This window comes from Candidatus Mycalebacterium sp., from assembly GCF_977828045.1.
The window spans coordinates 56,784-112,811 of record NZ_CDWCUL010000013.1; the positions used below are offsets into that span (position 1 = coordinate 56,784).

52 protein-coding genes, 3 tRNA genes, 1 other RNA gene and 3 pseudogenes (2 of these 59 running past the window's edge) are annotated in these 56,028 nt (G+C 50.9%); 22 read left to right on the forward strand and 37 right to left on the reverse strand.

Annotated elements, in window-relative coordinates; translation table 11 throughout:
- Nucleotides 1-995, reverse strand: the 5' portion of a protein-coding gene (locus tag ACY430_RS04470; RefSeq protein WP_462137691.1) for a homoserine dehydrogenase. The gene continues 304 nt to the left of window position 1, outside the view; the window shows 995 of its 1,299 coding nt (coding positions 1-995); its start codon is at nt 993-995; the stop codon falls past the left edge of the window.
- A gap of 78 nt (nt 996-1,073) precedes the next feature.
- Here ACY430_RS04470 and ACY430_RS04475 point away from each other — a divergent pair, with 78 nt between their 5' ends.
- The 3 genes from ACY430_RS04475 (at nt 1,074) to ACY430_RS04485 (ending at nt 5,367) form a co-directional block, all read left to right on the forward strand.
- The gene (locus ACY430_RS04475; RefSeq protein WP_462137692.1) at nt 1,074-3,536 is read left to right on the forward strand and encodes a S8 family peptidase; all 2,463 of its coding nucleotides are present in this window, start codon (nt 1,074-1,076) and stop codon (nt 3,534-3,536) included.
- 66 nt (nt 3,537-3,602) lie between these two features.
- On the forward strand, nt 3,603-4,499 hold the full coding sequence (locus ACY430_RS04480) for an outer membrane protein (protein WP_462137693.1): 897 nt from the start codon (nt 3,603-3,605) through the stop codon (nt 4,497-4,499).
- Between the two features lie 22 nt (nt 4,500-4,521).
- Nucleotides 4,522-5,367: a DNA ligase gene (locus ACY430_RS04485; RefSeq protein WP_462137694.1), complete on the forward strand. Its 846-nt coding sequence runs from the start codon at nt 4,522-4,524 to the stop codon at nt 5,365-5,367.
- A 109-nt stretch (nt 5,368-5,476) separates the two neighbouring features.
- Here the strand turns inward: ACY430_RS04485 and ACY430_RS04490 are convergent.
- Nucleotides 5,477-6,525: pseudogene (locus ACY430_RS04490) on the reverse strand (thiolase family protein); the annotation flags it as partial.
- Nucleotides 6,526-6,697: 172 nt separating this feature from the next.
- On the opposite strand from ACY430_RS04490, the gene ACY430_RS04495 reads away from it, so the two are divergent.
- The 3 genes from ACY430_RS04495 (at nt 6,698) to ACY430_RS04505 (ending at nt 8,956) form a co-directional block, all read left to right on the forward strand.
- Nucleotides 6,698-7,729: a nitroreductase family protein gene (locus ACY430_RS04495; RefSeq protein ID WP_462137695.1), complete on the forward strand. Its 1,032-nt coding sequence runs from the start codon at nt 6,698-6,700 to the stop codon at nt 7,727-7,729.
- 38 nt (nt 7,730-7,767) lie between these two features.
- A complete protein-coding gene (locus ACY430_RS04500; protein ID WP_462137696.1) occupies nt 7,768-7,965 on the forward strand; it encodes a hypothetical protein in 198 nt (65 codons plus the stop codon).
- A gap of 109 nt (nt 7,966-8,074) precedes the next feature.
- Entirely contained in the window at nt 8,075-8,956 is an 882-nt protein-coding gene (locus ACY430_RS04505; RefSeq protein ID WP_462137697.1) for a MaoC/PaaZ C-terminal domain-containing protein, read from the forward strand.
- Here the strand turns inward: ACY430_RS04505 and ACY430_RS04510 are convergent.
- Complete coding sequence (locus ACY430_RS04510) at nt 8,953-9,957, reverse strand: acyl-CoA thioesterase (RefSeq protein WP_462137698.1); 1,005 nt, start codon at nt 9,955-9,957, stop codon at nt 8,953-8,955. The two genes, ACY430_RS04505 and ACY430_RS04510, sit on opposite strands and share 4 nt — an antisense overlap.
- 136 nt (nt 9,958-10,093) lie before the next feature.
- Between ACY430_RS04510 and ACY430_RS04515 the strand changes: the two genes are divergently transcribed.
- The gene (locus ACY430_RS04515) at nt 10,094-11,752 is read left to right on the forward strand and encodes a carbon starvation CstA family protein (RefSeq protein ID WP_462137699.1); all 1,659 of its coding nucleotides are present in this window, start codon (nt 10,094-10,096) and stop codon (nt 11,750-11,752) included.
- Between the two features lie 8 nt (nt 11,753-11,760).
- Here ACY430_RS04515 and recR read toward each other — a convergent pair whose 3' ends face one another.
- The 6 genes from recR to ACY430_RS04545 all read right to left on the reverse strand — a co-directional run bounded on the left by recR (nt 11,761) and on the right by ACY430_RS04545 (nt 15,119).
- Nucleotides 11,761-12,384 (reverse strand): recombination mediator RecR, encoded by a 624-nt coding sequence (recR, locus tag ACY430_RS04520; RefSeq protein ID WP_462137700.1) that lies wholly within the window; start codon nt 12,382-12,384, stop codon nt 11,761-11,763.
- 3 nt (nt 12,385-12,387) lie between these two features.
- The gene (locus ACY430_RS04525) at nt 12,388-12,711 is read right to left on the reverse strand and encodes a YbaB/EbfC family nucleoid-associated protein (RefSeq protein WP_462137701.1); all 324 of its coding nucleotides are present in this window, start codon (nt 12,709-12,711) and stop codon (nt 12,388-12,390) included.
- Nucleotides 12,708-14,357: a DNA polymerase III subunit gamma/tau gene (dnaX, locus tag ACY430_RS04530; protein ID WP_462137702.1), complete on the reverse strand. Its 1,650-nt coding sequence runs from the start codon at nt 14,355-14,357 to the stop codon at nt 12,708-12,710. The genes ACY430_RS04525 and dnaX overlap by 4 nt, the downstream gene beginning before the upstream one ends.
- A 19-nt stretch (nt 14,358-14,376) precedes the next feature.
- Nucleotides 14,377-14,474, reverse strand: an RNA gene (gene ffs, locus ACY430_RS04535) — signal recognition particle sRNA small type.
- 141 nt (nt 14,475-14,615) lie between these two features.
- A tRNA-Ser gene (locus ACY430_RS04540) sits at nt 14,616-14,707 on the reverse strand.
- A 16-nt stretch (nt 14,708-14,723) separates the two neighbouring features.
- Entirely contained in the window at nt 14,724-15,119 is a 396-nt protein-coding gene (locus tag ACY430_RS04545) for a c-type cytochrome (RefSeq protein WP_462137703.1), read from the reverse strand.
- A gap of 50 nt (nt 15,120-15,169) precedes the next feature.
- Here ACY430_RS04545 and ACY430_RS04550 point away from each other — a divergent pair.
- Nucleotides 15,170-15,252: transfer RNA gene (locus ACY430_RS04550), tRNA-Leu, on the forward strand.
- A gap of 3 nt (nt 15,253-15,255) precedes the next feature.
- Here ACY430_RS04550 and moeB read toward each other — a convergent pair.
- A complete protein-coding gene (gene moeB / locus ACY430_RS04555) occupies nt 15,256-16,407 on the reverse strand; it encodes a molybdopterin-synthase adenylyltransferase MoeB (RefSeq protein ID WP_462137704.1) in 1,152 nt (383 codons plus the stop codon).
- Between the two features lie 106 nt (nt 16,408-16,513).
- Between moeB and rsmI the strand changes: the two genes are divergently transcribed.
- Nucleotides 16,514-17,350, forward strand: coding sequence for a 16S rRNA (cytidine(1402)-2'-O)-methyltransferase (gene rsmI, locus ACY430_RS04560; RefSeq protein ID WP_462137705.1), 837 nt, complete (start codon nt 16,514-16,516; stop codon nt 17,348-17,350).
- Here rsmI and gatA read toward each other — a convergent pair.
- The 10 genes from gatA to ACY430_RS04610 form a co-directional block, all read right to left on the reverse strand.
- Entirely contained in the window at nt 17,347-18,822 is a 1,476-nt protein-coding gene (gene gatA, locus ACY430_RS04565) for an Asp-tRNA(Asn)/Glu-tRNA(Gln) amidotransferase subunit GatA (protein WP_462137706.1), read from the reverse strand. The two genes, rsmI and gatA, sit on opposite strands and share 4 nt — an antisense overlap.
- 1 nt (nt 18,823) lies before the next feature.
- Nucleotides 18,824-19,120, reverse strand: coding sequence for an Asp-tRNA(Asn)/Glu-tRNA(Gln) amidotransferase subunit GatC (gene gatC, locus ACY430_RS04570; RefSeq protein ID WP_462137707.1), 297 nt, complete (start codon nt 19,118-19,120; stop codon nt 18,824-18,826).
- Nucleotides 19,117-20,085, reverse strand: a complete 969-nt coding sequence (gene gshB / locus ACY430_RS04575; protein WP_462137708.1) for a glutathione synthase — start codon at nt 20,083-20,085, stop codon at nt 19,117-19,119. The genes gatC and gshB overlap by 4 nt, the downstream gene beginning before the upstream one ends.
- 11 nt (nt 20,086-20,096) lie before the next feature.
- Nucleotides 20,097-21,230 carry a glutamine-hydrolyzing carbamoyl-phosphate synthase small subunit gene (gene carA / locus ACY430_RS04580; RefSeq protein WP_462137709.1) on the reverse strand — a complete coding sequence of 378 codons (1,134 nt, stop codon included), beginning with the start codon at nt 21,228-21,230 and terminating at the stop codon, nt 20,097-20,099.
- Nucleotides 21,227-22,663, reverse strand: coding sequence for an Asp-tRNA(Asn)/Glu-tRNA(Gln) amidotransferase subunit GatB (gene gatB / locus ACY430_RS04585; protein ID WP_462137710.1), 1,437 nt, complete (start codon nt 22,661-22,663; stop codon nt 21,227-21,229). The genes carA and gatB overlap by 4 nt, the downstream gene beginning before the upstream one ends.
- Nucleotides 22,664-22,727: 64 nt before the next feature.
- The gene (locus tag ACY430_RS04590) at nt 22,728-22,994 is read right to left on the reverse strand and encodes a type II toxin-antitoxin system RelE family toxin (RefSeq protein WP_462137711.1); all 267 of its coding nucleotides are present in this window, start codon (nt 22,992-22,994) and stop codon (nt 22,728-22,730) included.
- 2 nt (nt 22,995-22,996) lie between these two features.
- Complete coding sequence (locus tag ACY430_RS04595; protein ID WP_462137712.1) at nt 22,997-23,545, reverse strand: HEPN family nuclease; 549 nt, start codon at nt 23,543-23,545, stop codon at nt 22,997-22,999.
- Between the two features lie 308 nt (nt 23,546-23,853).
- Complete coding sequence (locus tag ACY430_RS04600) at nt 23,854-26,595, reverse strand: DNA methyltransferase (RefSeq protein WP_462137713.1); 2,742 nt, start codon at nt 26,593-26,595, stop codon at nt 23,854-23,856.
- A gap of 26 nt (nt 26,596-26,621) precedes the next feature.
- Nucleotides 26,622-27,092 (reverse strand): HEPN family nuclease, encoded by a 471-nt coding sequence (locus ACY430_RS04605; RefSeq protein ID WP_462137714.1) that lies wholly within the window; start codon nt 27,090-27,092, stop codon nt 26,622-26,624.
- 53 nt (nt 27,093-27,145) lie between these two features.
- Nucleotides 27,146-27,658 carry a HEPN family nuclease gene (locus ACY430_RS04610; protein WP_462137715.1) on the reverse strand — a complete coding sequence of 171 codons (513 nt, stop codon included), beginning with the start codon at nt 27,656-27,658 and terminating at the stop codon, nt 27,146-27,148.
- 135 nt (nt 27,659-27,793) lie between these two features.
- On the opposite strand from ACY430_RS04610, the gene ACY430_RS04615 reads away from it, so the two are divergent.
- Nucleotides 27,794-28,012 (forward strand): type II toxin-antitoxin system HicB family antitoxin, encoded by a 219-nt coding sequence (locus ACY430_RS04615; RefSeq protein WP_462137716.1) that lies wholly within the window; start codon nt 27,794-27,796, stop codon nt 28,010-28,012.
- Between the two features lie 38 nt (nt 28,013-28,050).
- Here the strand turns inward: ACY430_RS04615 and ACY430_RS04620 are convergent, their stop codons facing one another.
- Nucleotides 28,051-28,704: an N-glycosylase/DNA lyase gene (locus ACY430_RS04620; protein WP_462137717.1), complete on the reverse strand. Its 654-nt coding sequence runs from the start codon at nt 28,702-28,704 to the stop codon at nt 28,051-28,053.
- Between the two features lie 503 nt (nt 28,705-29,207).
- A pseudogene (locus ACY430_RS04625) lies at nt 29,208-30,392 on the reverse strand (acetyl-CoA C-acetyltransferase); the annotation flags it as partial.
- Between the two features lie 132 nt (nt 30,393-30,524).
- Here ACY430_RS04625 and ACY430_RS04630 point away from each other — a divergent pair.
- Nucleotides 30,525-31,640, forward strand: coding sequence for a D-alanine--D-alanine ligase family protein (locus tag ACY430_RS04630; RefSeq protein ID WP_462137718.1), 1,116 nt, complete (start codon nt 30,525-30,527; stop codon nt 31,638-31,640).
- 3 nt (nt 31,641-31,643) lie between these two features.
- Here ACY430_RS04630 and ACY430_RS04635 read toward each other — a convergent pair whose 3' ends face one another.
- The 4 genes from ACY430_RS04635 to lysA are packed head-to-tail and all read right to left on the reverse strand — an operon-like array spanning nt 31,644 to nt 34,933.
- Nucleotides 31,644-32,591 carry a DMT family transporter gene (locus ACY430_RS04635; RefSeq protein ID WP_462137719.1) on the reverse strand — a complete coding sequence of 316 codons (948 nt, stop codon included), beginning with the start codon at nt 32,589-32,591 and terminating at the stop codon, nt 31,644-31,646.
- 4 nt (nt 32,592-32,595) lie between these two features.
- Nucleotides 32,596-32,973: an ExbD/TolR family protein gene (locus ACY430_RS04640; protein ID WP_462137720.1), complete on the reverse strand. Its 378-nt coding sequence runs from the start codon at nt 32,971-32,973 to the stop codon at nt 32,596-32,598.
- A 38-nt stretch (nt 32,974-33,011) separates the two neighbouring features.
- Entirely contained in the window at nt 33,012-33,635 is a 624-nt protein-coding gene (locus ACY430_RS04645) for a MotA/TolQ/ExbB proton channel family protein (protein WP_462137721.1), read from the reverse strand.
- Nucleotides 33,636-33,637: 2 nt separating this feature from the next.
- Nucleotides 33,638-34,933 (reverse strand): diaminopimelate decarboxylase, encoded by a 1,296-nt coding sequence (gene lysA / locus ACY430_RS04650; RefSeq protein ID WP_462137801.1) that lies wholly within the window; start codon nt 34,931-34,933, stop codon nt 33,638-33,640.
- 136 nt (nt 34,934-35,069) lie between these two features.
- Between lysA and hemE the strand changes: the two genes are divergently transcribed.
- The 8 genes from hemE (at nt 35,070) to ACY430_RS04690 (ending at nt 40,436) form a co-directional block, all read left to right on the forward strand.
- Nucleotides 35,070-36,110 carry a uroporphyrinogen decarboxylase gene (hemE, locus tag ACY430_RS04655; protein WP_462137722.1) on the forward strand — a complete coding sequence of 347 codons (1,041 nt, stop codon included), beginning with the start codon at nt 35,070-35,072 and terminating at the stop codon, nt 36,108-36,110.
- Complete coding sequence (hemH, locus tag ACY430_RS04660) at nt 36,107-37,030, forward strand: ferrochelatase (RefSeq protein ID WP_462137723.1); 924 nt, start codon at nt 36,107-36,109, stop codon at nt 37,028-37,030. Before hemE ends, hemH begins: the two co-directional genes overlap by 4 nt.
- Nucleotides 37,027-38,454: a protoporphyrinogen oxidase gene (gene hemG / locus ACY430_RS04665; protein WP_462137724.1), complete on the forward strand. Its 1,428-nt coding sequence runs from the start codon at nt 37,027-37,029 to the stop codon at nt 38,452-38,454. The genes hemH and hemG overlap by 4 nt, the downstream gene beginning before the upstream one ends.
- Nucleotides 38,455-38,489: 35 nt before the next feature.
- Nucleotides 38,490-39,251, forward strand: a complete 762-nt coding sequence (locus ACY430_RS04670; RefSeq protein ID WP_462137725.1) for an SDR family NAD(P)-dependent oxidoreductase — start codon at nt 38,490-38,492, stop codon at nt 39,249-39,251.
- Nucleotides 39,252-39,271: 20 nt separating this feature from the next.
- Nucleotides 39,272-39,343, forward strand: a tRNA-Thr gene (locus ACY430_RS04675).
- A 10-nt stretch (nt 39,344-39,353) separates the two neighbouring features.
- A complete protein-coding gene (locus ACY430_RS04680) occupies nt 39,354-39,704 on the forward strand; it encodes a hypothetical protein (protein WP_462137726.1) in 351 nt (116 codons plus the stop codon).
- Between the two features lie 10 nt (nt 39,705-39,714).
- On the forward strand, nt 39,715-40,191 hold the full coding sequence (locus ACY430_RS04685) for a nuclear transport factor 2 family protein (protein ID WP_462137727.1): 477 nt from the start codon (nt 39,715-39,717) through the stop codon (nt 40,189-40,191).
- Nucleotides 40,191-40,436 carry a DUF6868 family protein gene (locus ACY430_RS04690; protein WP_462137802.1) on the forward strand — a complete coding sequence of 82 codons (246 nt, stop codon included), beginning with the start codon at nt 40,191-40,193 and terminating at the stop codon, nt 40,434-40,436. Before ACY430_RS04685 ends, ACY430_RS04690 begins: the two co-directional genes overlap by 1 nt.
- Here ACY430_RS04690 and ACY430_RS04695 read toward each other — a convergent pair.
- The 6 genes from ACY430_RS04695 to ACY430_RS04720 form a co-directional block, all read right to left on the reverse strand.
- Nucleotides 40,433-41,095 (reverse strand): NAD(P)-dependent oxidoreductase, encoded by a 663-nt coding sequence (locus ACY430_RS04695; RefSeq protein ID WP_462137728.1) that lies wholly within the window; start codon nt 41,093-41,095, stop codon nt 40,433-40,435. The two genes, ACY430_RS04690 and ACY430_RS04695, sit on opposite strands and share 4 nt — an antisense overlap.
- The gene (gene obgE / locus ACY430_RS04700) at nt 41,092-42,114 is read right to left on the reverse strand and encodes a GTPase ObgE (RefSeq protein ID WP_462137729.1); all 1,023 of its coding nucleotides are present in this window, start codon (nt 42,112-42,114) and stop codon (nt 41,092-41,094) included. The genes ACY430_RS04695 and obgE overlap by 4 nt, the downstream gene beginning before the upstream one ends.
- 53 nt (nt 42,115-42,167) lie before the next feature.
- On the reverse strand, nt 42,168-42,887 hold the full coding sequence (locus tag ACY430_RS04705) for a uracil-DNA glycosylase family protein (RefSeq protein ID WP_462137730.1): 720 nt from the start codon (nt 42,885-42,887) through the stop codon (nt 42,168-42,170).
- A 4-nt stretch (nt 42,888-42,891) separates the two neighbouring features.
- Complete coding sequence (locus ACY430_RS04710) at nt 42,892-43,314, reverse strand: hypothetical protein (RefSeq protein ID WP_462137731.1); 423 nt, start codon at nt 43,312-43,314, stop codon at nt 42,892-42,894.
- Nucleotides 43,315-43,391: 77 nt separating this feature from the next.
- The gene (locus ACY430_RS04715) at nt 43,392-44,141 is read right to left on the reverse strand and encodes a prepilin peptidase (RefSeq protein ID WP_462137732.1); all 750 of its coding nucleotides are present in this window, start codon (nt 44,139-44,141) and stop codon (nt 43,392-43,394) included.
- Nucleotides 44,134-46,305, reverse strand: a complete 2,172-nt coding sequence (locus tag ACY430_RS04720) for an AAA family ATPase (RefSeq protein WP_462137733.1) — start codon at nt 46,303-46,305, stop codon at nt 44,134-44,136. The genes ACY430_RS04715 and ACY430_RS04720 overlap by 8 nt, the downstream gene beginning before the upstream one ends.
- A 49-nt stretch (nt 46,306-46,354) precedes the next feature.
- On the opposite strand from ACY430_RS04720, the gene recF reads away from it, so the two are divergent.
- Both recF and ACY430_RS04730 read left to right on the forward strand, forming a co-directional pair.
- The gene (recF, locus tag ACY430_RS04725; RefSeq protein ID WP_462137734.1) at nt 46,355-47,518 is read left to right on the forward strand and encodes a DNA replication/repair protein RecF; all 1,164 of its coding nucleotides are present in this window, start codon (nt 46,355-46,357) and stop codon (nt 47,516-47,518) included.
- 267 nt (nt 47,519-47,785) lie between these two features.
- Nucleotides 47,786-48,127, forward strand: coding sequence for a histidine triad nucleotide-binding protein (locus ACY430_RS04730; RefSeq protein ID WP_462137735.1), 342 nt, complete (start codon nt 47,786-47,788; stop codon nt 48,125-48,127).
- 10 nt (nt 48,128-48,137) lie between these two features.
- Here the strand turns inward: ACY430_RS04730 and ileS are convergent, their stop codons facing one another.
- The 5 genes and pseudogenes from ileS to aceE all read right to left on the reverse strand — a co-directional run bounded on the left by ileS (nt 48,138) and on the right by aceE (nt 55,375).
- Nucleotides 48,138-50,960, reverse strand: coding sequence for an isoleucine--tRNA ligase (gene ileS / locus ACY430_RS04735; protein WP_462137736.1), 2,823 nt, complete (start codon nt 50,958-50,960; stop codon nt 48,138-48,140).
- 26 nt (nt 50,961-50,986) lie between these two features.
- Complete coding sequence (locus tag ACY430_RS04740; RefSeq protein WP_462137737.1) at nt 50,987-51,343, reverse strand: hypothetical protein; 357 nt, start codon at nt 51,341-51,343, stop codon at nt 50,987-50,989.
- 44 nt (nt 51,344-51,387) lie between these two features.
- A complete protein-coding gene (locus ACY430_RS04745) occupies nt 51,388-52,500 on the reverse strand; it encodes a 2-oxo acid dehydrogenase subunit E2 (protein ID WP_462137738.1) in 1,113 nt (370 codons plus the stop codon).
- Nucleotides 52,501-52,504: 4 nt separating this feature from the next.
- The gene (locus ACY430_RS04750; protein ID WP_462137739.1) at nt 52,505-52,672 is read right to left on the reverse strand and encodes a biotin/lipoyl-containing protein; all 168 of its coding nucleotides are present in this window, start codon (nt 52,670-52,672) and stop codon (nt 52,505-52,507) included.
- A 22-nt stretch (nt 52,673-52,694) separates the two neighbouring features.
- A pseudogene (aceE, locus tag ACY430_RS04755) lies at nt 52,695-55,375 on the reverse strand (pyruvate dehydrogenase (acetyl-transferring), homodimeric type).
- 100 nt (nt 55,376-55,475) lie between these two features.
- On the opposite strand from aceE, the gene lpdA reads away from it, so the two are divergent.
- Nucleotides 55,476-56,028: the 5' portion of a dihydrolipoyl dehydrogenase gene (gene lpdA, locus ACY430_RS04760; protein WP_462137740.1), read on the forward strand. It continues 884 nt past the right edge of the window; the window shows 553 of its 1,437 coding nt (coding positions 1-553); it begins with the start codon at nt 55,476-55,478; the stop codon falls past the right edge of the window.

Here is a 56,028-nt window from a genome sequence, read left to right on the forward strand (position 1 = left end):
TCCGACGGATAAGCGCTTCCGCCGCGCGCTATTCTGACAACATCGCTCACAACCGCACTCGCCGTCGGCATCATTCCCGCGCCCATTCCGTAAAACATCGCCGGACCGACACGGTCCCCCTCCACGCGCACGGCGTTGAAAGCTCCGTTCACCGAGGCGAGTTGCGTGTCATTGCCCACAAGTGCGGGATACACTCCCGCTTCTATCGCGCCGCCTGATATTTTTGCGGTCGCGAGCGGCTTGATTTTGTATCCGAACTCCCGCGCGTAAGAGATGTCCGCCGAGTCTATGCCCGCTATTCCCTCAACTGTGATGTCTTTCAGGCTGAAGAGGTTTCCCCATGCGAGCGCAATCAGTATCAGCAGTTTGTGAGCCGAGTCCGTGCCGTTGACGTCAAAAGACGGGTCGGCTTCGGCGTATCCCTCGCGTTGCGCGTCCGCGAGCGCCTGTTTGAAGGTCTGCCCCCCGGCGGACATTTTGTGCAGTATGTAGTTTGAAGTTCCGTTCATTATGCCGTGAATGGAAACTATTTTGTTCGCGCAAAATCCTTCGCGAAGCCCCTGAATAAGCGGAATCCCTCCCCCGACGCTGGCCTCAAACCCGACTTCCACCCCTTTTTTCGCGGCGGCGGAAAAAATCTCTTTTCCTTTGAGCGCGAGCAATGCCTTGTTCGCGGTAACAAGATGCTTGCCGTTTTTAATCGCCGCAAGCGCAAATTTGCGCGCGGCGGTTGTGCCTCCGATGAGCTCAATGATAGTGTCAATTTCCGGGTCGTTAATCAGTTCGTAAGCGTCTTCCGTGAAAAGGGTTTTAGGTATTTTGATCGGTCTTTTTCTGTTCGGTTCGGTGTCCGCAATGCGTTTAATTACAAGGTCAACGCCGGTTTTTCGCTTGATGATTTTACGACTGCTCCGAACAACTTCATAAACCCCGCACCCGACCGTGCCCGCGCCGATGAGTCCAATTTTGACCTTTTTTTCCGTATTGTTTAGCATTTTCGTAAATCCCGTGCCGTTCCGCAGATTCTTAAAGCAACGGATTGAAAGTATAATATATAGATGTAGGTGATGTAGATGTATAAAAAACTTATTGCCTCATTGTGTCTGTTGTTGGCGGTTACGGGATGTCCGGGAGGTTCCGGCTCGGCGGGAACTCCTGCTGCTCCGGTTGCTGAGGTTACTGAGGTTCCGTTGCCGCCCCCGAATCCACTTCCACTTCCAATCCTGCCTTCGGGCCTGTCTCTGGTTGAGACCTCTTCGGGGCTTGAGAGTGAATATGCGGCGGTGCAGACCGTAAATCACTCGGCGTTCACCTTGGTGAAGATTCCGGGCGCCTACGCAAACATATATTCAGAATTGGGCGCGGAATACGCGGGACATCCGGGTTTGGGGAGCAGAGTCGGCGTTATTGACTCAGGCTTTGACGTTTCCCATCCGTCATTTGTTGGCAAGGATGTGACTATTTTCGAAGCGTTAAGCGACCGGGTTGTCAGGGTGGAAACGGGAAACAGCGAGAGATTGATTGCTTTTCACGGCACGGCGGTTTCGGGAACCGCAACGGCGCGTCCCACTCGGTCCTCAGATCCTTCACTGTCAATTCAGGGAGTTGCTCCCGCCGCGAGCCTGACAGTTATTGTCGTCCCACTTGGTTCCGGTTCGCCTCCGAATCAGGAGATTAGCGCCGCAAGCGAATCTCAACTTCTCACCCGTGGCTTTGACCGTTATAGCCGGGCAATCAGATTCATGCTTGACCCCGCCCGGCAGCATTTGGATGCGCTTAATTTAAGTTTCGGTTTAATCAGTAATGTCGAAGATTATTCCGAGGAGACACTTCGAATGGCGTTTCCTGAAACCCTTACGGCTCTTGCCCAGCAATACAGGCAGGACAAGGTTGTTGTCGTAATGGCGGCGGGAAACTCTAACAGAAAGCGTTGCGTTGCCGGTTCGCTAAGTTGCACAATAGAGGAGCCGGACTTTCTTGATCCGACCGTGATACGCACCCTTTTTGACGGTTCTTCGCCGAGCATATATTCGGGGCTTATGGCGAAGATACTGGAATTGCGGGGGCATACGGTTGCCGTTGTGTCTGTCAATCCGGTTACCGGATTGATTTCAGATTTTTCCCAGAGATGCGGAATTGCGGCGCAGTGGTGTATTGCCGCTCCGGGTGAGAATATTCCCATTCCGGTTTCCAGAGTTCGGAGTGACGGCGTTGATCATCGAATAGGAAGCAGGTCAGGCACCTCATTCGCCGCGCCGATTGTGTCAGGCGGGCTCGCTCTTTTGAAGCAGATTTTCAGAGGGCAGATGACCGGCCCGCAGATGTTGTTGCGCCTTTTTGAGACCGCAGACAAAAGCGGTTCTTACGCTGACACAGCGGTTTACGGACAGGGGCTTTTGGACCTCAAAGCCGCCACAGAGCCGGTCGGAACGCTTATGGTCGCCGGCAGAGGGGCTGATTTTGTCAGCACTGACCCCGGTTTGTTCTCCGCGCTTGCCGACATGAAGTTGCGCACGGGCGGTGCGCTTGGAGATTCTCTCAAAACCGCTTTTCAAGGAGGGGAAATCGCCGCTTTTGATTCCCTTGGCGCGCCATTCTGGCATTCTATGGATTCTCTTATCAGTTCTGAACAGACGGGTATTTTGGAATCGCAGTTGTTTTCGTTTATGGATTTTTCTTCCGGTGGTTCCGGTTACGCGCCCGGCCCGGCGGAGCCGGATGGGCGAACCTCGTTTGTGAAACCGCGAGTCCGTGCGGGCGCTTTTGGAGCGCATGCCGGCGCACCGGCGGCAATTTTCGCGAGAGCGGGCGAGCCCGTAGTGTTTTCATCGCACAATTTTTTGCGCGAAAAGGGGCATTTGGGCTTTTTGGAAAATCATTTATCTCTCGGTTTTGACACTGCGGGCGGTTTTGCGGTTTCCACTTTCGCTTCACCGCCGCAGACTGAAAGACCCTCTTCGGGAGCGGTTTTATCATACGCTCCGCCGGGTCTGCCGTTTAGTTTGCGTTCGGGGTGGGTTATGGAGAGTGAATCTTTTTTTGGCAGTTATTCCACGGGAGCGTTCGGCGAATTGTCCGCCGTTACGGGTTTCGCGGGGGTTGGGTTTGATTACGGTTTTGGCGGCTGGCGGTTATCTGTGGACGCCGAAGCGGGAACGGCTTCAGCCGGTGGAAACGGCGGAGTAATAGGCGATACGTCCGCAATTTTTACAAGTGCGTTCTCCGCGAGTGTGGTGAAAGATTTTCCGGGCGGCTTGCGGTTCCGCCTGTCGATGCTTTCCCCGCTCAGAGTTGAGAGCGGCTCCATGAGTTTGAGTGTTCCCGGCGGTCGCACACTGCGGGGCGGAATTACGCGGGATTTGTTGGTTGCGAATCTTTCCCCGTCCGGCAGACAGATGGATTTTTCCGCGCAGGTTGTTATTCCCGTTCCGGTGGGAAATATGAGCGTGGGCGCGGTGGCTACACGCCATCCGGAACATGATAAAACCCGTGAGCCGTCTTTTTCACTGCTTGCCGGATATACCGCCCGATTTTAAGTCCACCGCTCCCTTTTTTAGCCGCCGTATTGATTTAACAACGCGCTAACGGTTAAATTAGCACCTATGTTTCACCTTAAATATTTCTCTTCTCTGTTCCTGTTTTTTGTTTTCGCGTTTTCAGCCGCTTCGGCGAGCGCGCAAGGGGCGTCGTCTTTTGACGGCGGCAAGTTCAACGGTTTCTACGGCGGAATTGACGCGGCTTTTGTTTCTACAAAAGCGGAGGGACTTGTGGGTCCAATTGCGGTTGAATTCTCCGTTCCTCTGCCCCCCCCTGCGGTACCAGTATCAGATTCTTTGAATCGGGGTCCTTTTCCCTTTGGCGGCACTGACAACCTCGCAGGAGGCTCTCTTTTCGCGGGCTACGGAATAACTTTGAGCAGGTTTTTCGCCGCGCTTGAATTGGGCGGGAGTTACGGAAGTTATGACAACACCAAAGCGTTCAACAGCCCGAATTTCACTTCCGACATAGACATTACCGAGGGATTTTTTGCAATAACGACCCGTCTGGGATTTTTACTGAAAGAAAACCTTATGGTCTATTCAAATATCGGTTGGGGAAGAAGTTGGGTTGAAGCGGAGGGCACGGTGGGAACCGTTACATTGCCCCTTCCCAGTTTTGACCCTAGGAACCCAGACCCAGTATCCGTTCCTTTGCCTCTCAATCAACCCATTGATACTGATGTAACTTTTGACGGAGTTTTATTCGGCGGGGGTTTTGAATATGCGCTCGGCAAAGTGATAGGAGTGGAAGGAATTCGCGCCCGTCTTGCCTACACGAGAATTGAACAGGGAAAGGAAAGCTTTTCTTACAGCGCCGCCGGTCTTTCCGGTCGAAACCTTGCTGAAAACATTTCTGTGCTACCACCGGGTTCCTCCATTTCAATTGAGCAGGACCAAATCCCCGCGCAAGCGGACGCTTCGGTGAATGTGTATTCATTCGGGCTTTTATATAGTTTGTAATTCCAGTTAATAATTTCTTGCTGTGTGTTGTTCAAAAAGAACATTTTTTGCGGCGATTTTCATTCTCGCGGCGCTTGTTGCCGCTTCTCCGGCGGTTGCGGCTCCGCATGAGTTCGCGCTCGCGAATTCATACGGAGAAGACATTGATGTCAGCAAATATTTTGTGAGCGAAAAACTTGACGGGATTCGCGCCTATTGGGACGGAAAAAAACTGATTTCCCGTAACGGCAATGTGTTCGCGGCTCCGTTCTGGTTCACACACGAGTTTCCCGACGAGCCGATGGACGGGGAATTGTGGGGCGGCAGGAACAGTTTTGAGAAAATCTCTTCAATCGTTTTGCGTGACAAGCCCCATGCGGGCTGGAAAAAAATCAAGTATGTGGTTTTTGACCTTCCGGCGCATAAGGGCGAGTTCAAAAAACGCAACAGAGCCTTGAAAAAACTTGTTATCAAGGCGGATGCTCCGTATCTGGAAAAAGTGCGTCAGTTCAGAATCCTGAGCAAAGATGGATTGAACAGAAAACTCCGCAGTATAACGAAAGGCGGCGGGGAAGGGCTGATACTGCGCAGAAAGGATTCCCTGCACAATGGCGGCAGAAGCGATGATTTTCTGAAATTCAAACTGTTTTACGACGCCGAAGCGGTTGTTATCGCGCACAATCCGGGACGCGGCAGGTTTGAGGGAATGCTCGGAAGCGTAACGGTGAAAACGCCCGAAGGCGTTACTTTCAAAATCGGCACGGGATTTTCCAATGAGGAACGCAGAAATCCGCCGCCAATCGGCAACACAATCACTTACAAATACACAGGATTTACAAAGAACAGAATACCGAAATTCCCGTCATTTCTGCGCGTGAGAGAGAACTGATTTACTTTCCAAGAATACTCACAACGCAGGTAATTCCGTCCATCGCAGGTTGGGCGCCGCCCATTGTCTCAATGAGGCCGACTTTGGCATCTTTCACTTGCCGTTTACCCGTTTCGCCTCTGAGCTGGCGGACGATTTCCGCAGTTTGAAGCAGTCCGGTCGCTCCAACGGGGTGACCCCTTGAAGAAGCCCGCCGCCGGGGTTGATGGAAACCTTGTCGCCTCCGACCCATGTGCTTTTTTCGTCAATCAGCCGTGCGCCTTCGCCTTCTTTGCAGAAGCCGAGCGCTTCGGTAACCATCATTTCAGCGATTGAAAATGCGTCGTGAATTTCACACACGTCAATATCTTCGGGACCAATCCCCGCCTGTTCATAAGCCATCTTAGCGCTTCTTGAAACATTTTCCGAAGGAGCGCAGGTCAGCCCTGTGGGGCTTGAGTATTTGCCCGACTGTGAAATGCAGCCGAGAACCTTAATCGGTGTTTTCTTCGCGAGCTTTTTCACCTGATCCTCGCTCACAAGCACCGCCGCCGCCGCCGCGTCTCCAACGGGGCAACACTGGTTGCGCGTGAGAGGGTCGGCAATCATCGGGGCGTTCAGAACGCTTTCAACGGTTTCGGGTTTGTTGAACTGAGCGTCCGGATTCATCGCCGCGTGATGCCTGCTTTTTACAACCACTTCGGCGAGTTGCTCTTTTGTAACGCCATATTCGTGCATGTATCTGCTCGCGCGCATGGCGTAAAGCGCGGGCATTCCCATTCCCATAGCGACTTCAATGTCGTCGTCCTCAAGCGGCAGAGGGCCGCCCGAAAGAACCTTGCTCAAGTTTTCAACGCCGAGCGCCAGAGAGATTTCCGCCTGTCCGTAGGCGATTGTTCTCCACGATTCCCAAAATGCAAGCGTTCCGCTTCCGCATGCGCCTTCAACGTTTATGGTCGGCTGTCCGACAAGTCCGATTTCTTTCATCGTTCTCTGCCCGACTCCCATGCCCTGATAGACATGTCCGCAGAAAACTATTTCAATTAAACGCGGATGTATTTCGGCGTCCTGAATCGCCGCCCATGCGGCTTCCCGCCCCAGAATGTGCGCGGCTTTGTCCGGAAATCTTCCGCAGGGGGTGTTGCCAACTCCGATGACATAGACGTTTCTTAAAGACATAACGAACTCCTTTTTGCTACTGGATTTGTCGGCTTTAACAGCATTTTTACTATATGGAACACAATGGGGGCTGTCAATTCTTGACAACACACCTGCTTGCCAATAACATTTCTAAAAATCGGTTGTCTTTTTTGACCGCCGGGTGAGAAATTTCCAAAGGGGGAAAATAAATATGGCCAGCAAACTAATACTGGACGATGTTCCCGAAAAAAGTTCGGTGAAATCTTTGGGCGCTCTTGATGCCATTGGCTCAAGACGTTCCATAAGATGGTATGAACCCGATGAGCCTGTTGAAAGATGGAAGATACAGGCGATGCTTGAAGCCGCGAGGGTTGCCCCTTCGGCGGGTAACTTCAACGGACAGCGGGCGATTGTTGTTTACAGAGATGAAGATCCTGAGATTTGGGAGTTCATTTCAGACTGGAGTCAGATAACGACACAGATGGCTCCCGTGCTTATTTTCTGGTGCTATGACCTCGCCAACTACGATGTGCAGGGTCAGGCAATCCACGACTTGATGAGAACCGGCGCGCTCGACAAGGCGCATGGATGGGAATATGACAGGGTTTCCGGTCTTTTCCCGCTTCCGGGTCTGCTTCCTGACGCTGTTCTGCACCGTCTTGCGGCAATTGACCTTGGAAACGCCATACAGAACTCGATGATTACGGCGACCTCTCTTGGTCTCGGCACTTGCCTTAACGGAGCGAGCGGCGGAGCGAGAAGGAACACGAAAGCCAAATTCGGACTTCCTGACACCTACGTGTTCAGTTGGCTGATGACGGTTGGCGTTCCCGCTGAAAGCATGGACGGCGGCGGAACGCGTTCGCGTCCTCCGTTTGAGAACATGTTCTTTGAGAAAAAAGTCGGACAGGGTTTCAAAAGAGACCCCAAAACCGTGAAACTTCTTGAGGAATTAAAACTCCTTCAGGCGCCGGGCCCGCTTCCGGGACGTCTTGAGGAAATCAACCGCCTTACCAAACGTTTCGGGCTTGGAGATGAATCTCTTACGGACTGGAAGTTTGAGGAATCCACGATGGACGACCCCAAAACAGCGGTTGACAAACGTTTGGCGCCGCTCAGTGCCGAAGAGGTGAAAGCTTCCTCGCCGGGTGATATCAACGTTGACTTTGAATTGAAACCGACGGTGAAGAGAGAAGTTCTTGACCAATACCGCAAAGACAAAGGCATCGGCGACGCCGACTGATTTTGTCTTTGACAACAAATTTTATGGAGGAATAAACAATGGCTGAAATAACACTTAACATTCCCGACCCCATCTACAAAACTATTGAGAAGAGGGCGAAGGACACAAACAATCCGAACGGTCCGCAGGGTGTGATTATTGCTAATCTCGCTCTGATTTTCGGCGCTGCTCAGTATTCACCTGAGAAGTGGCTGAAAAACCAGACCGACGACCAGGACATGTCTCAGCCCTGGTAACGGATTGAGACTGAAAAACGGGTGGAGTTTTTAGAGATTCCGCGCGTTTGGTCACAAGACTTGAAAAGAGGGAATCTTTTGATTCCCTCTTTTTTTGCCCTTTTGGGTTTTGGCGAATATTCTTAGCAAAATCATGGAACTGAACAGAGATTTTATTGGTAAAAAGTTTGAGCGCCGTTCCCATCTTGTAATGCAGGACGAGATAGCGGAATATGCGGCTGTCATCGGCGGCGCGGAAAACACCGCCTACGCGAGCGGCGTTGCTCCGCCGTCTTTTCCGGTGATTTATGAACTGCCTTTTCTTGAAAGCATTTGGAGCGACCCCGAACTGAACGGTGGCGTGGAGCAGGCGAAAAAGAATGTGCTGATGCTTGTTCACGGTGACCAGAAAATGGTGTTTCACAAACCGCTTCGCGCGGGAATGGAAGTTACTTTTTCCGCCGGAGTGACGGACATTCAGGACAAGGGGTCGGGCGAGGTTCTTGCGCTTCGCACCGAGAGCAGGGTGGACGGCGAACTTGTTTGCGAATCAAACTGGGGGCTTTTTGTGCGCGGAATTGGAAGCGGTAAAAAACCTGAACGAAGCGCCAAAAAACCGTCCGCGCCAAAACCCGGGGAAACTTCCGCGCCAACAACTGTTTTTACAAGCACGATTAAGGTTCCGGCGGACATAACCCCGCGCTACGCGGACGCTTCAAACGACCACAACCCGATTCACCTTGACGAAAAAGTCTCAAAAGAGGCGGGGCTGAAAGGCGTTGTTGTTCACGGGCTCTGCACGATGTCAATGGCGATGCAGAAAATCATAGACGGACATCTCGGCGGCGCGCCCGAAAACTTGAAAAGTTTAGCCGTGCGTTTTTCCGCCCCCGTTTACCCCGGCGACACGCTCACCCTTGAATGTTTTGACGCCGGAGAGGGCGCGATAAAGTTTGAAGCGTCCGCAGGCGGAATAAAGGTCATAAAAGGCGGGGTTGCGGAGATTGGTTAACCAACCGCTCCTTTGTAATTTTCTAAATATATCTCCGCTTTTTTGCGGATTTCCCTGACTCTTTCGGAGCGCAATTCGCGTCTTTTTTCGGCTTCGGTCCAAAGCCGTTTTTCGTATGGCGTTTCCGCTGTGATTTGCGGAACCGCGCACGGTTTTCCTTTCTCGTCCACATGCACAAAAGACAGAAACGCCGTGCAGGTGTGGTTTCTCTCGCCCGTTCGCGGGTTTTCGGAACTGATTTTCACCGCCGTTTCAAGCGAGGTTTTGCCCGTGTGCGTGATTCCCGCTTTGAGCGTTATGTATTCGCCCTGCCGTATCGGTGAGAAAAAGAACAGGCTGTCCAGCGAGCCGGTTACGAGCGTTCCCTTCGCGTGGCGCATTCCTATGAGCGCCGAGGTTTCATCGGTGTATTTCAGTAGTTTTCCGGCTGACATCAAATTGCCGAAAAATATGTCTTCGGGCATCACGGCGCGAGAGGTTTCAAGCGTAATCCGCGTAACTTCGGTTTCATCGGCAATGTTGGAAATTTGCTGTTTTCTTATTTTCAGTTCGCCGAGCCGAGCCTCTCTGCGCGCGGCGGATTTTTCAAAAACCGTTTTTTCGCTCGAATTCGCCGGAACAATCTCATTGCCGACCGTTCTGGGATTTCCTTCTTTGTCAATCGCCACGAAAGCAAGCCGCGACAGAGTTATGAATTTTTTCTCGCCCACTTCGGGGTCTTCCGAATAAACCCGCACCGCCACCTCAAGCGATGACTTGCCCGCAAACTCAATCCAGCTGTCCAAAACAACGATGTGCCCGACCTTGACGGGATTCATAAAATCTATGTTGTCCGCCGCGCCGAGAACCGTCAGCCCTTTGGCGAAGCGCACGGAAGTTATGTTGGCAACGGACATAATCCAGTCCATCAGCCGCCCTCCGTGAAGGGTTTTCTGTGAGTTCGCGTGCTCCTGCGAAACATAGTGTATTACGGTGTTCAGGGTGTCTTTTATGGAGGGCATGGCTTTTCTTTTGTTTTTGTTTTCAATGTATCATAACTTCCGCTTCCGCGCCCCCGCAGAGGGGGAGTGATTTTAAGCCCGCCTTCGGGCGGACTTTGGCGGGGGTGGTTTTGCATCCCCTCGGAGGAGGAATTTAATGAGCGCCGCTTTTGTTGCCGTTTTAGCCATATCACTTTTTTTTCTCGGATACCGTTTTTACTCGCGGTTTCTCGCGCGGAAGGTCTTTGCCCTTTCGGACTCCGAACTCACGCCCGCGCATGAACTCGGTGATGGCGTTGACTACGTGCCGGCGCCGAAAGCGGTGCTTTTCGGGCATCATTTCGCCTCAATCGCAGGCGCGGCGCCGATTATCGGTCCGGCAATCGCGGTGTTCTGGGGCTGGGTTCCGGCAGTTCTGTGGGTTGTTCTCGGCACGGTTTTTATGGGAGCCGTTCACGATTTCAGCGCCCTTGTGGTTTCGGCGAGAAACAGGGGCAAAACCGTGGGCGACATCGCCGGAGATTTGATCACGCCGCGTGTGCGGACACTTTTTCTTATCATCTCCTATTTCCTGATTTTCTTCGTTATGGCGGTTTTCGCATATGCCATAGCGGTTTTGTTTGTGCGGTTTCCGTCAAGTGTTCTGCCCGTGAATTTCCAAATTCTGGTTGCGCTCGCGCTCGGTTTTCTTTTTTACCGCAGAAAAGCGAACATCACGCCTCCCACAATTGTTGCTCTGCTACTTCTCGCGGGCGCGATATGGATGGGAATGAAATACAACATCACAGTGCCGCCGCTTCTGGGTTCGGAGGTCGCGACATGGGTTGTGATTCTTCTTGTCTATTCGTTTGTTGCTTCGGTTCTGCCCGTCTGGACTTTGCTTCAGCCCAGAGACTACATCAACAGCTATATGCTGATTTTCGGGCTCGGGCTTATGATTGCCGGGCTTTTTATTTCCAATCCCGAAATTTCAGCGCCGGCTTTTAATTTGAAATCCGCCGCGGACAGTGTGCCGCTGATTCCGTTTCTGTTTGTAACAATCGCCTGCGGCGCGATAAGCGGTTTTCACGGGCTCGTCTCAAGCGGAACAACCTCAAAACAGGTTGACAAAATGACCCATTGCCACCCGATTGGTTACGGCTGTATGCTCGGTGAGGGAATGCTCGCCATCATCGCGATTCTCGCCGTAACCGCCGGAATAGGGCAAACCGAATGGTTTGAAAAATACGCGACCTGGGACAGCGCGAAGAGCGGGGGGATTTCAAACTTCGTTCTCGGCGCGTCCGCTTTGCTCAACGGAATACGCCTGCCGTATGACCTCGCGGCAACCATCGTAAGCGTTATGGTCATCAGTTTCGCGTCCACCTCTCTTGACACAAGCACGCGAATTCAGCGCCTCGTAATCAGCGAACTCGCCGCGGAATACAAAGTCGGTTTTCTCAAAAACCGGTATGTCGCCACCGTTTTCGCCGTTGTTCCCGCGCTTATGCTGGCTTTGCTCGTGCAGGCGCCGGGCAAAGGGCTGGGTTCGGGCGGCTTTGTTCTGTGGCCTCTTTTCGGAGCGACAAATCAGTTAATCGCAGGATTCACGCTTCTTGTGGCGACAATCTATCTCTGGAAAACGGGCAAGCCGTTCATTTACACGCTTGTTCCGATGGTGCTTGTAATCATCATCTCAATCGCGTCTGTCATTCTCAACATCTTCAATTTGAGCGGTAATCTCCTGCTTCAGTTTTTGTCGGTTTGCATACTGGTTCTGGCCGTGTGGCTGATTTTTGAAGCGGTGGCGTATTTGAGGATAATGCGAAAAACTTGAGACCGTGTTCAAATCTCTTTTCTGTCCGCGAGCGCGTTGCGCAGGGTGGTCTGGTCAAGATGCTCAATGTCGCTTCCGGCCGGAATGCCCTGGGAGAGGCGGTAGATTCTTATTCCCAGTTTTTCCGCACGTTTTTTCAGGATTTCCGCTATAAAATTGCTCGTCGCCACGCTTTCAACGCGCGAACTTGTTGCCAGAATTACCTCTTTTATTCTGCGGTCGCTCTGCAACCGTTTTATGAATTCACGCAGTTTCAGATCTTCGGGACCTATGCCGTCAATCGGCGATATGAACCCGTGCAGAACATGGTAAACGCCCTTGTAGCCGCCGCTTTTTTCTATGGCTATCAGGTCAAGCGGTTGCTCAACCACGCACACGGTTGAAAAATCCCTTCCTGCGGAGTCGCAGATTGAGCATTTTCCGCCCGATGAAAAATGAAAACAGGTTTCGCAAGCGGATATTTCATCGCGTGCGAGTTGGACGGCTTGCGAAAGCCGCAACGCTTTGTCTTTCGGTATTTTGAAAATGATATGAAAAGCGAGTCGGATGGCGTTTTTTTCGCCTATTCCCGGCAGGGAGGCGAGTTCGCTCACAAGCCGCCTCATCGCGGCGGGCAGTCCGGAGCCGTCCATTTTTTACAAAAGTCCGGGCGGCAGTCCCAGTCCGCCGGTAAGTTTGGAAATTTCTTCCTTCATCATTTTTTTCCCCCGCGAGAGAACTTCATTCACCGCCGCGCCAAGCAAATCCTCAAGCATTTCCGTGTCTTTTTCCCCCGCGATTTCCGGGTCTATCCGTATTGACACTATTTCCCCTTTTGCTTTCGCCGTTACAGTTACCATTCCGCCGCCCGAAGACGCTTCCACAATCTTTTCACCGGCTTCTTTTTGAACCTTTTCCATGTCCTCTTTCAGTTTCTCCGCCTGTTTCATCAGGTCTTTCAATCCACCGTCCAGTTTCATTTTGTTCTCCTTTCGACAAGATTTTTTATTTTCCCCTCAAACATATCAAGCGTCTGTTTTACAAGCGGTTGTTCCCGGATTTCCTCAATACCGTTTGTTTTTTGCGCCGGAGCGGGCTCAACAAATACGATTTTGGCTTCACATTTGAAAAAATCGCGCACAGCTCGCAAAAGGTTTTCGTGCTCGCCGTTTTTACCCGTGAGTTTTTGCTCCAGAATGCTCCGCTTTGGAACGTTGATTACCGCGAGGGAGTTCTCAACCTTGATTTCACAGCCGGAAACCAGATTTGCCATAAAACCGGTGTCCTCGCCGGTTTTCAGAAAATTCGCGAATGCCCCGGTGCTTTTCTCCTTTTCGTCAAATGCGTCCACGGCCGCGTACCCGTTTGTCCGGGACTGCGGTTCCGGTTTTTCCCTTGCTTCAATCTTTTTCGATTCCGGTTTGCGGCTGTAAGCGGCGCGGGGTTTTGCTTCGCCGGTTTGCCCGCGCGGGGTTTCACCGCCCGTGAGTTTTTCAAGCCGCCGCATAATGTCATCAAGCGGAACGGCTTTTTCCACCGAGCACAGTTTTACCGCCATCGCCTCAACTGCGAGTTCGGGATAGAAAGACCGGCTTACCCGGTCGCACTCGTCAAGTGCGATGTCAAAAAGTGTTTCAAGGTCTTGCATGGAACGGTCTTGCGCCGAGGAGATAAGCAGTTGCGCTCTTTCCTCCTCCATTTCCGGAACCGATTTGGCTCCGCTCACTTTAAGCACAACGGCGGCTCTGAGTAGCGAGGCGAGTTCCTGCGCAAATTTTGCGGGTCCGATGCCTTTGTCAAGAGCGTTCCCGAGCGTTTGAAGCCCCCTGGCGGGGTCGCGCTTCATTGTGGCGTCAAACATTTCATTCATCAGGCTCGTGTCCACAAAACCCAGCAGGGCGAGCGCTTCGGTGTGGTCTATGTCTGTTCCGAAAGTCGCTATTATACGGTCAAGAAGGCTCAAACCGTCTCGCAGGCTTCCGTCCGCTTCAAGGGCGATTGCCGACACCGTTTCGGACGTGATGTTTATGTTTTCGCCCCGTGCCGCGGATTTGAGTGTGGACGCTATTTCTGAAACCGCCACTTTTCTGAAATCGTAGCGTTGGCAGCGTGAAAGGATTGTCGCCGGTATTTTGTGCGGCTCGGTCGTGGCAAGAATAAAAAGCACATGCGCGGGCGGCTCTTCAAGCGTTTTGAGTAGCGCATTGAATGCGGCTTGCGAGAGCATGTGTGTTTCGTCAATTATATATATGCGTGTTTTGCCCGAAGCGGGAACATAGCGTGACTGTTCAATGATTTCCCGCACATCGTTCACGCTTGTATGAGATGCGGCATCCATTTCCTGAACTTCCACCGCGCGCCCCCCGGAGATAAGCGAGCAGGATTCGCAGGGGTCTTTGGAGCAGGGGCGTTCTTCAGGCGAGGGTTTGTCGCAATTGACCGCTTTCGCCACAATCCTGGCTGTGGAGGTTTTCCCCACCCCCCGGGGTCCCGTGAACAGCAGGGCGTGAGCGAGTTTGCCGGATCTGGCGGCGTTGCCAAGCGCTTTGACTATGTAGTTCTGTCCTACAATTTCATCGAAGTTTTGGGGTCTCAGTTTTCTCGCAAGAACTACGTATGACGACATTTTCTGAATTTGTAAACCCGGCTCACCGGATATCCGCAACGCCTGAGGATTCCCGTTACCGTTGCTTCCTTCCGGACCTGGCGGAGTTCACGGGTTCCGCACCGCGCGGACCGGCTCGCCGGGGTTTTATATTCTCCGAAAGTGATTGTATCGGTTAGGGGAAAAGTGGGCAAGGGCGGCGCGCTTACGCCCGGGCGTGACAAATAACAATGCCGTAAAGAAAAGAGCAACATGTTTTGATTTTATTTAATTTTTTTTTGGCGGAGAGGAAGGGATTCGAACCCTTGAAGGAGCGTTAACCCCTTACACGCTTTCCAGGCGTGCACCTTCAGCCGCTCGGTCACCTCTCCATTTTTTGCGTCAATTTTATTCGGTGTGTTCACATTTGCATATTTCTTTTCTTATGTAGGCGATAACGTTCCACGCGCCGTCTTCTCCGAGCACTCCACCCCAGGCGGGCATTGTCGGCGCTTTACCGACCGCAGTGCCGCCTTCGGTAATCACTTTGAACAGGTATTCATCGGTCAGCGTTGAGAGATATTCCGCATCGCTCAAATCCCTCGGCTTGGGCTCTAACGCCGCCGCGGCAACTCCGTCTCCCTTGCCCGCAGGACCGTGGCATGAGGCGCAGATTGTCTCAAAAGATTCTCCGCCCACTGTGCTGTCGCCTTTTTGAGCATGGGCGTTGTCCGCAGACCCCGCCGCGCCCAGAACGGCAAAAACGGTTATGGCAAGCAAAATAGGGGTTTTCCACTGTTTCATTGATAAAATTTCTTATAACAGGATAATTAACGCGGTTGCAGTTTCCAACGGGGCGGGTGGCGAAATGGCAGACGCGGCGGCCTCAAAAGCCGTTGGGCTAACACCCGTGAGGGTTCGAGTCCCTCCCCGCCCATTCTCAATATCTGGGAATTGAAGGGTCAAATTTTTCCGCCCATTCATCTATTCCGCCTTTGAGGCTTTTTACCTTTGAAAACCCGTTTTGAAGCAGAATATCGGTGGCTTTGAGGCTTCTTCCGCCGTGATGGCAGTGAATCACTATCTCGCTTTCCGTGTCCAACTCGCTTGTTCTATTCCCTATCTCGGACAGCGGAATGAGGGACGACCCTTCTATCCGGCAAATTTCATACTCGTGGGGCTCTCTCACATCCACAAGGGTCGGACTGTTTTTGCTGTTCCATACCTTTCTAAAATCTTCGGCGCTGATTTCGTTTTCGCCCACGGCGTTTTGCCCGGGCGATTCGTTGCCGACAGGAATTCCGCAAAACTGTTCGTAATCAATCAACTCCGTGATGGTCGGCGAGTCGCCGCAAATGGGGCATGATTTGTCTTTACGCAGTTTCAACTCTTTGGGCCGCATTTCAAGAACATCAATAAAAAGCAACCGCCCCACAAGCGCGTCTCCCGCGCCGAGAATGAGTTTGACGGTTTCGGCGGCCTGTATTGTGCCGATAATTCCGGGCAGAATTCCAAGAACTCCCCCCTCCGCGCAACTGGGAACAAGCCCCGGCGGCGGCGGTTCGGGATACAAACACCTGTAGCAAGGTCCGTGCTTGGAATCAAAAACGCTCACTTGACCCTCAAAACGGAAAATACTCCCGTAAACATTGGGTTTGCCGAGCAGAACACAAGCGTCATTCACAAGGTAGCGGGTCGGGAAATTGTCCGTTCCGTCCACCACGATGTCGTAGTTTTTGATAATTTCCATCGCGTTTTCGGATGAAAGACGCTCATTATGGATTGTAACTTTCACATCTGAATTCAAATCGGCGATTCGCTTTTTTGCGCTCTCGGCTTTGAGTTCTCCGAGCGTACTTTCGCCGTGAATTATCTGCCTTTGCAGGTTGCTGAAATCAACCACATCAAAGTCAACAATGCCTATGTTGCCGACTCCGGCGGCCGCGAGATACAGAGCGAGCGGCGAGCCGAGACCGCCTGCGCCGATGCACAAAACTTTCGCATCAAGCAGTTTTTGCTGACCCTCAACGCCCACTTCGGGAAGTATAAGATGCCTGCTGTAACGGCTTGCCTGTTCCTTTGTAAGACCCATTTTCAACCTCTTTTGAACCCTTCAATATCTCACGGAGCGCATATTTTGTCAACGCTCGCACGGGTTTGCAAGCACGCGCGATAACGGGAACTATATCGGTGTTTCAATGTCTTCCCGTCTTTACATAGTCGCCACTCCGGTTGGAAATCTTGAAGACATTACCCTCAGGGCTCTGCGTATTCTGAAAGAGGCGGATGCGGTTGCGTGCGAGGACACAAGAGTAACCCGCAAACTGTTCGCCCGACACGAAATCAAAAACCGCCTCATATCGTGCCGTGAGCATAACGAGGCGCGGACTTCGGAAACCATAATCGGCATATTGAAAAACGGCGGTGATGTTGCCCTTGTTACGGACGCGGGAACGCCTCTGCTTTCAGATCCCGGTCACAGGGTTGCGGTACGGGTGGCTGAAGAGGGCTTTGAAATCTCACCTATACCGGGCGCGTCCGCTTTGCTTTGCGCTCTTTGCGTGTCCGCGATTGAGTTTTCAGATTTCGTGTTTCTGGGCTTTCTTCCCCGGCAGAGGGGGCGGGCGGCGAAAGTGTTGTCAGAGTTTGCTTCGTCTCCGCGTCCGGTCGTGATTTACGAATCGCCGAAAAGGACGGCGAAAACCCTCGCTTTACTGCGTGAGACGCTTGGAGACCGCGCCGCCGCGGTTTGCCGTGAGATGACAAAAATGTACGAAGAAATTGCGCGCGCTTCGCTTTCGTCTCTCGCAGAGGATTTCGGCGCACGGGAAAATGTGAAAGGCGAAGTTGTCATAGTTGTCGCCGGAGCCGATGAGAGCGGGGGCGAGACCGATGAAAAGGAGTTAAAAAAACGCATGCTTGAACTGAAAAAACAGGGTTTGAGTTTCAAAGACGCGCTTAAAACTGTGTCGTCAGAGTTAGGAGTCGGAAAAAACGCGCTTTACGATTTCGGGCTCAAAGTTTGGGGTGATTAACTAAAAGGATACCGCGCTTGAAATAATCCGAGCGATTCAAGCGCGCGCGCCGCTCTCAAAACTTTTGCTTCTTCAAAATGTTTGCCGATAATCTGCGCTCCGATGGGCAGTCCTGATTTTGTGAGTCCGCACGGAACGGAAATTGCCGGAACGCCCGCTATGTTTGCCGGTATGGTCAGCGCGTCCGACAGATACATTCTTATCGGGTCGTCTGTTTTTTCGCCAATTTTGAAAGCCGCTTCGGGCGCGGTGGGCGTTATGATTACATCGGCTTTTTCAAATGCGGAGTTAAACTCTGCGGTTATGAGAGTGCGAACTTTCTGCGCTTTCAGATAGTAAGCATCGTAATAGCCGGATGAAAGCGCGTGCGCGCCGAGCATTATGCGCCGTTTTACTTCTTCTCCAAACCCCTCGTTGCGGCTTTTCACTATCATTTCTCCGAGCGTTTCAGAGTTTTCAGCGCGCCGCCCGTAACGCACGCCGTCATATCGCGCGAGGTTTGAACTGGCTTCACACGGGGCGATTATGTAGTAAACCGAAACGGCGTATTCCGTGTTAGGCATGGAGATTTCCACTGTTTCCGCTCCGAGAGACTCCATCTCTTTTATCGTTGCGCGGACGCTTTGCTCCACCTCGCCGTCCATTCCGCCGATGCTGAAATACTCGGCGGGAACGCCTATTTTCATTCCCTTTACGCCGCCTTCAATGTCTGTGTGGCAGTCCGCCGCCGGGGCATCAATTGAAGTGGAGTCTTTTTCATCAAAGCCCGCTATCGCGCCCAGCAAAATCGCGGCGTCTTCAACTGAGCGCGCCAAAGGTCCCGCCTGATCAAGCGAAGACGCGAACGCAACCATTCCAAACCTGCTAACCCTGCCGTAGGTCGGTTTCATTCCGACCACTCCGCAAAACGCCGCCGGCTGCCGGATTGAGCCGCCCGTATCGGTTCCCACCGCTCCGCTGCACAGCCCCGCCGCGACCGCCGCCGCGCATCCCCCGCTTGAGCCGCCCGGGACCCTGTCCGTGTCCCACGGATTTTTCACACTTCCGAAATGTGAAGTTTCATTTGACGACCCCATCGCGAACTCGTCCATGTTGTTTTTACCGATGATCACCGCGCCCGCTTCAATCAGTTTGCGCGCCACGCCGGAATCGTAGGAGGGAACGAAGTTTTCAAGGATTTTTGAGCCGCAGGTAGCCCTCATTCCCGCGACCGTAAAAAGGTCTTTCAGCGCGATGGGAACTCCGTGGAGCGGATTTGTTGCGCCGCCGGAGTTTATCTCTTTTTCCGCTTTTTCCGCGCGGGCGAGAGCGGAGTCCGCATCAAATTTGATGAATGAATTTATGTCGCCGTCAAGACGCGAAATTCTGTCGATTGCCGTCCGCATGAGCTCAACCGGTGAGGTTTCGCCGGATTTTATAAGCCGCGCCGCGTCCGCTATGCCCGGCAGTCCGCTGTTTTCTTCCGCGCTCATTTCAGTCCTCTATCACCTTTGGAACGGAGAAAAATCCGTCCGCCGATTCGGGCGCGCCTTCAAGCGCTTTTTCGCCCGCATCTCCCGCGTGCGCGATGTCTTCTCTCATTCGGGCATTTATATTAAGCGCGTGAAATGTCGGCACAACGCTTTCAGTGTCAAGTTCATTCAGGTTTTCCATATAAACGAGAATTTTCGCGAGATATGCGCCGAACTGCTCAATCTCTTTGTCGTTAAACTCCAGACCGGCGAGTTTCGCCGCGTTTTTTACCTGTTCTTTTGAGATTTTTTCCGTCATTTCCCGTTCCCGGTTTTTTCCGCGAGCGCTTCGGCAAAATCAACTATTTTGCGCTCTAACTTGACCCCTTCAAAGCGGTTGATTTCGCGCACGCATGTCGGGCTGGTGCAGTTTATTTCAGTCAGCATTCCGCCCACGATGTCTATTCCCGCGAAATAGATGCCCGTTTCTATCAGATAGTTTTTCAGCGCACTGCAGATTTCGCGGTCTCTGTCGTTCAGTTCGGTTTTTTCAGGGGTTCCGCCGGAATGAAAATTGCAAATAAACCCGCCTTCGGGCGGCATTCTCAAGACCGCTCCAACGGGCTCGCCGCCGAGCATAATAATTCTTTTGTCTCCGTTCAGAACACCGCTTATGAACTCCTGAGCCATAACAAAAACCTGTTCGCCCGAAGTCAGGCGGTCAATTTCACGCGCCACATTTTCGCTTCCCTTTTCCAGCATAACGATTCCCTCTCCGCCGAATCCATCAAGGGGTTTGACCACGATTTTTGTTTTTTTTGAAAGAAAATCAGTGATTTCCTCCGCGTTTTTTGACACAAGTGTGTCAGCCATAAACTTTGAAAATCCGAGCGCGCTCAATTTTTCATTTGATTTTCTTATCGCTTCGGGGCGGTTGATTACAGTCGTGCCCGCGCTTTCGGCGAGGCTCAAAATGTGCGTCAAATATATGTAGTCCATATTGAACGGCGGGTCTTTACGCATCCACACAACATCCATGCCGGCAAGCGGGGCGGTTTTTGTTTTGCCGGTTTCATAAATCCCCTCCATATCGCGCGCGTTTTCACGGGGTTCGGTGAGCCGTATCTCCGCCATTTTGCACATCGCCTCGCCGCCGCGCGCGGAAAGGGTTTCGGGCTTCACATAAAAAACCTCATGTCCGCGTGCCTGAGCTTCAAGCATCAGGACAAGCGTTGTGTCGCGCGCGGGATTTAATGACTCAATCGGGTCCATTATGAAAGCCATTCGCATCGCCATTATTTTTTACCGGATTTCATTGAGGAGATGAATTTTTCAAACAAATAGGACGAGTCGTGCGGACCCGGAGAGGATTCGGGGTGATACTGGACGGCGAAGACCGATTGTTTGCGGTTTTCGAGCCCCTCAACCGTGCCGTCATTCAGATTGATGTGGGTTATTTCCGTTCCTTTGCCGAGTGAGTCGGGGTCAACGGCGAAGCCGTGATTTTGCGAAGTGATTTCCACTTTGCCGCCGCTTAATTCCTTGACGGGCTGATTTCCGCCACGGTGTCCGAACTTCATTTTGAAGGTTTTTCCACCAAGCGCGAGGCTGATAATCTGGTGTCCCAGACAGATTCCGAAAACCGGAACTTTTCCGAGCAGCCCGTTTATGTTTTCCGCCGCATACTCAACCGCTTCGGGGTCGCCGGGGCCATTTGAGAGAAAAACCCCGTCCGGTTCAAAAGCCAGAACGTCCGCGGGAGACGTTTGCGCCGGAACAACTGTTACCCGGCAGCCCATATCGGTCAGATTGCGCAAAATCGCGCTTTTTATTCCGAAATCATAAGCTACAACTCCGGGTTTCCAGTCCGCGACCGGGGGTTTTCCGGCGGCGGAAATTCTCCATCCGCCGTTTCCTTCGGTCCATTCATACGGCTTTTCGCAACTGACTTCCGTTACAAGATCGCGCCCGACAATTCCGGGTGATTTTTTGACTTTTTCCACCAGAGTTTCAGGATTGCCGCCGTTGCTTGAAATTACGCATTTCTGCGCGCCGCCCGTTCTGATTTTTATCGTTATCTCCCTCGTGTCCACGCCCTGTATGCCGACTATGCCGTGTTTTTCCATGTATTCGCCAAGCGGCATCGCCGAACGCCAGTTACTTGGGTTTTCCCAGTATTCCCTCACGGCGAGCCCTTTGGCGAACGGTTTTTCCGATTCGCTGTCTTCGGTGTTCACGCCATAGTTGCCAATTTCGGGGTAGGTCATTGTGATTATCTGCCCGTTGTATGACGGGTCGGTCAGGATTTCCTGATAGCCCGTCATTGAGGTATTGAAAACCGCTTCGCCGAAACTCATCCCGTGCGCGCCGAAATGCCCGCCTTCAAAAACGGTTCCGTCTTCAAACACGAGGAAGCATTTTCCGCTCATTGCGCGCCGCCTTCTTCAAGGATTTTTTTCAGGATTTCGTTTACCATTTGAGGGTTTGCCTTTCCTTTTGTAATTTTCATCACTCCGCCCACAAAAAAGCCCGTCAGTTTTTCATCCCCCGCGCGCAGTCGCCCGGTTTCAGACGGGTGCGCCTCCACGAATTCACGCACAATTTTTTCTATCTCCCCGCTGTCGGACAACTGCGAAACTCCCGCCGCCTCAACAATTACGGGGGCGGTTTTTCCGGTTTCCGCCATTTGAGGAAAAACCGTTTCCTTCGCGATTTTGCCGCTGATTTTACCGCTTTTTATCATCTCTATCATCTCGCCAAGGTTTTCCGCGCTCACCGCGAAATCACTTTCTTCTCCGCCTTCGGCGCGCCCGACAACGTTGGTGAGAATCCAGTTTGCCGTTTCTTTCGCCGCGCCGCTGCTCTTCGCCGCGCTCTCAAAATAGTCCGCGAGGCTGCGTTCCGCCGTAAGCCGTTGTGCATCGGCGGTTTTTATTCCGTAATCATTTTCAAACCTGCGTATTTTTTCGCCGGGCAGTTCGGGAATTGATTTTTTTAAATCGTCCGCCCATTCCTGCTCAACAACAACCGGGGGCAGGTCGGGGTCGGGGAAATAGCGGTAGTCATCGGCTTCCTCTTTTGAGCGCATCGGAAAGGTTTTTCCGCTTGCGTCATCAAAAAGGCGTGTTTCCTGAATGAGTTTTTCGCCGTTCCGCAAAGCCGCGATTTGCCGTTTGGTTTCGTATTCAAGCGCTTTTTTGATGAATTTGAACGAGTTGAGATTTTTAATCTCTATTTTTGTGCCGAGTTTTCCGCATCCGGCCGGGCGCACGGAAACGTTGGCGTCGCACCTCAAATTCCCCTTTTCCATATTGCCATCGCACGCGCCGATGTAGCGCAGAATTTGCCGCAGTGTCCGCACATATTCCGCCGCTTCGTCCGGCTCACGCATATCGGGCTCGCTCACAATCTCAATCAGCGCGACTCCCGCGCGGTTCAAATCCACCAGACTCACCGAATCCGAATGTATGAGTTTTCCGGCATCCTCCTCCATGTGTATGCGGGTTATGTGGATTTTTTTCGCTTCGCCGCCCGATTCAATTTCAATCCAGCCGCCCGTGGCGAGCGGTTCTTCATACTGCGAGATTTGATAACCTTTCGGCAAATCGGGGTAGAAGTAGTTTTTGCGCTCAAAGCGTGAGACGCGTGCGATTTCGCAGTTTGTTGCCGCCGCCGCTTTCACGGCGAGTTCAACGGCTTTTTTGTTCAAAACCGGCAGAACGCCCGGCATTCCAAGGCAAACGGGGGAAACATTGGTGTTCGGCTCCGCGTCCGAACCAACGGGAGCGTCAGAAAAGATTTTTGATTTTGTAAGAAGTTGAGCGTGAACTTCAAGTCCGATTACGGTTTCGTAATCAGCCATAAGGCAATTCTCCAAATAAATAAAGGCTCGGTAAATGGTGAAGGATAGGGCGGGATTGTCAAGTTTAGCGGTATGCTTCCTTGCGGTGTTTTACTGCTGAGATTGTCACCTTCTTATTTGTCTCATCAACCGCGTAGAAAATCCGGTAGTCTCCTTGCCTTACCCTGTATAAATCTTCTTCTCCTAGCACTTTTCGGTGTTTTCCCATCGGGAAAGGGTCGGATGCGAGCCTTCCAATCCTTCCTATAACTAATCTCTGATCCCTTTTTGTTGGTAGAGAGCGTATGTCATCCTCTGCACTAGGGAGTGGCTTAACTGTGTATCTAGGCACTGTTATGAGAGGTTTTTAACGGATTCGCTAAGAGCAACAGGTGTTTCATTCTGTCTTTCTTTGTGTGTTTCATAAGCAAACCTATCTGTTGCGATGTTGTTTTCAAACGCTTTTTCTACAATAGGCAAAAGAGTTTTGGCAAGTTTTTCAATCTCCTCATTGGTTAAATTGGCTTTGAACCCGTTTTTGTCTCTGAAACAGAATCCTTTGACTTTTTTGTTCTTGTGCATTGGTTCAAAGTGGAAATGCGCAAGGGAGTTTCTAATGCTTCTTATGAAATTTATCAATGTTTGCCCTCGCGGTTTTTCTTTGTTGTCTTTCGCCTTGTAGGTTCCCCAGTCTTCCACACGGTCAAGAAACAACTTCCTCCATTTGGTACGCTCTTCCTCTCTGCGTAGCAGATACATGATTTCGTCAAATTCATGCGGCGCAACCAGAAGTCCTAACAAGCAGTTAATCAAAAGCGTTGCTTCGTAGTCGCCTTCATATTCCTTGACGAGTTCAAGAGTTCTCTTTGTGAAGTCCAAAGGAAAGTTTTGATATTCAGACATTGTTCGTTGCCTCTTGTTTTATTATAACGGTTTCTAATTTGCGGTAAAGACGAAGGATAGGGCGGGATTGTCAAGTGGGAGGGATTTTTAGAGTTGAGATTTGAGGGGCACTTGTACTATTTTACAGATAGAGAAGGAACGATGTCCCCAGAAAGACCGAAAGTTACTATTAACAACACTAACAACATAACAATTAACCTGCAGGTGAATTGTTCTACCAAACGTGAGAAGGTTGTTAACATTTTGCTTAAAATACTTGGGGCGATTTATGTGTGGGGTCTCTAATGATTTTGGGTAGCGAAATAACACTATTTGCTTTTTTTCTTGCTTTTCTTCGGCTCTTTGAACAAGTCGGTGTATTGCTGATACAAGTCAAACAAAAACGCGACCCGTTCGGCTTCTGTTTTGAACTTTTTCCTGCCGTATGCTGAATCCACGGCTTTGTCCAATGTCTGATGTGCTTTGACAAGTTCGGGCGGCATTGTCAGAGGGTCGTATAAATCCGCAAGAGTGGAATCCGGAAACTTCGCGCGCGCGTCCAAAACCGTTTGCGCTTTTTGTTCTATTGTTTGTTTCTGTTTTGCCGTTGGTTTTAAGGGCCAAATGAAATTGTTGTAAACCGTCCTTGCTGAATAACGATAACGACTTTCCAGTCTGCCACACACGGTTCGCATCCACGCATTATGCATGAGCGATGTGATAATGCCAAAATCGTACAGGCTTTCGCTTTGTACGGCGTATAGCATATTGCCAGCGATATGGTCGGGCGGCAGGTAACCAACCGGAATATAAACTCTCCTTTCGGAAGAAACTTGAGGTATTGCCAGATATGCGCCTTCGCCTTGTCTATCTTCCGTAAATATTGTCGGTTGTTCAGCGAACTCTCGCGTGTTTTTTTTCGCGCTTTTACTACGCATTTTCCTTACTGCTTCCACACGTTTTAATACATACGGCATTTTTCGCAATTTTTCCGGCGGGCAATGTTTCAGCCACAAACAAAAGCGAGGGATGCCGTTGATAAATTCCTCGCCCATTGAATAGGGTTTAATCCATTCGGCGGCATTTGGCTCCAGTTTCAGGAGTTCATTTTTCTCACTTTCGGTTAGCGACAGATTGCCGCCATCGGCAGGCTTGCTGCCATTGACCATTTTCGGGCAATCGCACAACGCACTTGTTCTCGCCGGAATAATGGCATTGTCTGCGTCCACAAGATACGGATTGATATTGGCGGCACTGATTTCATGGGGTTCGCCTTGAATATCTTCGTAATCAAACAGTCGTTTTTTTGCGGTCTCGTTGAGGCCAAAACCGATAATCACACAATGCACCGCGGCTTTTCCTGTGGCTTCATTGCTCCACGCAAAAGTGCGGTGGGCAAAATGAATGCAAATACCGTCTTCAAGTAAGCCGGGCCAAAGCATATAAACTTGTTCGCCCACGGTAATTGAATTGGTGGACACAAAAGCGCATTTAATATCTGTTTTGTTCGTTATGTATTGCAAGGATTTTTTATACCACGCGGTTACATAATCCAAACTTGCGCCGTATTTTGTCTCGCCGTAAATGGTTTTCATCTCTTGCTTTTGCTCGGCGTTTTGGAAATTTTTGCCGACAAACGGCGGATTCCCCATAATAAAACTTAATCTCTCCGCAGGAACGACATCATTCCAATCCATTTGTAGCGCGTTGCCGTTCACAATTTTTGCGCTTGTTTTTAAGGGGATACGCGAAAACCATTTTCCAAAGTTTTCGGAAACTTTTTGGTTCATTTGGTGGTCCATAAGCCACAGGGCAACTTGTGCGATTTGCGCGGGGAATTCCTCTAACTCTATGCCGTAAAATTGATCAACATCCAAAGAAATGAATTCATAAATACTTAATTGATTGTTTTTTCTGGCAATTTTCAATACTTCCATTTCCAGCAAGCGCAATTCCCGATAGGCGATAACAAGGAAGTTTCCGCAACCGCAAGCGGGATCAAGAAATTTCAAGGTTCGGAGTTTTTTGTGAAATTCAAACAACTTGTTTTTGTTGTTTTTAACTTTCTGAAATTCCGCCCGAAGGTCGTCCATAAACAGAGGGTTTATCAGTTTCAGTATGTTCTGCTCGCTTGTGTAGTGAGCGCCGAGATTTCGGCGGGCTTCCTCGTCCATAATGGACTGAAACAGCGAGCCGAAAATGGCGGGAGATATTTTGCTCCAATCAAGCGAACAGCAATCCAACAGGGCTTGTCGCATTTTGCTGTCAAATGCGGCGTGTGGCAATATTTCTTCAAACAACTCGCCATTTACATAAGGAAATGCCGCCAAATCTTCATCAAGGTTTTCAAGGCGGTTTTTTGCGGGTGTGTTTAGAGTCTGAAAAAGCCCTTCAAGGCAGTTTCCCAAATCCGAGCCGTCCTCTCCCGTTTTGTTTTCTATGTAATCCTGAAACTGCCGGAGGTTATCAAAAATCCCCGTGTCTTCCGCGAACATACAGAACAGCAAACGCACCAAATACACTTCAAGCGGATGCCCTTTGTAACCGACTTCTTTCATTTGGTCGTGCAGTTTCCCCATTTTTTCAGCGGCTTTTATATTGACGGGGTCTTGTTCTTCAAATGCGTGAGTTTTATAGCCCGCGATAAAACCAAACAGATTTATGTTTTTGTGAAGGTCTTTAAGTTTGAATTCGTGTTGTGTGTTTTCGTCTAGATCGTACAGTCGAAATTGCGCAAAGTCGGAAACCAGCAGATAGCGCGGCAACTCCGCGTCTTTCAATCCGGGAAAATAATCCAATGCTTGCTCGTAGGCGCGGTCGAGGTTTTTGCCGCGTGATTTGTGTTCAACGAGCATGACGCCTTTCCATAACAAATCGATGTAGCCATCCTTGCCGTCGATTTTCTTTACGCGGCGTTCAAAGGATGCAATGCGGTGGCGGGATACGCCGAAGATGTGAAAGAACCCGTCCCAGAAGGATTTTGATTCAGCGTCCTCGGAGGATTCACTCGCCCATTCCCCGGAGAAGTCCAGGGCGCGACTTCGTATTTCATTCCAACTTAGAGGTGGCATAGGTTGTTTATTGTATCAAAAATGGTTCAGTCTTGCCCAAGAGCACACTTTCCAATATCTGTGACAAGTCCAGGTATTTCGTTGGCTTTAATGGTGATATCCAAATCATTTTTAGGGGAATTGTTTTTCGGATATTTATGGCAAAAAACAACTCCTTCTATCTTGCCTTCTTGTTCTTTTGATTTGACTCCCTGCAGATGTGCAACTGCGTGTCTGAGATGGAATACAAGCCCACGTAGGCTACAAGGACAGGGGTCTTCTTTTTTCAGTTGTCTGATTTCCAAAGAAATTTTTTCGGTGCTAATAAAGTCATCTAAAAAGTCCGTTGGCATTTTTTCAAAGAATGTCCTGTTTTCCTTGCACAAAATTGTCATGCCTATTAGGCAGTGAACACTAAGAGTTACTTCATGTTCATTTTTTTCAGGGTTCCCATATTTATCAATGATTTCGAGAGTTCTGCTTATGAACTCCTCTTCGGGGAATTTGCCATATTCCATAATCTTCCAAGTGTATAAGTAGAACCCCTCACTTCAAAACAACCCCCGTTTTCTCACTTGACTTTGGGAGAACAAGCCAATGTTCCCGCAACCTCCAAAACAATCTTTCTAATGTCATCATTTTCCAATTCGATTTTGAATCCCATTCTGTCATTCTCGAATTTGTAACCTTTGACTTCTTTTGATTCTTGCATTGGTTTAATACAAAAGTGCGCAACAGAGTGTCTTAGATTCCAAGCAAGCCCACGTAGACTATTTGGACAAATGTCTCTTTCATCCAACTGGTTTTGAGAGCAATACTGGCAGATTTTTTTCTTGTTGTATTCCAGAGATGAGCAAGCTTTTGGAGAAATCATTCTTTCAATTTTTGTCTCAGAAGAAATGCAATCAAGCATTGCTTTTTCTTTTGGTAGAAGAAGCAGACCCAGAAGGCAATTTATCAAAAGAGTAGTTTCGTATGCCTCTTTCCCTACGTTGGGTTTGACGTACTCGCAATACTGTTCTAAAAGCTTATATGTACGAGTCAAGAACTCTTCTGGAAATTTTTGTTCGTTGAATTCAGTCATAATTCATACTTTAATCGTTAAGAATTCTCACTTCAAAACCACCCCTGTTTTCTCACTCCACAACAGCAGATCAATCTCATCAATATCAAAGTCTTTAATGACAAAAATCAGGGATTTGTATATATTTCGGGTGTAATGAAGTTCAACATAATTATTGAGAAAGATGAGCGCGGGTATTACGCTTTTTGTCCTGCACTCAAAGGTTGCCACTCACAGGGTGATTCTCTGGAAGAGGTGTTGAGTAACATCAAAGAGGCACTAGAGTTGTATCTGGAGACTCTATCCCCTGAAGAAAGGTCTTCTTGCGCAAGCAAAGAGATTCTAACAACGAGTATGGAAATCGGCGTTGCCTAAAATCACTTTATGAGATTATTGATTACAATTCTTAAGCCTCACTTCAAAACCACCCCCGTTTTCTCACTCCACAACAGCAGATCAATCTCATCAATATCAAACCCGTTGCGTTTGGCGTAGCGTTGCAGTTTCTTTTCAATTTCAAGATAGCGTTTGCCGTTGGCGGGCGGTTTCGGGTCGCTGACCACTTTTAATTCAAACAGGCAGTTCATTATGTGCTTGTCCAGAATGGCGTAGCCGGAAAAGCCGATGTTTCGCAGGAAATGGCTCGCTTCTTTGAAGCCGATGCCTTTTATGTCCTTGTTTGTCGCGAAAAAATCGCGTCTTTCGTCCGTGTCTGAAAACGAAAGAAGCAACCGTTTCATTTTTAAGCCGTGAGTTTCGGCGAGATAGTTTCTCGTGTGCAGAAGATAGCGCGCCCGTTCGTTCGGAAATCTGTGCGCTCCGTTTTTTATGAGCAGTTTTGAAAACTGTTTTTCGGTTTTCGCGGAAAAAAGCACGGGGCGGACGGCGTTTATGGATTTAATTCCCATCTTCGCGCTTGCCCCTGCGGTGAATATGCAGAACGCGAGTTCCTCAAACAGTTCGGCGTTGTTGGCGCGCTTGATTACTTTTTGAAACTCCGCGAGTTTCGCGCGAATTTCCCGCCGTTTTTCACGGAGCGATTTTTTTAAGGCGTTTGTTGTCAGCATGGCGGTTGTTGTTACGGCAAGAGAGCATAAAAAAACCGGCAGCCGATTAAAGCCGCCGGTTTTTTAACTTGAAAGCGTTATGACTTTTTGGGTCTTCCGCGTCCGCGTTTTTTCGGTCTGCCGGGCCCGCGTTTTGCGGTTGTCGCCGCTTTTGCGGGTCTTCCGCGTTTTGCCGCCGCTTTGGGAGGTCTTCCGGGTCCGCGTTTGGCTGTTGCCGCTTTCGCGGGTCTGCCGGGACCGCGTTTTACGCCCGAACCTTTGGGCCGTCCGCGTTTTTTTGCCGCGGGTTTTGGTCCCGGTTTGGCTTTTACGCCCGAACCTTTGGGCCGTCCGCGTTTTTTTGCTGCGGGTTTTGGTCCCGGTTTGGCTTTCACACCCGAACCTTTGGGCCGTCCGCGTTTTTTCGCTCCCGGCTTGGGTCCCGGTTTGGCTTTCATGCCGGAGCCTTTGGGCCGTCCGCGTCTTACGGTTCCCGCCGTGGCGGTAGCGGAAGTTCCGCCCATTTTCTCAACAATCATCGCGATTCCCATTCCGCCCCCGATGCACAGAGCCGCAAGCCCGCGCTTGACGGAAGGTCTTCTTTTCATTTCGTGAAGAAGTTTTACGAGAACAACCGTTCCCGATGCGCCAATGGGGTGTCCCAGCGCAATCGCGCCGCCGTTTACATTTATTTTCTCTTCAGGGATTGGCAGGTCGCTTAAAACCGCAAGCGACTGAGCCGCAAATGCCTCGTTTAATTCAAAAAGGTCAATGTCGCTGAGCGACAGGTTTGCTTTGTGAAGCGCCTTGTTGATTGCCGGCACGGGACCGATTCCCATTATTGCAGGGTCAACCGCTCCGACCGCATATGACACAATTGAGGCAAACGGTTGCAATCCCAACTGTTTCGCTTTGCTTTCGGAAGTAACAAGCACCGCCGCCGCGCCGTCGTTAATTCCCGAAGCGTTGCCGGCGGTAACTGTTCCGCCCATTTTGAAAACGGGACGCATTCCCGCGAGCGACTGCGGGGTAACATCGCCACGCGGATGCTCGTCAACGTTGAAATCAAGAGGGTCTTTCCTGCGCTGTGGAACCGAAACCGTAACAATCTCGTCTTTGAATTTTCCGGATTTCTGTGCCGCTTTTGTTTTCATCTGGCTTTTGTAGGCGAATTCGTCCTGCGCCTCTTTTGACAGATTGTAGGCTTCGGCGAGGTTTTCCGCCGTAACCCCCATGTGGTAGTCATTGAAAATGTCCCACAGTCCGTCGTTGACCATTCCGTCCACAACCTCGTCCTTGGGCATCGCCATTCTGTATCCGTATCTGGCTTTGGTTAGATAGAAGGGCGTTTGGCTCATATTTTCTATTCCGCCCGCGACCACGGCGCTTGAATCGCCCGCTTTAATCGCCTGAGCCGCGAACGCGATGCTTTGAAGCCCTGAGCCGCAAACTCTGTTGAGCGTTATGCCCGGCGTTTCAGTTCCGAGCCCCGACTTGACGGCAACCTGTCTTGAAGGGTTCTGCCCGAGACCCGCGCTGAGCACGTTTCCCAGTATGCAGTCGTCAACCTCTTTGGGGTCAATTCCGGTTCTGCTCAAAATTTCATTAACAACCCTGACGCCGAGATCAACGGCGGGGACGTCCTTTAAGGTTCCCCCGAAGGCACCGATAGCGGTTCTGACGGGGTTTGAAATAACAACTTTTTCCATTGACTAATCCTCCTGTGAAGCACAATTTATTTTTTAAATTGTAACTTCCAATTTACATAAATTAATTAAATAACGCAAAACCCGATTAAAAAGAGGCGCGTTTGCTGTTAGTTTAGGGACGAATTTTCCGTTATGGATTCAAACACGAAAAAATCAAATCCCGGGCGCAAGCCGCGCAAAACGGTCGCCGTTTTTTTCGGCGGTCGCTCCGCCGAGCATGAAATATCAATCATTTCCGCGCGCTCGGTTCTGGAAAATATTGACCGTTCGCGCTTTTCGCCGGTTCCGGTTTTTATTGACAGAAAAGGGGCGTGGAGAAAAACAAGCCCTGAAAATCCGCAAGTGCGCGGAGGAGTTTCTCTCATTCCCGCTCCGGTCGGCGCGCTTTGTGAGATAAAAAACCGAAAGGTTTCCGCCCGCCGCAAGGTGGATGCGGCTTTTCCCGTTCTTCATGGCACAGACGGTGAGGATGGCGCGGCGCAGGGGTTTTTTGAAATTTGGGGCGTTCCGTATGTCGGCGCGCGGGTTCTGGGCGCCGCGCTCTCGGCGGACAAACTCACGGCGAAACGGCTCTTGAGGGGCGCGGGACTTCCGGTTGTCCGGTTTTGCGGACTTAGTAAAAAGGACTGGAAGAAAAACCGCAAAAACGCGGTTTCTTCCGCTCTGCGCGAGGTTGGGGTTCCGTGTTTTGTAAAACCCGTTAATCTCGGTTCAAGCATAGGGATAGAGAAAATTGACAGCCCGAAAGTTGCGGCGCGCGCGGTCGCGCGAAGTTTTGAATTTTGCGACACGGTTATTTTAGAAAGCGCGGTTGAGGACGCGCGTGAAATTGAAGTGAGTGTTATGGGGACGGACAGCCCGCAAGCGTCCGTTGCGGGGGAGGTTGTTCCCGCCGGGGATTTTTACGATTACAAGGCGAAATACGGCGATGCGGGGAGCAAGTTAATTATTCCCGCCCCTTTGCCCGCACGGCTTGCAAAAGAGATCCGTTCCGCCGCGTTGGAAACATTTTCCGTTCTGCGTTGCTCGGCGATGGCGAGGGTTGATTTTCTTCTGAACCCCGCAACGGGTGAGTTTTTTGTGAGTGAATTAAACGCCATTCCGGGCTTTACGCAGATAAGCATGTATCCGAAACTGTGGGAGGCGAGCGGAGTTCCTTATCGCGATTTGATAAGCCGCCTGATAGATATGGCATTTGAGTCGGCGGAGCGTAAAAAAGCGCTCAAAATGGATTGTTCGGAAAAGTAAAAACTATTTTCCCATAATAGTTTCCGCCCCTCTTTTTTGCTCCCTGAAAATCACAAGAAAAACAACGCCCGCGAGAATGCAGGTTCCGCCAATCAGTTTCATCGTAGGCGGCACGCTGTCAAAAAACACAAAGGACAAAAGCACCACGAACAGAGATTCAAGAGGCATAATCGCCGTACTTCGCGACAGGTCGAGAAGTTTGAGGGAGTAAAACTGACAGCCCTTTGCGATGTATGCGCCGAATGTTCCGCCCGCCGCCATCAGTAAAATCTCGCGTGTTCCGGGAATTTGGATTGTTCCGGACGCGATGAGATATGTGAGCAGAATAAGCGAGACGCCGAGGGTTCTTAGCGTTGCCACGGTGAACATGTTCAGGCGCGTGCCGCCGGCGAATTTTCTGACCCAGAAGGTGACCATTGAATAGCACAAAGCCGCGAGCAGAACAATCGCCACTCCGAACAGAAGGTATCTGTCGCCATGGTAGGCGACCACGCCGCCGCCCACTATTGTGAGAGCCATTCCGGCGGCTTCCCCCCGGTTTATTTTCTCGCGCAGAAAAATTATTCCCAGAATAAGAGAAAAAAGCGTCTGAGATTTCATCAGGAACGATGTCAGCGCGGGGCCGATTATCCAAAGCGATTTGACCCAGAGCACGGCTCCGATTGAAGTGAAAACCGAAATCAACAGCAGAATTTTCGCGTATTTGCGGAAATTCCGTATTTCATTTCTCTGCGATGGGATCAGCGCGGACACGACAAACGCCGTTACAAATGCTCCGGCAAACCAGAAAAAAGTTGTTGATACGGGGTCAAGATTCAGCCCGCCCGTGTTCAGATATTTTCCTATCACGTATGAAAGCGCGGTGAAGAAAGCCGTGCCAATCATAAGCAAATATCCTTTGAGCGGAAACTTGCTTTCGGATTCAGCCGGACTTCTTGTTTGGTTTGTCAAGTTTTCAGGGTTTGAGATTGCGCGCCGCGAGCGCGAGTTTTGTGTAGCCGGACGCCTTTATTATGGACATTATGTCAACAATGGTTCCGTGAGCGACATTTTCTTCGGCTTTGATGACAGCGATGGCGGATTTGTTGGACGATTTTTCAAGGGTCTCGCGCAAGGATTTACGGGAAACCTGTTTGTTGTCCAGATAAATCCTTCCATCCGCGTAAACCGAGACGGAAATTTTTTCCGTTTTTATTTCCCCGACCGGAGAGCCCACTTCGGGAATCTTGATTTTTATTCCCTTGACCGCAGGTGTGAAATTGAGGGAAAGCGCGAAAAATATAAGCAGATTGAAAACCACATCCACAACCGGCGTGAGGTCAAGGCCGCTCACAAGACGACTTTTCCGCGAAAATACCGCGCCGGTTTTTTTCACTGTTTCAGGTCTCCGGACGATTTTTTAAGCGATGTCACTATATCTTTGAGTGACTGTTCAAGATGAAGAATTACCGACTCGTATTTACCCAGCAAATATTTGTGGGCAATGAAAACCGGTATCGCTACGCAGAGCCCGAGCGCGGTCGTATAAAGCGCTTCGGATATACCGCCCGCAAGCGCCGCGGGATTGACGTCCGTGTCGAGCGAAATAACCCCGAATATTTTTATCATTCCCGAAATTGTTCCAAGCAGACCCAGCAGGGTGCTGACACTGCTTATGGCTCCGAGCATCTCAATGTGCGAATAGAGGTCAAGTGATTCGTTTTCCAGAGACCGCCTCGCGAACTCTTCGGGGTCTTTGTTTTCCGCCGCCGCTTCAATCGCCACCAGTGTTACACGCGCCGAGGGAGAGTTGTTCGCTTCGCAGAGCACGCGCACGCCGTTGAATTCTTTCTTTTCAAGCAGGCTCAAGAATTGCCCCGTTTCGGGCGGAACCACTTTTGATTCACGCAAAAAATAAAACTTTTCAATAAAAAGCGTTGTTCCAACTATTGAGCACAGCGCTATGGGATAGAAGAAAAACCCCGTTTTCCCCATTATTTCAAAAATTGTTTCCATTTTTATCCTCTTCCGCCCGCGCCAAAATCGGCAACAGTTTCGCCTTTGAGCATATTTTCAAAACTCTCCCTCTCTCTTATTACGCGAAATTTGCCGCCTTTCACAAGAATTTCCGCCGCGCGCGCGCGTGTGTTGTAATTTGATGACATCGTAAAACAGTAAGCGCCCGCGCTCATCACCGCAAGCAACTCGCCCGCTTCCACAAGCGGAAAATCCCTGTCGGTGGCGAGGAAATCGCCCGATTCGCACACGGGACCCACGATGTCTGTTTTTTCCATTTTCTTTCCGGTGGGCATTTTCACGGGAACAATCTCATGGTGGGAGCCGTAAAACGCAGGGCGCACAAGGTCATTCATCGCCGCGTCAACCACAATGAATTTTTTTTCGCTTCCGCGCTTCACATACATCGCGCGAGTCAGAAGGAGTCCCGCGTTCGCCGCGAGCGACCTTCCGGGCTCAATGACGAGTTCCAGTTTTGAGCCCGCCATCAGTTTTTCAACCGCGTCCGCGAAATCCTCAAGCGGGGGAGGAGAGTCACCCGCGCCGTAGCGGACTCCCAGCCCGCCGCCCATGTCAAGCCGACTGATTTTTATTCCCTTTTTCTCAAGTTTGCCGACCAGAGCGAGCAGTTTTTCAAGAGAGTCCGTGAATGAGGAAATTTCAAAAATTTGAGACCCTATGTGAGCATCAATTCCCCTTATTTCAATTCCCTTCATTGACGCCGCGCGCTCGTACGTTTTTTCCGCCTCGTCCGCATCCATTCCGAATTTGCTTTTTTTGAAACCCGTTGAGATATAAGGATGTGTTTTAGGGTCTATATCGGGATTAACGCGCAGTGAAACGGGCGCTTTTGTGCCGAGTCCCATTGCGATTTCGTTAATGGCTCGAAGCTCCGGCGGAGACTCAACATTGAAAAAAAGTATTCCTTTTTCAATCGCGAGTTTTATTTCGTCCGGGCTTTTTCCCACTCCTGAAAAAACGGTTTTTCCCATGTCCCCACCCGCTTTTTCGACCCGCTTGAGTTCGCCGCCCGAAACCACGTCAAAACCGGCTCCGAGCTTCGCGAAAAGTGAAAGAACGGCCAGATTTGAATTCGCTTTGACCGAATAGCAAATTAGCGGCGAAATCTTTGAAAACGCATTTTCATAGGCGCGGTATGCGCTCTCAAAAGCGCCCGCGCCGTAGATGTAGCAGGGCGTGCCGACCGCATCCGCGATTTCTGTGAGGCGCGTCTGTTCAAAAAACAATTCGCCGTCGCGGTATGAAGTGTTTGTTGTGGGCAGGAATGGTTCGCTCATCGGGGCTTTGCTCATGGGGATTTCCCGGCGTGTGAGAAGTCCGTATTCTATATTAAGAACAGCGAAGGGGAAACCCCCGCACTTTTCCGCGGACTGCTTCACAATCGGCTTTCTGTAATTCATAATAAACCCTTATATGCCGAAATCTTCCGCGCAAAATTCGCTTTTTATGAAAACCTGCCGCCTTGAACAAACGGAGCGGACACCCATCTGGATTATGCGGCAGGCGGGCAGATACCTGAAGGAATACAGGCAAATCAGGGCGAAGGTTCCGTTTCTTGAACTCTGCAAAAATCCCGAACTCGCGGCTGAAGTTACGCTTCTGCCGATTGAAAAATTCGGCTTTGACGCGGCGATAATTTTCGCCGACATACTGCTGATTCTGGAGCCGTTGGGAATTGGTATTGAATTCACAAAGGGAGACGGTCCGAAAATTAAAAACACAGTCCGCTCCGCAGCTTCGGTTGACGCGATGAGGGAGTTTGACCCCGAAAAAATGGACTATGTGAGCAATACGGTTGCGATGGCAAGGAGGTCTCTTGATTCCGAAGTCGCGCTTCTGGGATTTGCCGGAGCGCCTTTCACGGTCGCCTCGTACCTGATTGAAGGCGGCGCATCCTCAACATACTCAAACACAAAAACTCTTATGCGCTCGGATGAGGGGCTGTGGAACGCGCTGATGGAAAGACTTTCCACGGCGACCGCTTCATACTTGAACGCCCAGATAGACGCCGGCGCGGATGCGGTTCAGATTTTTGACAGTTGGGCGGGCTGTCTCTCGCCCGATGATTACCGCCGTTTTGTTATGCCGCACACAAAAGCCGTTCTTGATGCTCTGCCGCGGCGGGTTCCGGCAATCCATTTTGGAGTCGGCGCGGGCTTACTGCTTTCCGACATGAAAAAAGCGGGCGGCTGCGTAATTGGAATTGACTGGACGGTTGACCTCTCCGAGGCGTGGAAAACCATCGGATACAAAACCGCGATTCAGGGCAATCTTGACCCCTCCGTTCTGCTTTGCGACCGCAGGAGAGTGGAAGACAGCGCGGTTTCAATCCTGAAAAAAGCCGCCGGGCGTCCCGGGCATATTTTCAATCTTGGGCACGGCGTTTTGCCCTCCACTCCGCCCGATAACGTTGCCGCGCTTGTTGAGAAAGTCAGGGAGTTTTCAGCGCGATGAACGGTTTTGATTCCATTGTTCTTATTGGCTACGGTGCGCCGGACAAGGCCGAAGATGTGCCGGAATTTCTGCGGATAGTCGCGAAGGGGGTTGCCATTGCCGAAACGCGAATAAAAGAGGTTGAGAGCCATTACGCAGAGGTTGGCGGCGGCTCGCCGCTTAAAGAACTCACACAGCGGCAGGGAGAGGCAATGGGGAAGTTTCTCAAAAAACAGGGAGTGAATTTGCCGGTCTATATGGCGATGAGAAACTGGCATCCGTTCACCGATGACACGGTCGCGGAAATGACCCGGCGCGGGCACAGAAAATGCGTCGCGCTCATAATGGCTCTTCACCAGTGCGACACAAGTTGGGAGCGCTATCAGCGCGAGGTTGAGGAGGCGAAAGCGAAAGCGCACGCGGATATTGAGTTTGTCTATTGCCCGCCGCTTTTTGACAATCCGCTTTTTATAGAAAACTGCGCGGACAGGGTTGCCGGGCAGATAGCAAAACTTCCGGGAGGGCGTTTGTCGGATTCGGCGAAACTGATTTTTACCGCCCACAGCATACCGCTTGAAATGCCCGGCTCCGGCACTTACGAAAAGCAGTTTCGCAAAACCTGCGAACTTACCGCACGCAAACTCGGTGCGGACGATTTTCTGGTCGCGTGGCAGAGCAGAAGCGGCAGCTCCGCTCAAAAGTGGTTTGAGCCCGATATTTGTGATGTTATTGAGGGGCTTGGCAAAGAGGTGAGCCACATTGTGATTCAGCCCATCGGGTTTGTGTGCGACCATGTTGAGGTTCTTTACGACATCGGTGTTGAAACCATGCAGGCGGCGCGAAAAGCCGGAATAAAAATGCTCACCGCAAAAACCGTGAACGATGACGCAAAGTTTGCCCGCGCGATGGGCGAAGCGGTTCTGGCGTTTGTTGAGAAGTGACCCGTCCAAAAAAAATTGTTGTTATCGGTGGCGGAATAGCGGGGCTGAGCGCCGCGCTTGAGATTTCGGACTTCGGGCGGCGAACGGCGCCCTCGGTTGAAATTCTGGAATCTTCCGACTCTTTCGGCGGAACAATCTCAACCGTTCGCGAAGACGGTTTCATATTTGAGCGCGGTCCTGATTCATTTTTTGCCGATGAAGCCGCGCTTGAGTTCTGCTCAAAAATTGGAATTTCCCCGCAACTTATCGGAACTTCCGAGCTTGGGCGCAGGGTTTTTGTTATGCGCGGCGAACGCGCCGTTGCTCTGCCGGACGGGTTTTTTATGATGGCTCCGCGCAAAATTCCGCCGTTTCTCACGAGCCCGTTTTTTTCCCTCCCGTGCAAAATCAGAACGCTCGCCGAAATTTTTATTCCCGCCCGCGCCGCGAGTGAAACAGAGGAGAGCGTTGCGGATTTTATCCGCAGGCGGTTTGGCGATGAGATTTATGAAAAAGCCGCCGCGCCCCTTATTGGCGGAATTTACTGCGCGGATCCGGAAACTCTGAGCGCGGAATCGGTTTTGCCCGAATTTGTCAAAATGGAGAGAGAAAACGGCGGGGTGCTTCGCGCTCTACTGCGCGGCGGCGGAGACAAAAGCGGCGGAGGAGCGAGGTTCGGCGGCTTTGTCGCACCCGAAGGCGGAATGTCTGAAATGGTTGCCGCCGCGCTCCGGCTCCTCCCCGGCGGTTGCGCCCGCGCGGGTTTTAGAGTGTCAAAAATTGTCCGAACGCCGGGCGGATGGGAGATTTTTTCAAGTTCGGGTGAAAAGGTTTTGGCGGACGCGGTTGTTATGGCGACTCCATGCGGCGGCGCGGCGGAAATGCTTGAGGAAACCGATTCCGAACTTGCGCGGCTTTTGCGTTCGGTTTCGTTTTCTTCGTGCGCGGTTGTGAATCTTGCGTATGAAAACAGTGCCGTTGCCGCCGCGCCGGACGGTTTTGGCGTTCTTTTCCCCGAAGCAGGCGCGGACGGGGTTTTCGCGTGCTCATTTTTGAGCCGGAAATTCCGGAACAGAGCGCCTGAGGGTTTTAGTGTTTTAAGATTTTTCATCTCAGGAGGGCAATCCTGCGCGCTTACGGATGAAGCAATCACGGCGCGGGCTCGTAAAGCGGCGGAGACGGTTTTCGGCGCGCACGGAGAGCCTCAAACGGTTGCCGTGGGGAAATACGGCGGACAGATGCCCGTTTACCGCATCGGCCATCGCGATCTTGTGAGCCGGATAATGAGCGCGGCGGACAGAGTGGGGCGGATAACGTTCGCGGGAGCGGCATACGAAGGGGTTGGAATCCCGCGCTGCATAGCGAGCGGAGCGAAAGCGGGCGCAAAGGCGGCGGGCTTCTCACGCGCGGGGGGAAATTTGAGAAAACCGCTCTGCGGAGTGTAAAATAAGCGGAGTTTAATTTCAGGAGGTGTGGACTTATGAGACTTAAAGGCAAAGTGGCTTTAATAACGGGCGGAAGCCTCGGGCTTGGAAAGGCGACCGCGATTCTTTTCGCGCAGGAAGGCGCGACCGTTGTGATTACGGGCAGAACGGAAAAAACGCTCAAAGAGACAGTCTTGGAGGCGGAGAAACAGGGCGCGAAAATTGAGCATATGGTGAGCGATGTTGCCAAAGAAGAGGATTGCAAAAGCGCAGTTGAAGAGACCGTAAAAAAGCACGGTGCGATAGATATTCTTTTTAACAACGCCGGTGTTCTTTCGGCGGCTCCAACCCATGAGACCGCCATTGAGGAGTGGGACAGAATTTTCGCCATCAACGTGCGCGGAACCTTTTTGATGTCCAAGTTCACAATTCCGCACATGCTCAAAAACGGCAGTGGTTGCATAGTGAACAACTCGTCGGTTCTCGGGCTCAAAGCCGTGGCGGGATTCACCTCATACGTTTCCTCAAAAGGCGCGGTAACGCAGTTAACAAGAGCGATGGCGCTTGACTACGCCGAGCACGGAATCAGGGTGAACGCCATATGCCCGGGCGCGATAGAAACGCCGATGGTGGAAGGCATTATTAACTCAATGGACGACAAGCAGGCCGCTGAGGATATGCTGACTTCGTTCCATCCGGTTGGCAGAATGGGGCGTCCCGATGAGATTGCCAGAGCGGTGCTTTTTCTGTGCGAAGACGGCGTTGGGTTTATGACCGGCTCCATGCTTTCGGTGGACGGGGGCTGGATAGCCAGATAGTTTGCCTCTCCACTTTAATTGCCGATGTAGCTCAGTGGTAGAGCAGCTCACTCGTAATGAGCAGGTCAGGAGTTCGACTCTCCTCGTCGGCTTTTCAGAAAAATGAGCGATTTAAGCATCCTGCGGCGAGACATAAAACGCGCTTTTTCAAAGGCGCGGGTTTTTGCCGTGAGCAGAAAAGTCGTGTCTGCTTCGGGCGTTGCCGAAAAGCTTTCAAGCACGGGTGTAAAAACCGTTTTTTTTGACAGAGCGGACGAGGTTGAGCCTCAGGGCGCGGTGTTTCTGGCTTTTGAGCCCGAAGATGTTTGTGTTGCGCGGGAAGCCGCATTTTTTGCCGCTCCCGCTTCGGCTCCACTTGAGGTAAAAATGCGTTGTTCCTATGTTTCAAGTTTTGACGGTGAAAGCGCGGTGCTTGAAATGGCGGATTTGATAATGGTGGCAAAGAGGTCATAATTTTCACGAGATGGTAGAGAAAAAGACAAAAGAAACGACCGAGCCCACCGCCCGCGTCCGTAAAACGGCGGGTGGAGATATGAAAAAAGAGGTGGAGCAGATTCAGGACAATTTCTACAATGCGCTCAACAAAGCCGACATTGCCCTGATGGAAAAGGTCTGGGTTCCGGGGGGCAGGGCAAAATGCATACATCCCGGCTGGCCCGCGATACGGGGCTGGGATGCGATAAAGGCAAGTTGGATTAGTATTTTTGAATCCGGCGAACTCGCGAGCGTGGAAACCTCGGACATTATGATTGATGTTGGCGAAAAGGCGGCGTGGGTAAACTGTATTGAAAAACTCAACCATTTTGTTGACGGCAGAATAGTTGTAACGCTCGCGCAGGCGACCAACATTTTTGAAAACACGGAAAAGGGCTGGAGAATGACTCTTCACCACGCCTCTCCGGTTCCCGTGAGCACCCTTACCGAAGGAGAATTGCAGTGATGACGGTTGAGGAATTACGCGCCGTTCTGGGCTGGAGCGCGGTAATAAATTACGGCTTGTTTATTTACTGGGTTCTACTTTTCAAATTCGCGCGTAAATGGGTTTATTCAGTCCACACAAAATGGTTCAAACTCTCTCCCGAAAAATTTGATTCCAGCCAATACAAAATGATGGGCTTTATGAAAATCTGCCTGTTCGTGTTCAATCTCGCGCCGTATCTGGCGTTGCGGATTGTGTTTGACTAAACGCTGTTTATAAAAACCGCCTGTTTTTTGAACCTTCCGTCAATTGCAAGATCAACAAGCGCTTTGGCGAGTTCGGTTACCCGCACTTTGTTTCCCATGAGTTTGAACGGCGTTATGTTCGCGTCCCGTTCGTAGTCGCCGGGCACAATCCACGGCGGGCGCACGATTGTCCAATCAAGCGGGCTGCGCGCCAAAATCTCATATTCCCCGCGCTTGTCGTCAAGCAGACGCCGGAGGTGAGAGCTTATTTTTGTGAACAGATACGCCACACCGCCGAAAAACTTTCCCCTGACGCTGAACTTGTCAGTTGGCACGGACAAACTCGCGCCTGAAACCGCAACATAGCGCGAGATTCCCTCTTCCGGCATTAAGAGGGAAAGATGAAGCGCGGCTTGCGAGTGGACTTTGTATCCGGTGCGTAAATCGCTTGGACCCAGCGCACTTATGACCGCATCCGCGCCTTTTATCAACTCCCCTATCGCGCGCGGGTCGGTGGCGTCTCCCGTTATGATTTCAAGTCCACCGTCGCTCGCTTCGGGAAGCGCGGGCATTCTTCGCGCGTCCCTCACAAGGACACGCGCCGTGTGTCCGCAACGCAGGCAGTAGCGGGTTGCCATCATTCCCGTGTGCCCGCTCGCTCCGAGAATGGCGAAAGTCATTCGGCTTTACCTTTGCCAATCTCTTCAAGAATGGTTCCAATTTTGTTCGCAAGCGTTTGCGTTCCTTCACCCGTAACGGCTGAAATTGCCACCGTTTCAATTCCTTTTTCCGCTAAAACCCCGGCGATTTGTTCCACTTTTTCGCGCGCTTGGGGGATGTCAATTTTATTGAGCGCGACTATCTGCGGTTTTGCCGCGAGCGCGGCGTCATAAAGGCGCAGTTCGGAGTTGATTTTTTCATAATCCTCAAGCGGTTCTCTTTCTTCCACCGGCGACATATCAATCATGTGAACAAGAAGTTTCGTCCGCTCAACATGTTTGAGAAACCGGATTCCGAGCCCCGTGCCTTTGTGCGCTCCTTCAATAATTCCGGGGATATCCGCCATTGTGAAAGTTTTGTAATCACCCCATTTGACCACGCCCAGGCTTGGAACGAGCGTTGTGAACGGATAGTCCGCGATTTTGGGTTTCGCGGCGGAAACCTTTGATATAAGAGTTGATTTGCCCGCATTTGGAAACCCCGTTATTCCCACATCGGCGAGCAGTTTCAGTTCAAGAAAAATATCGAAACTTTCCGCGGGCTGTCCGTTGTCCGCTCTGCGCGGCGCCTGATTTGTTGAAGTGGCGAACCTCGCGTTTCCCCTGCCGCCCCTACCGCCCCGCGCGGCGACAACACTGTCTCCGTCATTGCGCAAGTCCGCGAGAATTTTCTGCGTTTCCGAATTGCGAACAACCGTTCCCACGGGCACGGATATGACGAGGCCGTCTCCGGTCGCGCCGTGTTTGCCGGACCCCTCTCCGTGAGCCCCGCGCTTTGCGCGGTAGTGCCGTTGGTATCGGCAGTCAAGCAGCGAAGAAACCTGCCCGCTTGCCGAAACCATCACATCTCCGCCGTCTCCGCCGTCTCCGCCGTTGGGACCGCCTCTGGGCACATGCTTTTCCCGCCGGAAACTCATGCATCCGTCCCCGCCCGCACCGGACTGGATGTATATTTTCGCTTCATCTATGAACTTGACCATTGGAGAGGATTATACTTGAACGGCGTTTTAGAAGTTTGAGAGTGGGCGTTGGGTTAATTTTGGACAGTAATGAATTCGTGTATTTTCTTTGAGTAAACTTCCCAGCCACAGCCGCCATTTCTTTGTTTATTAAAACTGCCGTAATTTGACGGGTGGTAAGTGTGAAGCCAGAATGTTGTCCTGTCGGACAAAACTACAATTGAAGCAAACTCATCTATAGTTTTTCCGGTCGTTCCCACCAGAGGTAAAATCGCTTCTTTGGCTTCATTGCCTTGAGTTACCAATATTTGCGGGGAGAGAATATCCAGTTCTTCTTTGAGATACCTTCTGCAATTTTTAAACAATCTCTTCGCCGCCAGTTTTTTTTGCGGTTTGTTCATACAACATTTAGCCGAGTTTGCGTGAGCAAAAAAACGCTTGGTATCTTCCACTTTTATTTCCGGCTTAAATTCCTTCAGAATGTACCAGGCAAGTTCATGTGTTCTATACCAGTGCTTGCTCTTGTGCAGTTTGAGCACATCTCTGTCAGACTCCTCTTTTTTTCTTATGGCAGACGGAAGTCTTTCTTTGCTATCTTTGCTCCCTTTACCTGAATCCAGAGACAAGAACAGTAATCTCGGCAGTTTGCCTTTTTCATAACCACTGCTTACAAAAGCCGATTTTGGACCCGTAAATGTTTTGCAATCTCCTTTGCAATCGCCTTTGTATTCGCAAGTGAAAGACGTGGATAAAATCCCATTTTCTTTGTAGTAGTTTTCCAGTTTACGTAGCAATTCATCATTTCCCGACTTTTTCGGGTTTGAGGCCGGATTTTTTAATCACGGCTTGTATGATGCCGTCCCAGTAGAGCCACCAGTGAGAGTTTTTCTTGTGGTTGCCGAGTTGTTGCTGCGCGTAGAGCATGGCGTGTTCGGGTTTGTTCTGGTAAAGAAGCAGTTTCTCCGCCGCTTCCTTTACCTCTTTTTTATCAATGGGGATTTCGTCCAGCTGGGTTTGTAGAATCTCTTTTATCGTCGCAATTTCTCCCGACACAACCTCCATTCCGTCCGCGATGCGTTTGCACTGCGCCTTTACATCTCCCTCAAGCGCGGAGTTTTGCTTTTTCATCAAATCGGCAAAATCGCGCAGTTTGTCCGCCGTGTCGCGCGCTTTGTTTGTTTCTATGATGATTTTTGTTATCGCTTTTGCGCTGAGAGCCATTTTTTTCTCCCCGTATCCGCTTTGAATTAAATTTGCGGGCACATTTTTAGTATTTTACGCGATTGCCCGGCGTGAACCTAATCCGCGAAGAAAAACAGTGCGGAGCAAACCGCTATGAACGGAGCGAAGGGGAAAATTTGAGATACGGCTTGCCCGCGCAGTTTCAGATACGCGATTCCGCCTATCGCGCCGGTTATGGAAGCCGCAAAAATCACAGACGGAACATCCGCCGCGCCTATGAACGCGCCCGCGCCCACCATGAGTTTTACGTCGCCCATTCCAAGTCCTTCTTTTTTTCTCAACATTTTGTAAATAAACGCCGCGACCAGCAGAATGCCCCCTCCGAGTGCGCCTCCGGCCGCCGCGTCAGGGAAAAGCCCGAGCGGTATGGAGAACAGGATTCCCGCCGCCGCAAAGGGCAGGGTGATGAAGTCCGGCACGGTCATAGTGGAGAGGTCAAAGGCGCTCGCCGCGATGAGCGCGTAGAGAAAAATAAAACACCTCAACGCCTCAAACGAAAGTCCGAAAACATAAACCGCCGCGACCGCGCTTGCCGCGCACAACGCTTCAACGGCGGGATAAAATGGCGAAAACCGGGCTCCGCACCGCAGGCACGCGCCGCGACAAATAAAAAATCCCGCGACCGGAATATTGGCGTAAAATCTGATGGGTTTCAAACAGGTTTCGCATGCCGAAGGCGGGCTTATGACGGACAACCCTTTTGGCACGCGCCGGACGCACACGCAGAGAAAACTTCCAAGCGCGCCGCCGATGAAAAACAGCGCCGCCCAAAACAAAAAAGGGTGGGGCGGGGCGATTTCAGCCACCTCGCCGCACTGGGGCCGCGCTCTTTTCCCTGACTTCCTTCAAACTTTTCAGGAAGTGCGAATTGGTTATGAGAAAGGTTTTTCCGTCGGGTTTTTTAATCTGTTCATTGAGCGCGAAGATTGACGCTTTGTCGCACACGAGTTTTACATCCGCGCCGGACATTTTTTTCATTTTTGCCGCAAGTGTTTTGAAGTTCACATTTTTCGCGAGCGGTTTGCCGCCGATGTGAATTTTCAGAATTTGCTCAATGCCTTCGCGGTCGGGAAGCGGTATGTTGAGAATCAGGTCAAACCTGCCCGAGCGCATAAGCGCGGGGTCAACGATGTCTCTGCGGTTTGTCGCCGCAAGCACCTGCACGTCCGAAAGCTCCTCTATGCCGTCCATCTCGGCGAGCATCTGGCTCACGACCTGCTCTGAAACCCTGTTGCCTTCGGACTTGCTTCTGACCGGAGCCAGCGCGTCAATCTCGTCAAAAAAGATTATTGACGGAGCGACCTGACGGGCTTTTGAGAAAACATTGCGTATCGCGCGCTCGGATTCGCCGACATATTTTGAAAGCAGCTCCGCGCCTTTGATCGATATAAAATTGACTCCGCATTCGTTCGCGAGCGCTCTTGCGATAAGAGTTTTTCCCGTTCCCGGAGAGCCGCACAGCATTATGCCTCTGGGCGGGTTTACCTCAGCCGCTTTGTAGAGACTTCTGTGGCGCAACGGCATAATCACGGATTCAAGAAGGGTGTTTTTTATCTCTTTCAGTCCGCCTATGTTTTCAAGCCCGGTTTCGGGAATGTCAACCGAGATTTCCCGTATGGCGGACGGCTCCACCTCTTTTAGCGCGGCGGTGAAGTTTTCCATTACGACCGAAATTTTGTCGTTTTTCTTTTTGTCTCTTTTCGCGGTTTTTGTTTCGTATTTGCCGTTGTCAAACTCTTCAAGAAAACCGCCGAGAGCCTTGAGCCCCGCCTCTTTGCACAGCATTTCGATGTCCGCGCCGGTGAAGCCGTTGGTCATTTCCGCAATGCGTTGAAAATCAACATTCTTTGAAAGCGGCATCGCCTCGCAGTGGATTTTCAGGATTTCAATTCTTGAAAGACTGTCGGGAACATCAAGCAGTATTTCCCTGTCAAACCTGCCGGCGCGCCGGAGCGCGGGGTCAATCAGGTCCGGCAGGTTGGTGGCTCCGATAACTATGACGTTGCCTTTTTTCTCCAGCCCGTCCATCATCGTGAGTAACTGGGCGACCACTCTTTTTTCAACCTCTCCGGCGACTTTGTCTCTGCGTGGCGCGATGGCGTCCAACTCGTCAAGAAAAATAATGGACGGCTGTTTTTCCTGCGCGGTTTCGAAGATTTCCCTTATTCGCGCTTCGCTTTCGCCGTAGTGTTTGCTAATGATTTCGGGCCCGTTCACAATCTGGAAATTCAATCCGGTTTCGTGAATTGCCGATTTTGCGAGCATTGTCTTCCCGCTTCCGGGGGGACCGATGAGCAGAATTCCCCTCGGCGGCTCTATGCCGAGGCGGGCAAAAACTTCGGGAAAACGGATGGGGATTTCAACGATTTCGCGGATTTTGCTTATCTGTTTTTTCAGCCCGCCGATACGCGCGTATCCGATTCCGTCCTGGTTTTCCTTCATGTTTGCCGGAATTTTCGCTATTGAGATTTCGGTTGTTTTCTCTATGACGACCGGATTGGACGAGGAGGGCACGGTGCTGATGACATAGATTTCCCCAGCCGCTTTGGGAGAGTTTGCGACTTTGCCATTTGCGGACATTCCGGCCCTGTCGCCTTTTGTCAGCGCGAGCCCGAGAAGGCTTGAATGAATCGCGTCCCTGCCTTTTTTTCTTTCGTAGAGAATGGTTTTGTCCGAAACCGCCACCGTAACGCGCTTTGCGCTTTCAAAGGGCGACTTTCTTATTATCACGAAATCGTTGATTTCCGCCCGGGCGTTGCGACGGGTGAATAGATCAATCTCAATTATGTTTTCGGTTGTTCCATCTTCGGTTTCAAAGGGCACGGCTCTGGCAACCGTCTTTCTTTTTCCGCCAATCTCAATGGTGTCAAACGGCTCAAGCCCCAGCTCATGCATGTTGTTGCGGCTGAGTTTGGCAACTCCTTTGCCCATGTCGTTACAGTCTATTTCTGATATTTTCAGCGAAATCATTTTTGTAAAAATAAATAATACATCAGAAAAACAACCGCGTCATTTACGCGTGTCCGACTGCGGACAGTTGATTTTTCCGGTTTCTCAATTCACAATTCCGGTCTTGATAGTCAAATCCTTATCTCTACACGACATCAGATGCTATGCGTCTGAAACCCTGAGTTTTCATCCCCGTTTCAACCTTATCTGCGGAGAAAACGGGCAGGGCAAAACGAATCTTCTTGAAGGGATTTACATACTGTGCAGGTTTAAGCCGCTCAGGGGTGTTTCGTCGTCCGAAATTGTGCGTTTCGGCAGGCGGTCGGCTTTTCTCAAAGGCGTTCTTGAAAAAGATTCTCCGGCACTTGTAACCGATGTGAGCGTTTCGTTTTCGGACAGGGGCGGAAAAAAGGTTGAGGTGAACGGCAAAAAGCCCGTCAATCTGGCGAAGAAGGCGCTTGATTTTGAAGTGGTTCATTTTACGCCGTCCGAAGTGGATCTGGCAAAGGGAAGCCCGTCATTGCGGCGGCGTTATTTTGACTCAATTATCTGCGGGCTGGTTCCGTCTCATTTTCAGGACATTCTGGACTTTCAGCGCGTTTTGCGGCAACGCAACTCATTTCTTGCTTCCGGGCGCGCGACCGCATCGGGCATTGCGCTTTGGGACGGGCAAATGGCCGAAATAGGCGGCAGAATCGTTGAAAAGCGCCTGCGCCTTGTGAAAAGAATAAACCGCGAACTGGACGCTTTATATCGTGGCATTGGAGGCGCGAATATAGGCGCGGAAGCCAAATACGAGCCGTCTTTCGAGATTTCAGGCGGAAAACGGGGCGAACTATCCGATTCCATCAAAAAAGCGCTTAAAAACGGCTTTTCGCGCGATACAAAGGCAAGGCATACCTCAACCGGTCCCCACAGAGACCGCATATCCCTGCAAATAGGCGGTAAAGACTGCGCTTTGTATGCTTCTCAGGGAGAGGCGCGGAGCGTGGTTCTGGCTCTCAAAATGGCCGAAATACGTCTTTATCAGGAGATTAAAAAGGAAAATCCCATATTCCTGCTCGATGACATATCAAGCGAACTTGACGAAAAAAGGCGGAAATTTCTGTTTGATATGCTTCTGAACTATCCGGGGCAGATTTTTGTTACTTCAACATCCGCCTCCGATATTCTCTATCGTGGAAAACGCAAAAATTTTCGGATTAAAGCCGGAAAAGTGACGGAGCAGGGGTAGCCCATACATTTTTGATATTTTTACACATTTCTGTGTATTTTTGAGTGCGGGAAGGTAAGAGTTTACATAATATACCTTATCGGACATTGGGGTTTGCCGCACAAACTCCGAACTCAAATAATAAGTGATATAAGTGAGATATATGGCATATATCATATATACTTAAAGTTAAAGAAAGCCGCCCTTTGTGGGCATAATCTCCAATTATTTGCGTCTCGGCACATCTTGCGGTTATCCTGAAATTCAATTGTCCGGGAGGGAATTGCCATGCCAACCATTTTTTCACAGATAATCAACCGCGAAATCCCTGCGGAAATCGTTTATGAGGACGATCTATGCCTTGCCTTCAAAGATGTAACCCCTCAGGCGCCGGTTCACATACTTTTGATACCGAAAAAGGAAATAGCGTCCCTCAACGACCTCAAATCCGGAGATGAGGGTCTTATGGGGCATTTGATGCTTAAAGTGCCGGAAATTGCCTCAAAAGCGGGCATTTCCGAAGACGGATACCGAGTTGTCGCCAACACGGGAAAAAACGGCGGACAGTCGGTTTTTCATATCCATATTCATATACTTGGCGGCAGAAAACTGGAATGGCCGCCGGGCTGATATTTTTCCTTTATTTAACCTTAACCGCGTCCGCGCAACGGTCGCACAGTATTCCACCGTCCGCTCTTTGAGACGCAGTTTCTTCCCTTTTCCAGCAACGGTCGCATTTGGACTTGTTTGTGAGGCTTTTTACAGCAAGCATTCCGCCGTTTTGAAAACGGCTTACTCCGAGTAAGTCTGCGATTTCACCGCCGTCAAATTTGCCGGTATCTGCTGCGGATTCTATTCCGGCATCCAGGGGGTTTGACGGATTGTCTTCTTTTTTCGCTTTTTCAAGCGCGAACAGACATTCGTCTTTCAAAGGAATGATTGAGTTTTCCCATTCGTTCAACACAGAGTTTTCTCTTTCAGACAGGTTCGTCTTTTGCGGAAAATCTGTTAAATGAACGCTTGCCTTTCGCCCGTCTCCGGGCAGACAGCAATACGCTTCCTCCGCTGTGTGGACAAGGATTGGAGCGCAAAGCCGTATTAGAGCGTTTGCGGTTTCAAATATGACCGTTTGTGTTTTTCTCCTTCTTTCAGCATTCGCTTTGTCGCAGTAAAGACGGTCTCTCACCGCACCTATGTAGTGCTTGCTCAGGAACAGGTCGCAGAAGGAAAGTATCGCGCTGCTCGCCGCTTTGTATTCAAACGCAGAATAGAAACTCACCGTTTCGTTGACGGTGTTTTTGAGCATTAACCGCGCCACATTATCAATTGAGTATTCGTCATTTTCCGTGGGCGCAACCGAATCCGTTTCAGGATTAAAATCGTTCAGGTTGCTCAAAAGAAACCGGATTGTGTTTCGTATCGTTCTGTATTCGTCAGCCGCGCTTTCTATGATTTTAATGTCCGCCTTTACATCGTTTGAGTAGTTGAGCGAACTCACCCACCACCTGCAAACGTCAGCGCCGTATTGTTTCAAAATCTGCTCAACCTCAAGTGCGTTGCCGCCGGATTTGCTCATTTTTTTCCCTTGCGCGTCAACGATAAAACCGTGCGTCAAGATGTGCTCAAAAGGCGGTTTTCCATTTACGCCGAGCGAATTCAGAAACGATGACTGAAACCAGCCCCTGTGCTGGTCAGAGCCCTCAAGATACATATCCGCCCTTTGCTGTCCGCCCTTTTCAATAACCGAATACCACGATGAGCCGGACTCAAACCACACATCAAAAATATCCGCCCCTTTTTTCAGTTCGGACGGATTCCAGTTCTCTTTTGCCCACGCGGGCGCGTCCGCGTCTCCGGCGGGGCTATAGTTGCCAATCAATTCTTTTGCATCTGATTCAAACCAGACATTGCTTCCTTTTTCGCGGATTTTCTCCGCGACTGCGAGCACGGTTTTTTCCGTCATAAGAATATCGCCCGCGGCGTTTGCAAAAGCCGGAATTGGAAGCCCCCACGCGCGCTGGCGCGATATGCACCAGTCGGGTCTTGACTCAACCATTCCGCCGAGCCGTTTGCTTCCCCATTCGGGGTGAAACTTGATTTCGCCCGCTCCCGCTATGCTCGCAAGCGCAAGTTCGCGCAAGGTTTTTCCGCCATCGCCGACCGGCTCGTCCATTTTTATAAACCACTGCGCGGTCGCGCGGAAAATTGTCGGGGTTTTTCCGCGCCAGTCGTGCGGGTAGCTGTGAACAATTTCTTTTGAATGAAAAAGAAGCCCCGCCTCGCGCAGTTTTTCAATCACAATTTCATTTCCTTCCCAAACGCTTTTCCCGCACAGCCAGTCGGGCGCGGACGAGTCAAAGGTTCCGTCTTCCTGAACCGGACAGTAAATCTCAATCCCTTCTTTCAACGCCGCCGCATAGTCTTCGGCTCCGTGCCCGGGCGCGGTGTGAACAAGCCCCGTTCCCTCATCCGTTCCCACATGCGGTGCGCAAATCACCCCGCCCCGATATTCAACAAACGGGTGGTCATACGCGGTTTGCGCGTCCGCCAAATCTCCGCCTGAGCACAAGCCGAGTTTTTTAGCGTTGGCGCCGGTTTGCTCAAAAATGCTCTCCGCAAGGTCTTCCGCGACAACGCAAAAACGCCCGCCGGTTTCGTAAAGCCCGTATTTGGCGTCCCGCGCGGCCGCTATGGCGCGGTTTGCCGGAAGCGTCCACGGGGTTGTTGTCCATATCATCAGGAAAACATCGCTTTTTTCGGGCGCGTTCAAACTTTGAGGAAGCGCGCCGGAGTCCGCGACCGGAAAAAGAACGTAAACGCTGGGGTCTGTTTTTTCGTGATATTCAAGCTCCGCTTCGGCGAGCGCGGTTTTATTTTCAATTGACCAGTGAACGGGCTTAAGGTCGTGCCGCACGATATTTTTCGCAACAAGTTTTGCGAAAACCTCAAGCACACCCGCCTCGTATTCAGGCGTCATTGTCAAATAAGGGTTTTCATAATCCGCCACTGTTCCGAGCCGTTTCATTTCCTTTGTCTGTTTGCGGACGAATTTGTCGGCGTAATTGCGGCATTTTTTTCTTATCTGAATCGGGTCCGCCTCGGCCGTAAGGTCTTCGGATTCTTTGAGCACTTTATGCTCAATCGGGAGCCCGTGGCAGTCCCAGCCGGGTGTCAGGAAAGAATCAAAACCCTCCATCGTTTTTGAGCGCACGACTATGTCTTTGAGAATTTTATTGAGTAGATGCCCGATGTGGATTGAGCCGTTGGCGTATGGGGGTCCATCGTGAAGGACGAACTTTTTCCGCGCTTCGGATTTGCTTCTTATCGCTGAAAAAAGGTCGGTTTTGTCCCACTCTTTTTGAATTTCCGGCTCCTTTTGCAGAAGCCCGGCCTTCATCGGAAAGCTTTTTGCTTCGGGCAGGTTCAGTGAGTCTCTATACTCTTTTTTCGTTTTTTCGGACATAACAGAGGGTTTCGCCGTTCGCGTTTTCAGTCCTTGGGGCGGATAATTTCCCAATAGACATATTTTTCAAGTTTGTCGTGCATTTTTTTGGCGAATTCCGCCCATTTGTTCCACTCTTTTTTATACGGTTTGGATTCGTCCACTTTGTTTCTGATTTTCAGTCCGGTTTCGGAAGTTTCAATTATGTATTCCTCCGAGCCCTCAAAAACTTCCTGCAATTTTTCCGCGTATTCGTGCAGTATGCGCACCTTTTCGGGACTCATATCCCTGATTTCCAGTATGAAGTAGCCATTTTTCTGGTCGGACGGCATATCCATCATGGTTCCCTGCTTGAACACGGTTGTGTTGATGTCTTCGGCTTTCATTGAGATTAGAAGTTCCATCGGGTTTTATTCTATCCTGATTGACGGCAAAAATTTCTCCGCCCTCACCCTTCAAAAACAAGTTTGAACGGCTCTTCCACCGCTTCAGAGACCCAGCGGACAAACCTTGCCGCTTCGGCGCCGTCTATCATTCTGTGGTCGTATGAAAGCGACAGCGGCAAAATCATTCGCGGCTTGAACTGCTCCGATTTTTCATCGTAAACGGGTCTCATTTTTGAGCGCGAAAGTCCCAGAATTGCCACTTCGGGAAAATTCACAATCGGCGTAAAACTGTCGCCGCCGATGCCGCCGAGATTGCTCACGCTGAAACTTGAGCCTTGAAGTTCATCGGGTTTTATATTTTTCTCCCTCGTCCTTTTCGCGAGGTCGGCGAGTTCAATGGATATTTCAATTATGTTTTTTTCATCCGCGTTTTTAATTACCGGCAGCAAAAGCCCCCTTTCGGTGTCAACGGCGATGCCGATGTTGATGTAATCCTTGAAAACCAACTCTCTGCGTTCGGAATCAAAACTGCCGTTGAATTTCGGGAACGCTCCGAGCGCCGAAGCCACAACCTTGACCATAATCGCGGTTACGGTGAGTTTGCCGCCGGCTTTTTCCGCTCTCGCGCTGAAACTTTTCCGCAGGGCTTCAAGTTCGGTGATGTCCGCGCTGTCGTGATGCGTAACATGAGGAACGGTTTTCCATGAGCGCGAGAGCCGTTGCGCGGAGATTTTTCCGACCGTTGAGACCGGGGTTCTGTCGATTTTTCCCCACGGGCTGAAATCCGGAAGATCGGACGAGCCGTCGTCCATCATTGTGTGAATTAAGTCTTTGGCCTGCGTCCGCACATCTTCGGAAGACACCCTGCCTCGCGCTCCCGTGCCTTGTATGTTTGAAATATCAATGCCGAGTTCGCGCGCGAGCAATTTCGCGGACGGTGATGACGGCGGCGCTGATTTCGGCGTTTTTGTTTTTCGCGGAGCGGGGTCGGGCGTTTTTTCCTCCGGCTCCGGTTCGGGAGGCGCCGCCGCTTTTGCTTCCGCCGGTTTTTCTTTTTTCGCGGATTTTGCTTCCGCCGGCGCGCCGGCGGATTTTCCGCTTTCGTTTACACTTTTTTCGTTTATAACGGCGATAAGTCCGCCGACTTTTATTTTGTCGCCAACCGCGGCTTCCATTTTCTCAACCGTTCCCCGCGAACGGGCACGGCAATTCAAACGCGGCTTTTTCCGTTTCAAGCTCAACAATCGGCTCGTCTTTGCCGACCGCCCCGCCCGCCTCAACAAACACGGCTGTTACGGTCGCCTCTTCAATATTTTCACCAATTTCGGGCAAACGGAATTCCGTCATTTTGGTTTTGCTCCTTTTACGATTATAAACATCTTACATAAACATCGGGTCTTTTTTTTCGCGGATTTATGCCGAATTCTTTTGCCGCTTTTTCAAGCGTTTTGTCGCTTATTTCGCCCTCTTCCCTGAGCGCCCACAGCGCGGCATAGGCGATGTTGTTCGCGTCCACTTCAAAGAATTCCCTCAATTTTTCGCGCGTGTCGCTTCTGCCGAAGCCGTCCGTTCCGAGTTCAACCGTTCGCCCGGGCAGTTTGCGCGATATTGAAGACGGCAACGATTTGAGATAGTCCGAAGCCGCCACAAAAACACCGGTTTCTTTTTTCGTGCAGTTTTCAATATGCGAAGTTTTTTTCTTTCCGAACGGATGAATTCTGTTCCACCTTTCGGTTTCCTGCGCGTCTCTGTATAACTCTTTGTAACTCGTTACGCTCCACACATCGGCCGAAACGCCGTAATTTTTTTCGAGGATTTCCGCCGCTTTTCCCGCCTCATTCATTATCGCTCCGCTACCGAGCAAATGCGCTTTTGGCGCGTTTTTTTTGAGCATTTTTGATTTCGCGAACCGATACATGCCCTTCATTATTCCTTCGGCAATGGCGGGTCCCTCCGGCATCGCGGGCTGTTCGTATTGTTCATTCATAACCGTGATGTAGTAGAAAATATCTTCTCCGTCGCAATACATTCTTTTCATTCCCTCGCGCACAATCACGGCGAGTTCATACGCAAAAGCCGGGTCGTAAGCGGGCATTGTGGGGAACGCGTAGGAAAAATGCTGGCTGTTGCCGTCCTGATGCTGCAGCCCTTCGCCCGCAAGCGTTGTGCGCCCCGAAGTGCCGCCAACCAGAAAGCCCTTGCACCGCATATCGCCCGCCGCCCACGCAAGGTCGCCAATTCTCTGCAATCCGAACATTGAATAAAAAAATAAAAAACGGAATGGAGTTAATTCCGTGCGTGATATGCGCGCTTCCCGCCGCGATGAATGAAGACATTCCACCCGCCTTCGGTAATTCCCTCTTCCAAAATCTGACCGTCTTTCGCCTCGCGGTAATACAGAAGCGTATCCGAGTCCACCGGCTCATATTTCTGTCCCTCGCTTGCGTATATGCCGACCTGGCGGAAAAGCGGCTCCATTCCGAAAGTGCGCGCTTCGTCCGGCACAATTGGCACAATCAGCCGCCCGATGTCTTTGTCTTTGAGGAGCGCCGAAAGCATTTTCACAAAAGCCGTTGTTGTGGCAACCGCCCGCCCGCCCGAACCGCTCATGTATTCGGAAAATATATTTTCGGGGATTTTTTTGAGCGGAGTCGCCCTGTTTATTCTTGAAGGCACGGCGCCGCCGAGTTTTTTTTCTTCTTTCAAGCAGATAGCGGACCTCCCCGGTGCCTTCGGGCGGTTTGTAGAAGGGCACATCCGTGAGCTGTTCGTCTGATATGGGAATTCGCAGGCGGTTTCTGAAATTTTTTAATTCCTCTTCATTCATTTTTTTCTGCTGGTGCGTGATGTTGCGCCCTTCCCCGCTTTCGCCGAGTCCGTAGCCCCTTTACGGTTTTTGCGAGAATTACGGACGGCTTGCCCTTTGTTTTGACCGCCCCGTCATACGCGGCATAAACCTTTTCGGGGTCGTGCCCGCCGCGCGCAAGTTTTTCCAGATGCTCATCGGTGTGTTTTTTGACGATGTCAAGAAGCAGCGGATGCGTTCCGAAAAAGTTTTTGCGTATGTAATCGCCGCTTTCCACAACATATTTCTGATATTCGCCGTCCACCGTTTTGCCCATGCGCTCAACAAGCAGTTCATTAGTGTCTTTTTCAAGAAGCGGGTCCCAGTCCGTTCCCCCAGATAACCTTGAAAACCTCCCAGCCCGCGCCGCGAAAAACGGCTTCCAGTTCCTGAATTATTTTTCCGTTTCCCCTCACGGGCCCGTCAAGCCGCTGGAGGTTGCAGTTTATTACGAATATCAAGTTGTCCAGATTTTCGCGGGACGCAAGCGTTATCGCGCCCAGCGTTTCCGGCTCGTCCGACTCGCCGTCTCCAAGGAAAACCCACACATTGGAGTTTGATTTTTCTATCAGCCCCCTGTTTTCCAGATACCTGTTGAAGCGCGCCTGATATATTCCCATTATCGGCGAAAGCCCCATTGACACGGTCGGAAATTCCCAGAAATCCGGCATAAGCCACGGATGCGGATACGATGACAGCCCTCTGCCGCTTCCGGCTTCGCGCCGAAAATTTTTCATCTGTTCAAGCGAAATTCTGCCCTCAAGAAAAGCGCGCGCGTATATTCCGGGCGATGAGTGACCTTGAAAATAAATCATGTCCGCGTTGTCGCCGGCTTTGAGAAAATGGTTGAAAGCAACTTCAAGCAGGGTTGCCGCCGAAGCGTAAGTTGAAATGTGTCCGCCGATTCCGTCTTCAAGGCGGTTCGCCTTCACGACCATCGCCATCGCGTTCCAGCGAATTATGTTTTTAATCTGCCGCTCAATTTTGCGGTCTCCGGGAAAATTCGGCTGGCGGTCGGGTGGAATGGTGTTGATGTAAGGCGTGTTTGCGGCGTAGGGAATGCTCACGCCTTTGCGCGCGGCGTGGTTTTGAAGCCGCCCGAGCAGGCGGGACGCCCTGTCTTTTCCTTCGTTTGAGGCGACTTCGTCAAAAGATTCAGCCCATTCGCGGTCTTCAATCTGCTCTTCGGTTTTTTTGTCGGGCATTTGTATTATTATGAAGTGTGAAGCGCAAAGTGTGAAGTGCGAAAATCGGCGGCGCGCAGTTTGTCAATCGGTTTTCTTGATAGTAGAATAGCCCGCTGATATGAGTTCCACTAAATACGATCTTGTTATTATCGGTTCGGGGCCCGGCGGCTATGTTTCGGCAATCAGAGCCGCGCAGCTGGGAATGAAAACCGCCGTTATTGAGCGCGACAACCCCGGCGGCGTTTGCCTGAACTGGGGCTGCATCCCGTCAAAAGCCATAATCAAATGCGCTGAAGTTTATAACTATTTCCAAAACGCCGGAGACTACGGAATCTCTCACAAAGGGCTTTCGTTTGACTACTCAAAAGTCATAGACAAAAGCAGAGATGCGTCATCCGCTCTCAATAAAGGGGTGGAGTTCCTTCTGAAGAAAAACAAAGTTGATTTGATTAAGGGCTCGGCAAAACTGCTTCGTCCCGGCGCGGTCGGGATTGTCGGCGATGAGGACAGCGAAATCCAGGGGCAGAAAATCATGCTCGCGACCGGATCCGTTCCGCGCACAATTCCGGACATGGAAATAGACGGCAAAATCGTTATGACAAGCGACGAGGCGATAATGAACCGCAGTGTTCCGAAAAATATCGTCATTATCGGCGGCGGATACATAGGCG

What these genes read in the sequence shown, in the direction of transcription:
- ACY430_RS04475 (WP_462137692.1), top strand. Translation starts at nt 1,074, where the DNA reads ATGTATAAAAAACTTATTGCCTCATTGTGTCTGTTGTTGGCGGTTACG.
- ACY430_RS04480 (WP_462137693.1), top strand. Translation starts at nt 3,603, where the DNA reads ATGTTTCACCTTAAATATTTCTCTTCTCTGTTCCTGTTTTTTGTTTTC.
- ACY430_RS04495 (WP_462137695.1), top strand. Translation starts at nt 6,698, where the DNA reads ATGGCCAGCAAACTAATACTGGACGATGTTCCCGAAAAAAGTTCGGTG.
- ACY430_RS04500 (WP_462137696.1), top strand. Translation starts at nt 7,768, where the DNA reads ATGGCTGAAATAACACTTAACATTCCCGACCCCATCTACAAAACTATT.
- ACY430_RS04510 (WP_462137698.1), bottom strand. Translation starts at nt 9,957, where the DNA reads ATGCCCTCCATAAAAGACACCCTGAACACCGTAATACACTATGTTTCG.
- ACY430_RS04515 (WP_462137699.1), top strand. Translation starts at nt 10,094, where the DNA reads ATGAGCGCCGCTTTTGTTGCCGTTTTAGCCATATCACTTTTTTTTCTC.
- recR (WP_462137700.1), bottom strand. Translation starts at nt 12,384, where the DNA reads ATGGACGGCTCCGGACTGCCCGCCGCGATGAGGCGGCTTGTGAGCGAA.
- ACY430_RS04525 (WP_462137701.1), bottom strand. Translation starts at nt 12,711, where the DNA reads ATGAAACTGGACGGTGGATTGAAAGACCTGATGAAACAGGCGGAGAAA.
- dnaX (WP_462137702.1), bottom strand. Translation starts at nt 14,357, where the DNA reads ATGTCGTCATACGTAGTTCTTGCGAGAAAACTGAGACCCCAAAACTTC.
- ACY430_RS04545 (WP_462137703.1), bottom strand. Translation starts at nt 15,119, where the DNA reads ATGAAACAGTGGAAAACCCCTATTTTGCTTGCCATAACCGTTTTTGCC.
- moeB (WP_462137704.1), bottom strand. Translation starts at nt 16,407, where the DNA reads ATGGGTCTTACAAAGGAACAGGCAAGCCGTTACAGCAGGCATCTTATA.
- rsmI (WP_462137705.1), top strand. Translation starts at nt 16,514, where the DNA reads ATGTCTTCCCGTCTTTACATAGTCGCCACTCCGGTTGGAAATCTTGAA.
- gatA (WP_462137706.1), bottom strand. Translation starts at nt 18,822, where the DNA reads ATGAGCGCGGAAGAAAACAGCGGACTGCCGGGCATAGCGGACGCGGCG.
- gatC (WP_462137707.1), bottom strand. Translation starts at nt 19,120, where the DNA reads ATGACGGAAAAAATCTCAAAAGAACAGGTAAAAAACGCGGCGAAACTC.
- gshB (WP_462137708.1), bottom strand. Translation starts at nt 20,085, where the DNA reads ATGGCTTTCATAATGGACCCGATTGAGTCATTAAATCCCGCGCGCGAC.
- carA (WP_462137709.1), bottom strand. Translation starts at nt 21,230, where the DNA reads ATGAGCGGAAAATGCTTCCTCGTGTTTGAAGACGGAACCGTTTTTGAA.
- gatB (WP_462137710.1), bottom strand. Translation starts at nt 22,663, where the DNA reads ATGGCTGATTACGAAACCGTAATCGGACTTGAAGTTCACGCTCAACTT.
- ACY430_RS04595 (WP_462137712.1), bottom strand. Translation starts at nt 23,545, where the DNA reads ATGTCTGAATATCAAAACTTTCCTTTGGACTTCACAAAGAGAACTCTT.
- ACY430_RS04600 (WP_462137713.1), bottom strand. Translation starts at nt 26,595, where the DNA reads ATGCCACCTCTAAGTTGGAATGAAATACGAAGTCGCGCCCTGGACTTC.
- ACY430_RS04605 (WP_462137714.1), bottom strand. Translation starts at nt 27,092, where the DNA reads ATGGAATATGGCAAATTCCCCGAAGAGGAGTTCATAAGCAGAACTCTC.
- ACY430_RS04610 (WP_462137715.1), bottom strand. Translation starts at nt 27,658, where the DNA reads ATGACTGAATTCAACGAACAAAAATTTCCAGAAGAGTTCTTGACTCGT.
- ACY430_RS04615 (WP_462137716.1), top strand. Translation starts at nt 27,794, where the DNA reads ATGAAGTTCAACATAATTATTGAGAAAGATGAGCGCGGGTATTACGCT.
- ACY430_RS04620 (WP_462137717.1), bottom strand. Translation starts at nt 28,704, where the DNA reads ATGCTGACAACAAACGCCTTAAAAAAATCGCTCCGTGAAAAACGGCGG.
- ACY430_RS04630 (WP_462137718.1), top strand. Translation starts at nt 30,525, where the DNA reads ATGGATTCAAACACGAAAAAATCAAATCCCGGGCGCAAGCCGCGCAAA.
- ACY430_RS04645 (WP_462137721.1), bottom strand. Translation starts at nt 33,635, where the DNA reads ATGGAAACAATTTTTGAAATAATGGGGAAAACGGGGTTTTTCTTCTAT.
- lysA (WP_462137801.1), bottom strand. Translation starts at nt 34,933, where the DNA reads ATGAGCGAACCATTCCTGCCCACAACAAACACTTCATACCGCGACGGC.
- hemE (WP_462137722.1), top strand. Translation starts at nt 35,070, where the DNA reads ATGCCGAAATCTTCCGCGCAAAATTCGCTTTTTATGAAAACCTGCCGC.
- hemH (WP_462137723.1), top strand. Translation starts at nt 36,107, where the DNA reads ATGAACGGTTTTGATTCCATTGTTCTTATTGGCTACGGTGCGCCGGAC.
- ACY430_RS04670 (WP_462137725.1), top strand. Translation starts at nt 38,490, where the DNA reads ATGAGACTTAAAGGCAAAGTGGCTTTAATAACGGGCGGAAGCCTCGGG.
- ACY430_RS04680 (WP_462137726.1), top strand. Translation starts at nt 39,354, where the DNA reads ATGAGCGATTTAAGCATCCTGCGGCGAGACATAAAACGCGCTTTTTCA.
- ACY430_RS04685 (WP_462137727.1), top strand. Translation starts at nt 39,715, where the DNA reads ATGGTAGAGAAAAAGACAAAAGAAACGACCGAGCCCACCGCCCGCGTC.
- ACY430_RS04690 (WP_462137802.1), top strand. Translation starts at nt 40,191, where the DNA reads ATGACGGTTGAGGAATTACGCGCCGTTCTGGGCTGGAGCGCGGTAATA.
- ACY430_RS04695 (WP_462137728.1), bottom strand. Translation starts at nt 41,095, where the DNA reads ATGACTTTCGCCATTCTCGGAGCGAGCGGGCACACGGGAATGATGGCA.
- obgE (WP_462137729.1), bottom strand. Translation starts at nt 42,114, where the DNA reads ATGGTCAAGTTCATAGATGAAGCGAAAATATACATCCAGTCCGGTGCG.
- ACY430_RS04710 (WP_462137731.1), bottom strand. Translation starts at nt 43,314, where the DNA reads ATGGCTCTCAGCGCAAAAGCGATAACAAAAATCATCATAGAAACAAAC.
- ACY430_RS04720 (WP_462137733.1), bottom strand. Translation starts at nt 46,305, where the DNA reads ATGATTTCGCTGAAAATATCAGAAATAGACTGTAACGACATGGGCAAA.
- ACY430_RS04730 (WP_462137735.1), top strand. Translation starts at nt 47,786, where the DNA reads ATGCCAACCATTTTTTCACAGATAATCAACCGCGAAATCCCTGCGGAA.
- ileS (WP_462137736.1), bottom strand. Translation starts at nt 50,960, where the DNA reads ATGTCCGAAAAAACGAAAAAAGAGTATAGAGACTCACTGAACCTGCCC.
- ACY430_RS04740 (WP_462137737.1), bottom strand. Translation starts at nt 51,343, where the DNA reads ATGGAACTTCTAATCTCAATGAAAGCCGAAGACATCAACACAACCGTG.
- ACY430_RS04745 (WP_462137738.1), bottom strand. Translation starts at nt 52,500, where the DNA reads ATGGAAGCCGCGGTTGGCGACAAAATAAAAGTCGGCGGACTTATCGCC.
- ACY430_RS04750 (WP_462137739.1), bottom strand. Translation starts at nt 52,672, where the DNA reads ATGACGGAATTCCGTTTGCCCGAAATTGGTGAAAATATTGAAGAGGCG.